The organism is Streptomyces sp. NPDC048002 (genome assembly GCF_040653275.1).
Lineage (GTDB): Bacteria > Actinomycetota > Actinomycetes > Streptomycetales > Streptomycetaceae > Streptomyces.
Window position 1 is genome coordinate 1 of record NZ_JBEZNL010000018.1, and the last position, 56,308, is coordinate 56,308.

Sequence of the window (56,308 nt, forward strand, 5' to 3'; positions counted from 1 at the left end):
TGGGGGGGGGGGGGGGGGGGGGGGGGGCCGGGGGGCCCCCCCCCCGCCCCCCCCGCGCTGCCGGGGTGTCCCGGCTTATGAGGTGGTGCAGGCGCTGGGGCAGGAGCTGCCGCAGTTGTCGCCCGTGCCGCACATGAGGGCCGTCTCGGTTGCCGGCGTGCCCTCGATGAAGGTGATGTCGAGCCCGAACGGGTCGTCGGACTTCACGAGGTCGGCCTGCGCGGGGGCGGTCGGCCTTTCGGTCTGGATGGCGGTCATGGATGCCTCCTAGGGAGTGGTGGATGGTGCGGGATGCCGGGGCCCGCTCAGGCTCCGGGGTCTGTTGCCGGACGGCGGCCGGCGGCGGAGCTCGGGCAGTCGCGTCCGGTCGGTGGGTGGGGTGGCCGTCAGGGCATCGGCTCGTTCACGCAGCCCCCGCGAGGATCGGGGTCGGCGCTTCGTCGGCGGAGCCCTCGAACGGGTAGCGGCGGCGCACCGCCTCCAGAGCGGCGGCGATGGACGGCAGATGGACGGTGGCCCGGCGTGTGTCGACGGACTCCGGCGCGCGCAGTCGGCACAGCTCGATGCCGTCGGGGCGCAGCAGAAGCTGGGTGCCGTACTCCTGGTCGCGCCCGCTGGTGATGAGGGCGCGGTCGTGCAGGTGCGCCCAGTGCTGGACCAATGCGTCGCTGGCCTGGACCGCGCGACCCAGCAAAATGGTCGCCGCGCGTTGGAAGGCGGGGGTGTCGTCGCTGTGCAGGGCGATGCTCCACGCGGCACGGGCGGCGTCGGGTCCGACGAGGCGGTGGCCGGGCCAGTCGTGCTCGGCGAGGATGCGGCCGAGGAACTTGGTGTTGGCGTGCTCGGCGTGACGACCTTGGCCCATGTGGACTGCGTCGAGCTGGTTGCGGACTCGTTTAGCCCGGTGCACGGCCGACTGGGCCGCCCGGGCGATCAGTTCGCGGGCGAGGTCGGGGCGTTGGGGTTCGGCGGTCGTCGTCACGCGATGCCCCGATCGTCTGGGGCCTTCTCCGGCGCGTGGACGCGGCAGGCGATGAGGGTGCTCACCCCGGACCGGTGGTCGGCGGCGAGTTCGAGGCGGACGACTCGGTCACCCTCGCGTCCTGTGCCGGAACCGCGGATGTTCCAGCCCATGTCGGTGAACCGCCGCAGCAGGCCGGCGATGGGGTCGACGTCCAGGGGGTGGCGAGCCAGGGCCTCGGCGCGTACGGCGGGCAGGTCCTGCCGGGCGGCGAAGCCGGAGGCCCACAGGGTGATCAGCCGCGTGATGTCGTCGGGGTGGTCGGGCAGGGTGTGTACGTAGCCGAGGAAGAGGCAGGTGCCTTTGCCCCAGCCGAGACCGGGGTCGCGCTGGGGTATCAGGCAGGCCAGCAGCTTCCCGTCCTCGAAGAGCCCGGCCGGCCTCGTCTCCGGGTCTCGGAAGAGGGCCGGGACGTCGGCTTGAGCGGGCACGGGGAGGCCGCGCAGGGTGAGCCAGCGAAGGCGGTCTTGGACGAGAGCGGCGGCTTCCTCGCGCTCGGCGTCCGTGCGTAACGTGTGCATCTCGTACACGGCGACTGGGGGCGCCGTGGTGCATCGTGCCGCAGTTGGCCGGTTCTGGTCGGCCGTTGAGGTCGGGTGCGGGTTCACTGGCTCGCTCCGGTGCGCGTCGGCTCAGCCGGCAGCAGGTTCCAGCCGTGCGCCAGGATCACCAGGTGGGTGGTGTCCTTGGCGCCCGTGTCGGCGAGCAGTTGGTCGAGCGCGGCGCGCAGGTCGGCGGGGGCGAGCTTGGCGGCGAGGGCGGTACCGCGGGGGTCGCTGTGCTCGGCGACGGCTCGCAGCAGCAGCAGGTCTTCGGGACGGAGCTGGGGCGCCGGCCGGTCCGCCGTGGGAACGGTCACCTGTTGGGTGGCGAACAGGCGGTGCACGATCACCGGGGGCTGGCAGCGCGGAGGGCAATGAAGGCTTTCGCGGATGTCACGCATGTACTGGCGGACAGTTTCGGCCGACAGCCCGGTCTGCGTGCCGATCTCCTTCGGCGGGAGGCCGCGTGCCAGGTGCTGGGCGACGCGCAGCAGGGTCGGCGTCAGCGGAGTGATGGGTGCGCTGGTCGTTAAGGACGGGGCCACGATTGCTCTTTCTCGGCTGGGATGGACGGTCACTGGGCAGGTGCCGCCGGTCCTGCGGGGGACGGGGCCGGCGGCACGGACCCGTGCGCGGCGGTGCGGATTCACGGGGTGGCGCGGACGGGGGTCTAGGCGGCGGTCGGGCCGGGGCGGGCCCAAGCGGCCTCGGCGGCCAGGCGTTCGGACCACTGGAGGTCGTCCTCGTCGAAAGCGGCGTCCGCCAGGCGTATTCGCTGTATTTCGCCGGTGCCGGCCGGTGGGTAGGTGTGCTGGATGTCGCGCCAGAGGCGCTGGAGGACGTACTCGCTGTCGAGGGCGTGGGCGCCGTGCAGCTCCATGGCGTCCTGAGCCGACTGCGCTGCCCACTGGTGGCCGAGGTACTTGGAGTTGATCAGGTCGGCGTCGCAGGGCAGGCCCTGGTCGAGAAGGTGCACCGCCTGGTAGGCGAGTATCCGGCCGGCACGCAGCCGGGCCTCCATGGCGCCGACGCGGTCCCGCAGAACGGGCAGGTCGGACAGGGTGCCCCGGTAGCGGGGGCGGGTCTTGAGCCGCGTGGTGGTGGTGTCCACGATGGCCTCGTGAATGCCGAGGCTGACAGCGGCCAGGTTGGGGCGGCCGTACAAGATGCTGCTGCTCTGGGCCACGGCCAGGCCCTGGCCGACTTCGCCGACCACGTTGTCCTCGGGAACGCGCACGTGGTCGAGGCTGAGGCGGCCGGCGGAGAAGCCGTGCAGGCCGAGAGCGGTTTGGTGGCGAGGCACGGACAGGCCGGGGCGGTCGGCTTCGACCATGAACGCGGTCAGCGCCTGGGAGGTGCTCACTCCGGGCCTGGAGGTTCGGGCGACGACGAGGTGGGCGCCGGCGAGGTGACTGTTGCCGATGTGGATCTTGCTGCCGTTGATCACCCACTCGTGGTTGGTGCGTTCGGCGGTGGTTGCGATGCCGCCGATGTGTCCGCCGGCGAGTGGTTCGGTCACGGCGATCGACAGCAGCAGGGAACCGTCCGCGACCCGGGGCAGCCAGCGGCCCTTCTGTTCGTAGGTGGCGAAGTGCAGCAGGGCGCCGACGGGGATCAGGGTCGCTTGCAGGATGGCTGCGGCAGCCGCCGAGACTCGCGCGATGCGGTGGATCAGGATCGCCCTGGCCACGTGCCCGCCGTCGAGTCCGCCGAAGGCGGCCGGGACAGTGATGGCGAACCAGCCCCGTGCGGCCATCAGGTCGGCGGCCTTGCGCTCCACCTTGCCCGGGGCAGCCTCCATACGTGAAGCGCGCGGCGCGATCTGTTCGGTCGCGAAGGCGTCCGCCTCCTGCCACAGCAGGTCGTGGCGGGCGGTGAGGTAGGGACGCAGCGAAGGCGGCGGTGGGGTGGGTGTGGCGGACATGATCTTCCCTCTCCCTGGGTGAAGGTCGCAACGCGGAGCGGGTGGGGGGCGAAACGGTCTAGCGGACGGGGGCGCGGGCGATGTGGTCCATCACCTGCGCGCCGACGTTGATGACGATGTCCCGCAGACGGCGGGCCTCGGCCAGGGACCGCTTGTCCGGGTCGATGACGCACACCGTGCCCAGCACGGTGCCACTGTCGTGGATGAGCGGCGCGCCGAAGTAGGAGCGGATGCCGACGGCGTCGACCACCGCGTTGCCGCTGAAGCGGGGGCTGGCGTGGACGTCGTGCAGCGGGAGGGCCTTCCTGCGGGCCATGACCTCCGGGCACCAGCCGTGGTCGCGGCTCATGGTGCGGCCGACGATGACGAACCCGCTATCCACGGGCGGCTGGTGCAGCCCGACGAAGGTCTGCTCCTCCAAGAACAGGTTGACGAACCCGTACAGGAACCCGGCCCGCTCAGCCATGTCGCGGGCGAGGTCGTCGAAGTCCTCGTTTGCCGTGGTGGACACGCCCAAGTGCTGTAGCAGCTCGTAGCGTTGCGCCAGCTCCGGTGCCTGCCGGGCCAGCGGGTCGGCGGGCGGGGCGACCGGTCCGCCGCCGGCGTCGCGCATGTCGCGCCGGGGCAGAGACCGTGCGGCCGGTTTGGCCTGCGGTGTGCGGTAGGTGTCGCTGTGGTGGTGTGACATCAGGCGTCCTGGAGGCTGGAGGCGGGTGCGTGGCCGCTGCGGCTGATGGAGGTGTGGTGCACGGCGTGGCTGACGAGGGTGAGCAGGACGCCGGCAACGTGATTGGAGTTGCGGGCGTCGCAAGTCACCACCGGTACGGAGGCGGGGAGTTCGAGGGCGGCACGGACCTGCTCCGGGTGGTAGCGGTGTGCTCCGTCGAACTGGTTGATGGCGACGACGAAGGGCAGGCCGATGTCCTCGAAGAAGCTGACGGGGGTGAAGCTGGACTCCAGACGGCGGGTGTCGACCAGGACGACCGCGCCGACGGCTCCGCGCGAGAGGTCGTACCAGAGGTCGACGAAGCGGTCCTGGCCCGGCGTGCCGAACAGGAACAGCTCCAAGGGCACGGGCGCGTCGGGCAGGCTCAGGCGGCCGAAGTCGAAGGCGACCGTGGTGGTCTGCTTGGCCTCGATGCCCGCCAGGCTGTCGACGTCCGCGCTCGCCTCGGTCAGGTACTCCTCGGTGCTCAGGGGAGTGATCTCGCTGACGGCGGCCACGGCGGTGGTCTTGCCCGTGCCGAAGCCCCCGGCGATTACGATCTTCAGCACGGCCGGCGCGGCGCCGACGGCCGGGCGTGGCGGGGGATGCAGGGACATGGTCGGGTCATCCGGCTTGGGGGTAGGCGAGGGCATCGGGCCACTTCCTCTTCAGGCCCGCGGAAAGGGCCGCCAGCAGTTGGGTGGAGGGACCGGCACCCGAGTCGTCCGGACCGGATGCGGTATCAGGGGCGGTGACAGGAACGACCAGGGCGTCGGCGTCCAGCAAGTCGGAGACGAGGACCTTGACGGCGGTGACCGGCCGGCCGAGGCGACCCGCCAGCTCGGTCACCGAGCGGCGGTGTGCCCGGCACAGGGCGAGGATCCGCGCGGATTCCTCGGCCTGCGCCGGCCCGGGCCGTCCCGGCCCGGCTTCCAGCACCGTGTCCAGAGCGAGCAGATGCCTGGGCTTGGTGCGCCCGCGCGTCAGGGTGTAGGTCCGCACGAACGTCGACTCCTCGTCCGCCGAGCCGTGCCGGGTCACCGCAGTTCGCCGCTCGTGCCAACGCGGACGGGGATCAGCATGTAGGGGGCGAACTTGGACACGAGACGGCCCATCTCGAAGCCGATACCTCCGGCGTCGGCTTCCGTGGTGGCGATGACGGCGAGGACCGTGTCCACCTCACCGTGTTCGCCGGGGCGGTTGTCGAAGGCCGCACTGCGCCCGGCGCTCTGGACGAAGAACAGGCAGTCCTCGCGTTCGATGATGACCTGACGAGCCGACCGCTTCTTGTGGCTGGGGCCGGTGATGTTCGCGGAGAGGGAGGCGACGCCGCTGATGGCGGCCGACAGCTCGTCCGCCCAGTCCTTGTCCACGTCGCTGTCCAGCAGGCGCAGTCCGTCACGCGACAGTAGGACGGCGTGCGTGACGCCAGGGACGTCCGCGGCGAACTGACGCAGCAGCCAGGCCATGTCATCCCGCTGGCCACCCGCGGTGGTTTCGGAGGCGGGCGCGCCGGGCGCGGTGTGCGTCTCGGGGTGCGTGCTCATGGGGATCGCTCCAGAAGGGGAAAGGGTCAAGTGCCAGGGGCGGACCGGGGAGGGAAGGGGTACTTCAGGACCTGGGGTGGTGCTTGTCCGGACCGGGGGGATGAGTGGTCCCGCCTGCCTGGATGCCGGTACGGAATGCGGCTGCGAGCCCGGGCGTTGGCGCGCTCACCGGCGCTTGCTCCCGCTCACGCGGTGGACGGAACGCGCCGGTCTGACGTGGACGAGTGGGGAGGGCGGGCGCGTCCGCTGAACGGTTGGCCGTTGCGGTTCCCGTGGCGTCGGCCGGGCTCTCATGCGTGGCTTGCCGGGCCGATGGGGTGGGCGGCGCGACGGCCTGCCGCTGTGACAGCCTGGGGGTGTGAGCCTCGCCGGTGTGGATGCCGGCGTCCCCAATGCGGGGGAGCGCGACGAGGAGCCGCGCCGGAATGACGACCAGCGCGGTGGTGCCGCCGGTCACGTTCTCCTGCAGAACGACGGACAGGCCATGCGACTGGGCGATCTTCGCTGCGACCAGGAGCCCGAGTTGCCCGGCTCGTACCTGGCCACTGACGTCGACCTCGTCGGGTGCCGCGAGCAGGTGGTTCATCTGCGTCCGCGCCTGCGGATGCATGGGGACGGCCCGATCCTCGACCTCGACCGCCAGCCCGTTCGCGACCCGCTGAGCCCGCACCATGACCTTTGTCGCCGGATCGGAGCACTCGCAGGCGTTCTCGATCAGTTCCGCCAGCAGGTGGGCGAGGTCCGGGCCGACATGGCCGGGAAGGCCCAGCTCGGCGCCCACGGACCCGGCCGCGACGGACACCCGCGGATACTGCACGACCTCGGAGACCGCCCCGCGCAGCGCGGTCGTCACCGGCACAGGCCGGTTCGCGCTGCGCAGTGACTGTCTGCCCAGCACTGCCGTGCTCTCGACCTGGCGCCGCATCCGGGTCACGAGGTGATCGATCTCGAAGATCTTGGCCAGCAGCTCCGGGTCGTCGGTGAGCATCTCCAGCTTGCTCAGCGCTAAGAGAGCCTTGCCGACCAGGGCGTGCTCGCGCATGGCCAGGCGCCGCAGCACCTCCAGGAGGACGACGGACTGGGACTCGTCGTGTACGCGGATCAGCGAGGCGATGGCCTGTCCCTGGAGGACGCTCAGGACGTTGTTGATGTCGGACCCCGGGCTGGCAGGGGGCGGCGCCTGCGGGTTGTGCAGGGGCGGGCGTCCACCGCGGCACAGCTCGTCCGCCGACCACTGCACCGACTTCTCGATGGCCGCTGCTGCCTCCGCAACCGTTGAAAGCGCCGCTGCCTTGGTTTCCTCGACGGCTGTGGAAACGGCTCCGGCGGCGGTGCGTGCTTCGCGAGTCGCGACCGAGGCGACCCCGGCCAGTCCGCAGAGCAAGCCGACCAGGATCCAGCCGGGGCCCACCGAGAGAAGGGACCAGAGGGTGAAGGCAGCAGTGAGCAGCGCGGCAACGAGCGCCAGGGGCAGTGCTACGGCGCGGCGGGCGCAGTGCAGCGTGATCGCGTCGACCGGGGGCGGCTGTCTACGGTGGCCGGGCCCGGTCGGCCGGGCCGGGAAGGCGCTGTCAGACATGGGAATCCTCATCCAGGGGTGGGGGCTAGACATGCTGCGGCGTCAGGTCCGCTGCACTGTGGCGCGTGCTTGGGGAGGGCGAGCGGGGCGCCGAGACCGCCAGGACGCGGCGGCGAGACGGCTGCGTCGCCAGCTGCCGGAGAAGCCGGGCACTCTGGATCATGCCCATGCGGTTGAACGCCTGCAGGAGGTTCCCGAGCTGGCGCTGCTGGAGGGGGTCGTACTCCTCCGCCAGAAGCCCGAAGCCATTGCGCAGCGACAGGAGGCGCTCGAACAGATTGCGGGCCTCATCAACGCGACCGGTCAGGGCCAGGCCATCGACGAGCCAGAAGGAGCAGAGGAGGAAGGTGCCCTCATCACCAGTCAGCCCGTCCACCCCGGTGCGGTAGCCGCAGGTGGGGTATTGGCGCACGAGCCCATCCGACATCGCGAGTTCACGGCGTACGGCGTCCACGGCGCCGACGACGCGGGGATCGTCGGGCGGCAGTAAGCCGGTGCCGGGGATCAGCAGCGTGGCGACGTCAAGTTCCCGCGAGCCGTAGGACTGAGTGAAGGTGATCAGGGGTTCCACGTCCATGTCGAGCACGCCCGCCTCGACCAGGCGGATGGTGCGGTCGACAGCCACCCAGGCCATCACCCTGGAGTGGACGAGGTGCCAGCGCGCCCCCCGGATCACCCAGACCCCCTCGTCGGGCTCCTGCCGGCGCCGGGAGAGGTGCTCGACGAGCTGCCAGTGCAGGACCGCGGTGTCGGCGCAGATGGCGGCCCGCGGACAAGCATCGCCCGAGGAGAGGAACCAGTACCGGTGACTACGTACGAGGTCGAAGCAGTCGCAACGGTCGTCGGCGGCCACACCCGCGTTCAGAACGACTGTCAGGGCGGAGTTGAGTCGGTGATCCGACTCAACGAGGCGTATTCCCTCGAAACCCTCCAGGGCATCGAGGAGTTCTCCCACCTGACCGTGACATGGCACTTCCACCTGGCACGCCCCGAAGACGTCGAGCTGCCCGAGCGCAGCCCACGGGGTAACGCCTCCTGGCCGGCGACCGGCACGCTTGTCCACCGCAACCACCGGCGCCCCAACCAACTGGCAGTCAGCTACCCGCAGCTGCTCAGCGTGGACGGCCGGAACCTCGTCGTCACCGACCTCGACGCCGTCGACGGAACTCCCATCCTCGACGTCGCGCCGTACTTTGAGTAAGTGAGCCCGCGCGGTCCGATCCGTCAGCCAGTCTGGCGGGGCGAGATGCGCGCGACCTACTGGCAGGACGTGACAAGGCGTCCCCAGCCCTAAGACGACGTCAGCACGCCAGGCGGGATCGCTGATCACGCCTACTTTCTGGTGCTGGACGGAACCAGCTGAGACACGGCCAGCATGTGCGCAGAGGGGCGCCTTGGCGCATACCTCATCTGGTTGTTTGCCCCGGCCGTTCATCGCCGCGTCTCCACGGGTAACCCGAACGCAGCCCATGTGGTGCGTCCGCCGTCGCTCACGCCCCAGTCCTGGGCCAGATGGTTGACCAAGTGCAGGCCACGTCCGCGAGTGTCCTCGTCGTGCACGGGCCGCATCCGGGCCGGTGCGGGGTTATGGTCGCTGACCTCAACCAGCAGGCGGCCCGCGCTGCACTGCACCCGTAGCCTGATGTCGCCGCTGCCGTGCTGGACAGCGTTGGTGACCAGTTCGGAGACGGTGACGACGACGTCGGTGGTCAGCGACTCGGACAGGTGCCACAGGCGCAGGTGCGAAGCTGTCATTCTGCGGGCGCCGATGACGCGGTGACGCTCGGGTGCGAAGGCGACTTCGAATCCTCGCTGGGGTGCGTGAGTTCGCCGGTGCTCGCCGTCTTGCTCGGTAGGTGGGGCACTGGTGCTCTTCGTCGAGTTCATCGCTGGCCTCCAGGTCATACGCAGAGTCTGTGATCACCTCGGTACTCTGCGCGACCACTGCAACGAGCCTGGCCAACACCGCGAGCCGAAACCACCCACGAAGTTCCATCGGCTTGCCTCTGCCTTTACCGAGGAAGCTTCTATGTCTCCTCGGACTTCCCTCGGCCTTGCTGAACGGCCCTTGCCACGGGCAGCGTGAAGACGAAACCGGTCTAACGTCAGCCGAGTTGACGCGCTGGCGCACAAGGAGGGCACATGTCGGAGACGCAACCCACCTTGTTCCGTGTCGAGATCGATCGGCGCGCGTGGAAGGACCACGTTGTCTTCCTGCGGCACTTCAGGAAGTCTGCCGCAGAGGTTGCCAAGATCGACGCGATGCCGCACCTGGCAACGCTGGAGCCGGCCGCCGCCACCTTCGAGGCTTGGTACTACACCGGCCGGAAGCCGCAGAAGGACTTCCAACGGGTCCTGACCCACATGTTCGGTCACAGCATCGACCAGCTCTGGGGACCGGCTACAGAAGTGACTCCCGGCGCGGCGCCCGGCACGCCACACACCGACGTCCCTGCCTACCTCGGCACGGACCTGCGCGAGATGAGAAAGGTAGGCGCGATGGCTGCGCGACGCGCGATGCAGTTCACTCTGGGGGCCGAGAATAACCAGGTGGGAGAGGAAACGCTCGGATTCCTCCGCGATGAGGTGACCCGCATCGCCCAGGAGTACCCGCGGCTCCCCCTCTCCGAGCTGTGGGAGGATCTGGCGCAGGCGCAGGACGACACCTTCCGGCTCATTGAGGGCGGTCGCGCCCGGCCCACGCAGGCTCGTGAGTTGCTGCGGATGGCCGCCATCCTCTCCTTCATGATGGCCAAGGGAAGCCACGACATGGGGGACCCGGCGACCGCTCGGATGCAGGCCCGTACCGCTGGCTTCTGCGCCCGGGAGGCCGAGGAACCGGCGCTCGTCGCTCTGGTCGACGGTCTCAAGAGCCTCATCGCCTACTGGGCGGGGCAGCCCGAGGACGCCCTCCACTTCGCCCGCCAGGGCGCCGCCGGGCACCAGGGCGGTAGCGTGTCCGTCTGGCTGCCCGGCCTCGAAGCCCGCGCCGCCGCGGTGCTCGGCGACGCCGAGGCGGTCCAAGAGGCCACCGTTCGCGCCGAACACCTCCGCGAAGCGATCAGCCCCGACGCACTGGACGAGCTGGGCGGTCTATTGACCTACTCTCTGCCCAAGCAGCGCTACTACCACGTGGAGGCGGCCGTCCTCCTGGGCCAAGGCGACGACCGTCTGGGAAGGCTCGCAGAGGAGGCGGTGAAGGGCCTGAGCGACAAGGACGACCCGAGCTGGGCCTTCGGTGACCTCGCCGGATCCCAATGCAACCTGGCTTTGGTCCGGCTCAACGGCGGCGACCTCGAAGGCGCAGCGGACGCTGTACGCCCCGTGCTGGACCTGCCCCTCAGCTACCGCAACGCCGGCATCGTCACCTCCGTCCACCGCGTGCGCAGCGCCTTGGCCACCGGCACCCTGCGGGAGGCGGCGACCGGCCGGGAGCTGCACGAGGAGATCGGGCTGTACAAGCCCATCCGCCCCGCCCTGCCCCGGTAGGCGGCACGCCGGTACAGTCCTGGCATGCACCCCGTCGCCCGTTCCAGCGCCCGCCTCGCCCTGCGTGAGACCGACATCGCCGACGTGGACGGCGTGCACGCGGTCTACGGCAACGCGGAAGCCACGCGGCACCTCTCGTTCGAGCCGCGCACCCGCGACGAGGTGTGCCAGATCGTGGCGCGGTCAGTCGCCTCGGCCGCAGCGGAGCCCCGTACGGAGTACACGCTGGCCGTCGTTGAGCGGGACACGCAGCACTTGGTGGGGGTCGGTCGCCTGGCAACCGACCCCCACCAGCAGCGTGCGGTCACGATGGGCTTCGCGCTGCGCCCAGACGCGTGGGGCGTCGGGTACGGCCTGGAGACCGTCCACCTGCTCCTAGCCGTGGCCTTCCTCGACCTGGGCCTCCACCGTGTCTGGGGCGCCCGCTCGCCACTGAACGCTGGCTCCGCCCGCACCATGGCCGCCGCCGGGATGGTCGAGGAGGGCGTCATCCGGGGCCACATCCAGCGCGCCGGGCAGTGGCGGGACTCTGTCGTCCACGGCATTCTCGCCGAGGAGTGGAAGCTGCCGGCCTGAGCTGCTTCCGGAGGTAGGCCGTCGAGGTCGGCCCTACAGCGGTAGGGCGCCTCTCCGGAGTATCCGTCGTGGTACGCCACCGTTCGGCGCGGTCCCAGCCGGGGTGGTGCAGGAGGTAGTCGGTGCCTGCATCTCCCTCAAGGTTGCGGTAGACGATGTGCAGGCGGCCAGCGGTGACCGGGATCGAGAATGTGGGCCAGTCCGCGCGTCCTGTCATCCGGCGGTGGAAGTCCTCCGCAGCGTCGTAATCGGCACCGAACAGGAGCTCCTCGGCCTCCTCGCTCTGCACGCAGGAGTGGAGGTGCCCAAGCCAGAACAGGGGCTCGTCGAGAAGCTCGGGGAGGTGGGCCAGACGGCCGCCGTCGTAGCCCGGGATCTGGTCCGGGTGCATGCCTGCGCTGTTTGTCACAACGCTCATCATGCCGCTGACCTCTGTCATCGCCGCAGGAGGCTGCCGCCGACGTGACTGCCAGAGCGCAATCGCGGCTGCGCCTGGCCCTACGGGACAAACCTTACTGAGATTTTCGTTAGTTGGGTCTGTTCCGGTACCACACGAGAGCCGGGCACCATGCGAGAGATCCACATGCTCACGGAGTACGAAGCGCCATAGGCGGACCCGCAGGGGTGTTGGTATCCCCTGGGTAGGCCGAGAAGCGCGATCCCGACGACGGCAACCTGACCAGGTTTTGGTCAGGACAATTCGTCCGCGGCAAAGAACAGTCGCTAGATGCATCGATGAACGGACCACGCAGAGCACGTAATAGAGCAGGCGCTTACAACGGCTAACAAAATGGGCGCTGGGGCCTGCGCTTACAGGTGTCCCTGATCGCCGTCGGCGTTGAACCTTGTCAGGGAGTGCTCCAGCAACTCCAGGAACTGTCGTAGGTCATCGGCCACCTTGTCGAGCTCGGGTTCGTCCAGCGACGCTGTCCGCGTCCGGTAAACGGCCCCATCGTGCCCCGCGACGTAGATCAGGCCGCCGCCGTTTGAGCCGATGACCAGGCCATGGGCCTTTTGGTCCGTACCGACGTCGACAACGCCGTACTCCTGGAGCCGCATCAGGACGTCACCGGCCGGATCGAGGAAGTAGCCGCTGCCGACGTCCGCCCAGGTGACATCGCCGATGCTCTCGTAGAAGGTGACCAGGTCAGCTGGTGTAGGGGTGACTTGGGCGAGCGTGCGAGCCGCGGCTTGATCGTCGTTGTCGGCCAGCCGGACCTGGTTGGTCCCAGGTGGGAAGCCGTGCCGATGCTCGAACTCGCCTGTCATGGCCGTGAGAGTCCCGGAGACTCTGTCTGTCCACGAGGCCAGCCAGGCAGGCGAAAGCGATCGGTCTGAGCTGTACTGAGATTTGTGGAGTCCCTGATGCCAGGGTTACTGTCCTGGCGAAGGAGATCCACCAGCACCATGGCAGCACCCCGTAAATATCCGGACGAACTGCGCGAGCGTGCGATTCGCGAGGTCCGCAGCACCGGTCGCCCGATCGCGCACGTGGCGAAGGATCTGGGCATCCACAAGGAGGCCCTGCGCGGCTGGGTCCGCCAGGCCGAGGCCGACCGCGGGGAGCGGGACGACCGGCTCACCACCGCCGAGCTGGACGAGCTCAAGCAACTCCGTAAAGAAGTAGCGGAGTTGAGGCGGGCGAACGAGATCCTGAAAGCCGCGTCGGTGTTTTTTGCCCAGGAGATCGACCGTCCCCGGACGAGGCCGAGCAGGTGATCGACCACCTGCGTGACAGAGGTCTCGGGGTCGATCCCGTCTGCCGGGTGCTTCAGCTGTCGCCGTCGACGTACTTCGCCCGAAAGAAGCGGCCGAAGTCAGCCCGCCGGCTCCGGGACGAGCAGCTCATGCCGCTGATCGAGCAGGTCCACGCGGAGTCGGGCGGCACCTATGGCGCCCGCCGGATCACCCGCGCGCTTCGGCGCAAGGGCCATGGTGTGGCCCGCTGCACCGTCGAGCGGCTGATGGCCGAGCTGGGCGTGGAGGGCGTCATCCGTGGCCGGCGGCGTCGGACCACGATTCCGGAGCCGTCGGCGCCGCGTCCGCCGGACCTGGTCGACCGCGACTTCACCGCCTCCCGGCCCGATCAGCTGTGGGTCGCGGACATGACGTATGTCCGCACCTGGTCGGGATGGGCGTATGTGGCGTTCGTCCTGGACGTGTACTCGCGGATGATCGTCGGCTGGCAGGTTGCGAACCACATGCGGACTGAACTCCCGCTGGAAGCCTTGGAGATGGCGCTCTGGCGGCGTCGGATCAAGAAGGACTCCGGACTGATACACCACAGCGACCGAGGATCGCAATACGTATCAATCCGGTATACCGACCGGCTCGCCGACATCGGCGCCTCCGCCTCGGTCGGCTCCGTCGCGGACTCGTATGACAACGCGATGGCGGAGGCGCTGAACGGGACCTTCAAGGCCGAGCTGATCGAGATGCAGGGTCCCTGGAAGGACGTCGACCAGGTCGAACGGGCGATCTTCCAGTGGATCACCTGGTACAACGAAGAACGTCTTCACTCCGCGCTCGACTACGTACCGCCCGCCGAGTTCGAGGAAGCCTTCTGGCGCAGCCAGGAGCAAACCCCGCAGTCCGCCTGAACCGATCAAGATCGGACTCTACGAAACTCGGGGCAGCTCAGTCACTCATGAGGCCGGATCATGGCATGAGCCACGGACATCCATGGGGTGCCCAGCGTTTCCGGTGTCAGCGCAATGCCCTGAGTTGCCGATGGGTGATGAGGCAGCAGGCGAGTCTGAGGAAGGCTTCGTGGATGTCGGCTCGCCGTTCCCAGCGGATGCGCAGGCGTCGGAAGCGGTGCAGCCAGGCAAAACTCCTCTCCACGACCCAGCGGTAGGTGCCCAGTCCGGTGCCGTGCAGGGTGCCGCGGCGGGCGATCGCGGGCACGATGCCGCGGGCGTGGACCTGGTCGCGGTAGATGTCGTGGTCGTAGCCGCGGTCGGCGAACAGCGAGTCCGGCTTGCGGCGAGGATGACCAACCCGGCCGCGGACCGGCGGGATCGCGTCGAGCAGGGGGATGAGCTGGGTGACGTCGTTGCGGTTGCCGCCGGTCAGCAGGACCGCGAGCGGGGTGCCGTGTCCGTCGGTGATCAAGTGATGCTTGGAGCCAGCCCGCCCCCGGTCGACCGGCGACGGGCCCGTGTGCTGCCCCCTTTTAGCGCCCTGACGTGCGAGGAGTCGACCACGCAGCGGGACCAGTCCAGACGTGCGGCTGCGTTCAGTTCGGCCAGCAGGATCTCGTGCAACCGCTGCCAGACGCCGGCCTCGTTCCAGTCCCGCAGCCTGCGCCAGCACGTCATGCCCGATCCGAAGCCGAGGACCCTGGGCAGGTACTCCCACTGGATCCCGGTGTGCAGTACGTACAAGATCCCGCACAGCACCGCCCGGTCCGGCAACGGCTTGCGACCTGGATACCGGAACCTGCGCTCACGCTGCGGCAGCAGCGGCTCCAGACGGTCCCACAGTTCATCCGACACGATCCACGGCGACTTCCCCACACCGGACCGAACGCTCAACTCCCGTCCCGGACAAGGCAGCCAGGACTGATCCACCTCATTGTGTTAGCCGCTGTTAGCAGGCGCCTGCTCTATTCGGCAGCTGCCCGTCATGGGTTCTGCGGTACGCGGCCTTCGGAGTGATTCGCCGACGGCAGACAGGTTGAGGCCGGAACGGACTGGAATAGATCGTCGACTTCAAGCAAACCTAGAACGGTTGCTTGGGAGCGGCAGCAACTGCCGCTCTCCGTTTGCCGCGTGACCTCTACGCCTCCGGCGGGAGCGGGAATATAGCACGGGATCGCCGGTTACCCTAACCGGCGATTCTCTGGACCATTGAAGATGTTCAGCCGCCCCTGGTTCCGCGCGGTAGGTCGGACGCTCTGCCCATCCCCATTTCCAACTCCCAAGGAGCTTTCCTACGACTGCAGTTTCTAACGAAGGAACGTTCCATCTGTCTGAGCGGCAGTGTTTTTCGATCCTGGACTGAGCCGTGGCGCAGCCGCGGAACGGACTCGCGATGCGGGCTTTCCTGGCTTCCATCGCTCTCGGGGCGCGGTGCTGCGGCCGAAGGAGGCGCTGACGCTGCGAGGCCGAGAGGTGGAACTCGACGATGACGGTCACGGCTTCCTGCTGATCCCCTCCCAGGGGCCAGAGCCCCGCCTGGAGGAAGCCGACGGCACGCCCACCGTGCGGCGTGTACCTGTAAGCCGAGATTTGGCGGCGATCCTGAAGGAGGAGATCGCCCGGCGCGGCCTCGGCTCCGACGGCCTGGTATTCGTTCTGGACGACGGGCGACCGCTGACCGCACCTGTCTACCGCAAGCTCTGGCGGCAGGCGCGGGCGGCGGTGCTGGAAGCCCACGAGATCGACTCGCCGCTCGGCAGGACCGTCTCCGCCCTGCGTGACGCGCGTATCGCGACATGGCTGCGGAACGGCGACCAGACCGCAGCGCACATCGTCGCGGTGGCAGAGTGCGTCGGCATGAGCGCCCCGCGCCTCGCCGAGCGCTTCGCGCACTCCCTTCGCCAGCCGACACCGGCCAAGATCCCCTGGCACCTCCTCGAAGAGGCCATTGACCTTCCTGAGCTGCCGAGCCAGCACATAGGCGCTGTAATCGCCCCTAACTGGAAGCCCACTTACGGCTCGTCCGTCAGGCCCTTCCTGCTTCACCCCGGCCGACGGTTTGGCGGTGAACCGCCATTCCGCCCACCTGTCCCGCTCCCATCCGCACCTCACAGAAGATCGCCGATGCCTGCGCGCCCTGTGCTCGACACCTCCGCTGCCCCTTCTTCCCCTGCCGCTGTACGCGCGGCGTTCCTGACCGTGAAGGACGCCGCCAAGTACCTCGGTCTCTCGCCCCACACCCTTTATGTCTGGCGCCACCGTCGACAGGGACCGCCGAGTTTCCGCATGGGCTCCCGCGGCCGCGTCATGTACCGGCTGGAGGCCCTGGATGCCTGGATCCGCGAACAGGAGCAGGCCGACTCCCGTTCCAACACGACCCTCAGCCCCCTCAACGCCGCACCACAAAGCCGATCGGACTACGACACGAGCGTCTAGCGGGCACCTGAACTTGCTACCGCCCACCGCCTACTGGAAGGGGCCGCTTGGCCGGCTACATCGAAGACCGCTGGCTCAACAAGAAGAAGGACCCCGTCACCGGCAAGCGGGAACGAACGGCCCGCTACGGCAAGGGCTCCCGATACCGTGTCGCCGGCATCCCCGGCGTACGGGACAAGTCCTTCGACACACTCGAAGACGCCAAGGCATGGCTGCGCCAGGCGGGCACCGACAGCGAACGCGGCGAGTTCGTTGACCCGCGCGACGGCTCCATCCCGCTGGACGACTACGTGGTTCGCTACTGGCAGGCGGGAGTTCGGGGCAGCCCCGCCACTGTCAAGCGTATTGACGAGCGGGTGCGGCTCCATATCCGGCCGCATCTCGGCTCGGTTCCCCTGCGTGACATCACGGCATCGGTGCTGCGCGGCTACATCGCCACGCTGGAGACTGAATGCTCCCCGAGGTACGCGCGGCAGATCCTCTCCACCCTCTCGAACATCCTCGAGACCGCCATCGATGACCGGCGTCTGGTGCGCAACCCGATGCGGGCCAAGTCGGTGCGCTGGCCGAAGGCGCCCGAGAACCAGAGGGAAGCCTGGGCGCTGGAGACTGCGCTTCGGGTTCGGGACGCGATCAGCCCGCGCTACCGCATCGCTGTCGTGGTCGCGCTGGGTTGCGGTCTGCGACAGGGGGAAGTGTTCGGGCTGTCACCAGAAGACGTCGACTTCGCCCGCGGGGTGCTCCGCATACGTCGGCAGGTGCAGCTCCTGAATGGCCGCTTGTACTTCGCACTGCCGAAGGGCGGCAAGACTCGCGTCGTCGACATGCCTCCCTCCGTTGCCTCGGCGCTGGCCGAGTACTTCCTGGAGTACCTCGCTGTCGAGGTAGAGCTGCCCTGGGGAGGCCCGGAAACCGATCGGGAGAGGAAGAAGTTCCCGCTCATCCTGACCACGACGTACGGCAACGCACTCCGGGCGAACATGTTCAACGTCGACGTGTGGAAGCCCGCTCTGGCAGCGGCCGGCGTCATTTCCGTGCGCAAGACGGGCGAGCGCTGGGCGGTGTCCCGCAAGGACGGCTTCCACGTTCTGCGGCACACCTACGCCTCGGTCATCCTCGAAGCGGGTGAGTCCGTGGTCACCCTCGCCCGGTGGCTCGGCCATGCGAGCCCGACCATCACCCTGGACTTCTACGCCCACTTCATGCCTGAGGCCGGCGGGAAGGGGCGCAGCGCGATCGACACGCTGTTCAACCGCAATGCTCAGGCCGTCGCCGACGCGTAGGGGAAACGGTTCATCGAAGCCTGTACGAAGAGGGGCACAGCACTTGCTGTGCCCCTCTTCGTGTTCTGCAGCCCAGGTCTTCGCTCACTCACCGTGATGATTGGCGCTGCCCGTGGATGTCGGCACGGGGAAGCTTCGGCAGGGCCCTTGCTTGGGGCGGGGGAGAGATGGCCGATGTGGACCGTGTTTCATTCTCCCCAGATTCTCCCCAGCGGCCCGAGAGGGGCGGTGCCCCGCTTGTCCGATGCCCCAGGGTCGCTGGGTGTGTGCTCGCGCGGCCGATTGCTCAGAGCCAATCCCGTCGCTTGAAGATGATGTACAAACCGGTACATACAGAGGCCATTAGGCCGATCGCGAACGGGTAACCGAACACCCAGTGCAACTCCGGCATGTGCGTGAAGTTCATCCCGTAGATCGTCCCGACCAGGGTCGGAGCGAACAGGATCGCCGCCCACGACGAGATGCGCTTGATCTCCTCGTTCTGCGCGAAGCCCGCCTCCGCCAGCGCCCGCATCTCCGCGTTCTGCTGCTGGGTGACCAGGGTCGCGTTCACGGTGAGGATGTCCGTCAGCGCCTGTCGGAAGCCGTCCACCCGTTCGCTGGTGTGGGTGACGTGGTCGGCGACGTCCCGCAGATAGCGCTGGAGTTCCTCGTCCGTGCCGTACTTGGCGAAGCCCGCCATCAGACCGTGCAGCATGCCCACCAGCGGGCGGGTGGCCCGTTGGAACTCGACCATCTCCCGGGAGAGTTCGTAGATGCGCCGGGAGACCGCCGGGTCCCCCCGGAACACCTCCGTCTCGATCTCGTCGACGTCGTTCTGGACGCCCGCGACGACCGGCGCGTACCCGTCGACCACCGCGTCGAGGATCGCGTACAGCACCGCCTCCGGGCCCAGTTTCAGCAGGTCGGGCGTCTCCTCCATCCGGCGCCGCACCGCCGACAGATCGGGTGCCGCGCCGTGCCGGACCGTGATCACGAAGTCCGGGCCGACGAAGACGTGCAGCTCGCCGAAGTCGACCTCCTCCTGCGCGTCCAGATAGCGGGCCGCCCGCAGCACCACGAACAGCGTCTCGCCGTACCGCTCCAGCTTCGGCCGCTGATGGGCCTCCAGCGCGTCCTCCACCGACAGCGGATGCAGGTCGAACTCGGCCGCCAGGGACTTCAGTTCCGCCTCCGTCGGGCGGGCCAGCCCGATCCAGGCCATGCCGGCCGGCTGCTCGCGCAGCTCCCGGAAGGTCTCGGCGAGGGTGGCGGGGGAGGAGACCCGTACCCCGTCCCGGTACAGGGCCGACTGGACGATGCTCGGCGGCTCCGCCTCGGGGACGGGCGGCTCGGCCGGCCGCGGCGCGGGCTCCGCCGGGGCGGACGGGGGCGCGAGGGCGCGGCGCCAGACGGGCTTCCGGTTGCTCTTCGACATCGTGGCTGCCTCTCGGCCGACGCCCGGGGTGATCTCGCAGCAGGTTATACGGGGTGCGCGAGGATCGGGCGGCGCGGCGGAACCGGGTTCGCGGACCGTCGTTGTCCGCAAGCGGTACTAGCGTGCCGGACATGACGAAGACGACGACCGCCCAGGGCCCCGTTCTCGGCACCCGCGCCCTCAACCGCGCCACCCTCGACCGTCAGCTGCTGCTGCGCCGCACCCCGATGGCCGCGCGGGCCGCCGTGGAGCACCTGGTCGGGCTCCAGGCCCAGGAGGTCAAGCCGCCGTACTACGCGCTCGCCGCCCGGCTCGACGGCTTCACCACCGGGGAACTCGCCGGGCTGCTGGAGAGCCGTGCGGCCGTCCGTATCGTCACCCTGCGCTCCACCATCCATCTGCACACCGCCGAGGACAGCCTCACCCTGCGGCCCCTGGTGCAGCCCGCCCGGGACCGGGAGATCAACCTGTTCCGCAAGGGGCTGAACGGCGTCGACCTGGACCGGCTCGCCGTCCTCGCCCGCGAGCTGGTCGAGGAGGAGCCGCGCACCATGAAGCAGCTGCGGGAGGCGCTCGGCACGCGGTGGCCGGACGCCGACCCGCAGTCCCTGGCCATCGCGGCGCGCTGCCGGCTGCCGCTCGTCCAGGCCACCCCGCGCGGGGTGTGGGGCAGGAGCGCCCAGGTCACCCTGACCACCGCCGAACACTGGCTGGGCCGCCCGCAGGAACCCGCCGCCACCGCGGAGACCGCCGTCCTGCGCTATCTGGCCGCCTTCGGACCGGCCTCCGTGAAGGACATGCAGACCTGGTGCGGCCTGACCCGGATGCGCCCCGCCTTCGAACGGCTCCGCCCCGAGCTGCTCACCTTCCGCGACGCACAGGGCGTCGAGCTCTTCGACCTGCCCGACGCGCCGCGCCCCGACCCCGCGACCCCGGCGCCGCCGCGCTTCCTGCCGGAGTTCGACAACCTCCTGCTCTCCCACGCGGACCGCACCCGGGTGATCCCGCCCGCCGACCGGGGCCGCACCTGGCAGGCGAACACCTTCTACTGCCCGCTCCTCGTCGACGGCTTCCTCGCGGGCGTCTGGCGGATCCTCGACGGCGCCCTCGTCATCGAGCCGTTCCGCGAGCTGACCGCCGCCGAACGCGCCGAGGTCCTCGCGGAGGGGGAGTACCTGCTCGGGACCGTGCACCCCGACGAGGGCCACGACCTGCGCTTGGGCAAGGTCCTGCCGTAGCCCGTCGGACACGGGCCGGGACCTGGATCGGGACATGGATCGGGGGCGTTGCGGGCCGCTCGTGGAGGCCCGCAACGCCCCCTGGCAGTGCACCTGAGGGATACTCAGGAGTTCTTCCGGGTCACGAGTTGACCTGAGCGGTCACCAGGCTGGAGAAGGTCGTCAGCCGGGTGTAGACGCCCGGGTAGCCGGCCAGCGCACAGCCCTCGCCCCAGGAAGTGATCCCTGCCAGGACGCCCCCGACAAGCAGGGGACCGCCGCTGTCGCCCTGGCAGGTGTCCACGCCGCCGGAGGTGTATCCGGCGCAGACCATGTCGGACTGGACGAAGTCCGAACCGTAGGAACCGCCGCAGCTGGAGTCGGAGACCATCGGCACGGTCGCCGTCCGCAGCTGGTTGGAGGAGCTGCCGCCCGAGGAAGTGGTGCCCCAGCCGATGATGCGCGCGGTGGTGCCGGCCGCGTACACGCCCGTCTGGGTGGACGAGACGTACGGCGCGGTCGTGTACGGCATCGACGTCGACAGGGTCAGCACCGCCACGTCGTCGCCGTTGGTGGCGTCCGTGTAGCTCGGGTGGATCCAGATCCTGCTGACCCGGCTGACGGTGCCGTTGGTGCCGTTGCGGTAGGTGCGGCCGCCGACGACTCTGACGCTGCTGGTGGTCTCACCGACCATGCAGTGGGCCGCGGTGACGACCTTGGTGGCCGAGACGAGCGTGCCGCCGCAGAACTGGTTCTGCGAGGAGTCCGTGATCTGCATCATGAACGGGTACGACGTCGTGGTGGTCGTCGAGCCGCCCACGATGGGCTGGGGGGCCGCGGCGGCGGTGGGGGCGACGCCGATCAGCGCGGTCGCCGCGGCCGCGGCGGTGGCCGCGAGCACGGTGGCGGTCTTCTTGGCACGGTTGAGCCCGAACATGAGTCTCCTCATTGGGTTGCCGGTGGGGGGTCGCGCGGGTGTGGGGGTGAGGCACGGGGGTCTCGGGACAGACCCCCGTGTGCCCGGCGAGCGGCACGCCCCTTACGCTAGAACCCGCGGCAGCCCTACCCAAGAAGGGAACCCCCTAAGGGAGTTGGGCAGGGAAAACCCTCGGTCGGCGGTCGTCAAACCCCCGGTGAAGGTGAATTCCTGAGAGTCCTTCAGTTTCCGGGGCGGCCCGCCGCGAGTCTGACGATGTCGACCCTCGAACGGATCCCCAGCTTGCGGTAGACGCGGGTGAGGGTCGCCTCGACCGTCTTCACGCTGATGAACAGCCGGGCGGCTATCTCCCGGTTGGTGGCGCCCTCCATGACCAGCGCGGCCACCTGACGCTCCATCGAGGCGAGCGAGTCCAGCGCGTCCAGCGCGGCGGCCCGAGCGGGCGCCGGCTCGGCCGGGGGCGCGGCGGCGGCCGACTCCACCTGGCGCAGCCACGGCAGCGCCCGGCAGCGCCGGAACAGCCGCGCCGCCTCGTCGTACGAGGTCGGCACCGGCCGCAGGGTGCGCAGCGCGGCCAGCGCGTAGGCCGCACGCGCCTCCTCCAGGCCGTAGCCGAGCTTGGCGAGCCGGTCCTGCACGGACGTCAGCTGCGCGGCCGCCCGGTCCCGTTCGCCCCGCGCGGCGCGCACCAGCGCCTCCGCGCGGTCCAGGACCGCCAGCACACTCTCCCGGCCCAGCCGCAGCGCGCGCGCCCGCGCCGTGTCGATGACGCCCTGCGCCTCCTCCGTCGCCCCGATCAGGACCAGCGCCTCGGCCAGGTCGCCGTGCCAGCGCCCGCGCGCCGGGTCGGTGATGCCGAGCCCCGCCTCCAGCTCCCGCACCCGGCGCAGCGAGGCCACCGCGGCGGGCGCGTCCCCCGCCACCAGCTGGGCGTGGCCGAGGGCGGCCAGGGCGCGCGAGACGTACATCTGGTCGCCGTCCCGCTCGGCGTGGTCGAGGGCCTCGCGGGCCAGCGTCAGCGCCCGGTCCACCTCGCCGCCGGCGGCCTCGGTGAGGGAGGTCAGCACGGCGGAGGCGACCTCGCCGATCCCGGTGTCCCGGGCCAGCCGAAGGCTCTCCCGGGCCAGGTCCAGGGCGCGGGCGCAGTGCCCGGTGCGCAGTTCGGTCTCGGCGAGGCCGCGCAGGAAGTGCACCTCGCTCTCCACCGAGCCGCGCCGGCGCACCTCGCGCAGCAGCGCGGTCACCGTGGCCCGCGCCTCGGACAGCTGGTCGCTCATCACCAGCCAGCGGAACCGGGCGTACCCGGCGCCGTTGTGATGGCAGGCCACCCGCGGGTCCTGGGGTTCCGTCAGCGCCCGCCGGATCGTCGCGGGCGCGTCCGGGTGGCCCATCAGGGTCTCGGTCTGCGCCTGGAAGGAGAGCGCCATCAGCTCCGTGTACCGGTCGCCGCCGCGGGCGGCCAGTTCCGCGCAGTAGGCCGCCTCCTCCCGGGCCGGGTCGAAGTCGCCGTCCACCAGCAGGGCCCGCCAGGCCAGCTGGTAGTGGATCAGGGCCAGCAGCCGGGGATCGTCGCCCGCGTCGGCCAGCGCCTGCGGGAAGACCGCGTCGACCTCCGCCATCGCGTGGCCCGCGGTCTCGACCACCACGATCCAGGCCCGCACCCGCTCGGCCGGCACCGTCGAGCCGGAGAGCACCTCGCGCGCGATGTCCCGGGCGAGGTCCAGCTCACCGGCGGTGATGGCGTCCTCGGCGGCCTGGAGCAGCAACGTCTGCGGACTGCCCTCGGCCGGGGTGTGCCGGGCCGCCAGCCGGCCGAGCGAGGCGGCGACCGCGGGCGCCCCCCGGTCCCGGGCCAGGGCGGCCGCCTCCGCCAGCGCGGAAGCCACCTCCGGGTCGGTTCCGATGGTGGCGAGCGCCAGGTGCCGGGCCCGCTCGATGGGGTCGGAGGCGGCCGTCGACAGCGCGGCGTGCGCGGCCCGCCGCTCCTGGGCGGGGGCCTCGGCGTACAGGGCGGCCGAGATCAGGGGATGCGCGAAGCGCACCGCGGGCCCCTCGGACTCCGTCGCCAGCAGACCCAGCTCGGCCGCCCGCGCGGTGTCCGCCTCGGCGTCGGACCGGCCGGCGGCACGCAGCAGGGCCAGGGTGGGCCGGGCGCCGGCGCTGGCCACGAGCAGGGTGTGGCGGGCGTCGGCGGAGAGCATCTGGAGCCGGTTGAGGACCAGGGCGCGCAGCGAGGTGGGCACCGGCAGCGGCTCGCCCGGCCGGGGCGGGGTGGGGTTCTCGGCGAGCGTCCGGCCCAGTTCCAGCGCGAACAGCGGGTTGCCGCCGCTGGTGCGGTGGACGTCACGGACGGTGGAGCGGGCCAGGCCGGTGTAGCCGCGGTGGTCGAGCAGGGCGGCCACCTGGGTGCGGGAGAGCGGGCCGAGCCGCAGGGCGAGGGTGTCCGGCGGGGACGCGCGTAGATGCCGGTCGTACTCCTCGTCCTCGGTGCGGGCCGCGCAGAGCATCCGCACCGGGGTGTCGCCGAGCCGGCGGGCGGCGAAGCCGAGCAGTTCGGCGCTGGCCGGGTCCAGCCACTGGAGGTCGTCGGCGACCACCAGCACCGGGCCCTCGGCGGCGAGCGCGCGCAGGGCGGAGAGCACCGCCAGACGCAGGGCGAGCCCGTCGCGCTGGAGCGTGGACTCGCCGCGTCCGGTGAGCGCCGACTCCAGGGCGGTGCGCTGGGCGGCCGGCAGCCGGTCGCAGACCTCGTCCAGCACCAGGCCGAGAAGATCGGCGAGGGCCAGGAAGGGGAGGTGGGATTCGGACTCGGTGGCCGAGCAGCGCAACACGGTCCGTGACGCTTCACCGTATTCGGTGGCCAAGGCCCGCAGGACGGTCGACTTTCCTATTCCGGCGGGCCCGTGCAGGAGGACACTGCCGCCCCGGGCGAGCTGCCCGCGCGCGGCCGCGACCGGCTCGTCCCGGCCGATGACCAGGTCGGAGCGGGATCTGGCAGGCTCCCTGAAGTCCCGTGGCACGGTCACCGTTCCCCTCCGTGTGGCGTGTCCTGGCCAATATTAGGCAAGGGTCTTTGAATTTCGGAGGGCCTGCCGAGTGAGCCGAATAACAACCTTGCAGCATAGGGAAATTCATCGGGTGGATGGATGAATGGGGGAGTGACGGTCCGGGCCCCCGGAGCACCCCCCGGGCGGCTCCCCGCGCGCCGCCGCTACGGGAGCAGCGCGGCTGCGGCAGTACCGCCGCTACAGGAGCAGCGCGGCTGCGGCAGGACCACCGCTACGGCAGCAGCGCGGCCCGGCGCGCCGCCGCCACCGCCTGCCCGCGGGTGTGCGCGCCGAGCTTGCGCATGGCCGAGCGCAGATACCCCTTCACCGTCTCCGGCCGCAGGCCCAGCCGTTCGGCGGCGACCGCGTTGGTGGCACCCTCGGCCACGCACGCCAGCACGTCCAGCTCCCGGGGCGCGAGGGCCACGCCCCCCGCCCGCTCCGCGCGGGCACCCGCCCGCCCCTCCGGCGTGAGCAGCCCGCACGCCTCCAGCAGTTCCCCGCGCAGCCCCGGGTCGCCGATCCGCGGCGCCAGCGCGCGCAGCGCCGCGTGCGCCTCCCGCACCCGCTCCCACGCCGCGCCCGCCTCCGCGGGCTCCGGCTCCGGTCGTGCCGCGTCCAGCAGTTCCCGCGCCGCCTCCCGCACGACCAGCGCCTGCTCCACGTCCCGGGCGGCGGCGACGGCCGCGGACAGCGTGCGGTCGCCCAGCGGCTGGGCGGTGCGCAGCGCGCCGTAGAGGACACCGCGCACCCGGCGCCGTACGACGACCGGGACCGCGAGGACCGAGCGCAGGCCCTCCGCGGCCACGGCGGTGTCGTACTCGTGGCTGATCTGCCGCGAGACGGAGTAGTCCGTCACCGCGCAGGGGCGCGCCAGGGCCACGGCCCGGCCGCCGAGGCCGGTGCCGGAGGTCACCGCGAGGCGGCTCAGCGACAGCGTGGCCGTGCCGTTCAGCTCGCTGATCAGCATCTGCGGCCGGGCGGACTCCACCAGCCCGCCGAAGGCGACCGGCAGACCCGTGCCCCGGCGCAGCCGGACCAGCGCGCCGCGGATCTCTGTCATCGCGCCGACGTCCGTCGTCAACCGTCCGCCCTCCTTCCGCGGCGTACACCCCCGTTCGGGGGTAGTGAGACCTCCGTCACGGATTAGACGATGGCAGGGAGCCGCCGGGCAATGGTCCGGAACGAAGGAGGACACATGTCGGCCACCGAGGACTTCCGCAGGGCACGGGACTTCCTGCTGGAGCACCGCGAGGACTACGCCACCGCCTACGACGGCTTCACCTGGCCCCGGCCCGAACGGTTCAACTGGGCCCTGGACTGGTTCGACGTCATCGCGCGCGGCAACGACCGCACCGCGCTGCACATCGTCGAGGAGGACGGCACCGAGGCACGGCTGTCCTTCGCCGAGATGTCCGACCGCTCCGACCGGGTGGCGAACTGGCTGCGCGAGCGGGGCGTCGGTGCCGAGGACCGGGTGCTGGTCATGCTCGGCAACCAGACCGAGCTGTGGGAGACCGCGCTGGCCGCGATGAAGCTGCGCGCGGTGGTCATCCCTGCCACCCCCCTGCTCGGCCCCGCCGACCTGCGCGACCGGGTGGAGCGCGGACGCGTCCGGCACGTCGTCGCGCGGGCCGAGGACACCGGCAAGTTCGACGACGTGCCCGGCACCTACACCCGGGTCGCGGTCGGCGGCGCGCGCGAGGGCTGGCTGTCCTACGCGGACACCGCCGCCGCCCCGGCCGGCTTCACGCCCGACGGGCCGACCCGCGCCGACGACCCGCTGATGCTCTACTTCACCTCCGGGACCACCGCACGGCCCAAACTGGTCGAGCACACCCACGTCTCGTACCCCGTCGGCCACCTGGCCACCCTGTACTGGATCGGCCTGCGGCCGGGCGACGTCCACCTCAACATCTCCTCCCCGGGCTGGGCCAAGCACGCCTGGTCGAACCTGTTCGCGCCGTGGAACGCCGAGGCGACCGTCTTCCTGTACAACTACACGCGCTTCGACGCGGCCCGGCTGATGACGGAGATGGACCGGGCCGGCGTCACCACGTTCTGCGCCCCGCCGACCGTGTGGCGGATGCTCATCCAGGCCGACCTGACCGCGCTGCGCACCCCGCCGCGCGAGGCCGTGGCGGCCGGTGAGCCGCTCAACCCCGAGGTCATCGAACAGGTCCGGCGGGCCTGGGGCGTGACCGTCCGGGACGGCTTCGGCCAGACCGAGACCGCCGTACAGGTCTCCAACAGCCCCGGCCAGCCCCTGAAGACCGGTTCCATGGGACGCCCCAGCCCCGGCTACCGCGTCGAACTGCTGGACCCGGTCACCGGCGCCCCCGGCGCGGCCGAGGGCGAGATCGCGCTCGACCTGTCGGCCCGCCCCGTCGGCCTGATGACCGGCTACCACGGCGACGCCGACCGCACGGCCGAGGCGATGGCGGGCGGCTACTACCGCACCGGCGACATCGGCTCCCGGGACGCCGACGGCTACCTCACCTACGTCGGCCGCGCCGACGACGTCTTCAAGGCGTCCGACTACAAGATCAGCCCCTTCGAGCTGGAGAGCGCGCTGCTGGAGCACGAGGCGGTCGCCGAGGCCGCCGTCGTACCCGCTCCCGACGAACTGCGCCTGGCCGTCCCCAAGGCGTACGTCGTCCTCGCCGAGGGCTGGGAACCGGGACCCGACACCGCCAAGGTGCTCTTCGAGCACTCCCGGGAGGTCCTCGCCCCCTACAAGCGCCTGCGGCGGCTGGAGTTCGCGCCGCTGCCCAAGACCGTCTCCGGCAAGATCCGCCGGATCGAACTGCGCGAGGCCACGGCGGCCGGCTCGGACGCCGAGTACCGCGAGGAGGACTTCCGGTGACCGCGCTGTCGTACACCCACGGAACCGGCACGACCCCGCTGCTCGGCGACACCATCGGCGACAACCTCGCCCGTACGGCGGCCACTTGGCCCGAGCGGGAGGCGTTGGTCGACGTCCCCTCGGGGCGGCGCTGGACCTACGCCCGCCTCCTCGCCGACGTGGACCAACTGGCCTGCGCGCTGCTGGAGAGCGGCGTCCGCAAGGGCGACCGGGTCGGCGTCTGGGCGGTCAACTGCCCCGAGTGGGTGCTGGTCCAGTACGCCACCGCCCGGATCGGCGCGATCATGGTGAACATCAACCCGGCCTACCGGGTGCACGAGGTCGCGTACGTGCTCCAACAGGCGGGAATCTCGCTGCTGTTCAGCTCGCTCGGGCACAAGGGCAGCGACTACCGGGCCATGGTGGACGAGGTCCGCCCCGACTGTCCCGACCTGCGCGAGGCCGTCCACTTCGACGACCCGAGCTGGGACGCGCTGCTCGGCCGGGCCGTCCCGCGCGAGCTGCCCGCCGACCTGTCCTGCGACGACCCGGTGAACATCCAGTACACCTCGGGCACCACCGGCTTCCCCAAGGGCGCCACCCTCTCCCACCACAACATCCTCAACAACGGCTATTTCGTGGGGGAGTCGATCGCCTACACCGAGCAGGACCGGATCTGTCTGCCGGTCCCGTTCTACCACTGCTTCGGCATGGTCATGGGAAACCTGGCGGCCACCACGCACGGCGCCTGCATCGTCATCCCCGCCCCGTCCTTCGAGCCGAGGGCCACCCTGGAGGCGGTCCGGCGGGAACGCTGCACCTCGCTGTACGGCGTCCCGACGATGTTCATCGCCGAGCTGAACCTGCCCGACTTCGCCGAGTACGACCTGACCTCGCTGCGCACCGGCATCATGGCCGGCTCGCCCTGCCCGGTGGAGGTGATGAAGCGGGTCGTCGCCGAGATGCACATGGAGCAGGTGTCCATCGCCTACGGCATGACCGAGACCTCCCCGGTCTCCCTCCAGACCCGCACGGACGACGACCTGGAGCACCGCACCGGCACCGTCGGCCGCGTCCTGCCGCACGTCGAGGTGAAGGTCGTCGACCCCGCCACCGGGGTCACCGTGGAGCGCGGCACCGCCGGAGAGCTGTGCACCCGCGGCTACGGCGTGATGCTCGGTTACTGGAACGAGCCGGAGCGGACCGCCGAGTCCGTCGACCCCGCCCGCTGGATGCACACCGGCGACCTGGCGGTGATGCGCGAGGACGGGTACGTCGAGATCGTCGGCCGGATCAAGGACATGATCATCCGGGGTGGCGAGAACATCTACCCGCGAGAGATCGAGGAGTTCCTCCACGCCCACCCGGGGATCGCCGACGTCCAGGTGGTCGGCGTCCCGCACGAGCGGTACGGCGAGGAGGTGCTCGCCTGCGTCATCCCGAGCGACGCGGGCGACCCGCTCACCCTGGAGGAACTGCGCGCCTACTGCGACGGCCGCCTCGCCCACTACAAGGTCCCCAGCCGCCTGAGGATCCTCGACTCCTTCCCGATGACGGTCTCCGGGAAGGTGCGCAAGGTGGAGCTGCGCGAGCGCTACGGGGACTGACCGCCGCGGGGGCGTCCGGGCCGGGGCGCCCCCGCGCGGCGGTGCGTCGGTCGCGGGGCCGGGCGCCCCGAGTGCCGGGCGGGCGCCGGTAAATCCATTCGGTGGATTCGCGCACGCAGGGTTGTCAGGGACATGTGGTCCTCCTACAGTCGCGACGAAACCGGTGGAGTGGGAGCGCTCCCATCATTGGGGAGGCGGGAGCGCTCCTGGAACCCCGGCACCCGCCTGTCGCATCCGGTCCCCGCAGAGAGGCCCCCCACATGCGCTTGTCCCCGCACCGCCTCCGCACTCCCCGCGCGCTCCTCGGCGCCCTGCTCACCGTGCTGGCCACCGCCGCGGCGCTCCTCACGGCCGGTCCGCCGGCCCGCGCCGACACGCTGATCTGCGACCAGTACGGAACGACCGTGATCCAGGGACGCTACGTCGTCCAGAACAACCGCTGGGGCACCGCCGCCACCCAGTGCGTCACCGCCACCGACACCGGCTTCCGGGTCACCCAGGCCGACGGCTCGGTGCCCACCAACGGCGCCCCCAAGTCGTACCCGTCGGTGTTCAACGGCTGCCACTACACCACCTGTTCACCCGGCACCAACCTCCCCGCCCAGGTCAGCGGCGTCTCCAGCGCCCCCAGCAGCATCTCCTACGGCTACGTCGGCGACGCCGTCTACAACGCCTCGTACGACATCTGGCTGGACCCGACGCCGCGTACCGACGGCGTCAACCGGACCGAGATCATGATCTGGTTCAACCGGGTCGGGCCTGTCCAGCCGATCGGCTCGCAGACCGGCACCGCGACCGTCGGCGGCCGGAGTTGGGAGGTGTGGACCGGCAGCAACGGCGCCAACGACGTGATCTCCTTCGTCGCCCCGTCGGCGATCGCCGAGTGGAGCTTCGACGTCATGGACTTCGTCGACCAGGCGGTGGCCCGCGGACTGGCCCAGCCCAGCTGGTATCTGACGAGTGTTCAGGCAGGCTTCGAGCCGTGGCAGAACGGCGCCGGGCTGGCGGTCAACTCCTTCTCCTCCACCGTGAACACCGGCGGCACCGACCCCGGTGACCCGGGCGACCCCGACCCCGCGGCGAGCTGCCGGGTGGCGTACGACACCAATGTGTGGCAGGGCGGGTACACCGCCAACGTCACCCTCCACAACACCGGTTCGGCCCCCGTCGACGGCTGGCGGCTCGGTTTCGCCCTGCCGTCCGGGCAGCGGATCACCGGCGCCTGGAACGCGACCCTGTCCGGCGACTCCGGCGCCGTCGTGGCGAGCCCCGTCGCGCACAACGCGCGGATCGCGCCCGGCACTTCGCAGAGCTTCGGCTTCCAGGGCACCTACTCGGGCACCTTCGCCGAACCGGCCGCCTTCACCCTGAACGGCACCGCCTGCACCGTCGCCTGACCCGCGCGTACCGGGACGGGTCCCGCACGGCCCGTACCCCCGAACTCCTCCGCCCGCCCGGCGCACAGCCGGCCCCGGGCGGGCGGAGGGCTCCACAGCGACGGCTCGACGACCGACAGGAGACAGACACATGGCAAGACGTCGAAACCGCCTCCTCTCCTGGGCGGCGGTGCTGGCCACCCTGCTCAGCGGACTGGGCCTGGCCCTGCTCGGCCAGGGCAGCGCCCAGGCGCACGGGGTGGCGATGATGCCCGGCTCACGCACCTACCTCTGCTACATCGACGCCAAGACCAGCACCGGCGCCCTGGACCCGACGAACCCGGCCTGCGAGGCCGCGCTCGCCGAGAGCGGGGCGAACGCCCTGTACAACTGGTTCGCGGTGCTCGACTCCGCCGCGGCCGGCCGCGGCGCCGGCTATGTGCCGGACGGCACGCTGTGCAGCGCCGGAGACCGGTCCCCGTACAACTTCACCGGCTACAACGCGGCCCGCGCCGACTGGCCGCGCACCCATCTGACCTCGGGCGCGTCGATCCGGGTCAAGTACAGCAACTGGGCCGCGCACCCGGGCGACTTCCGGGTCTACGTGTCCAAGCCCGGTTACTCGCCGACGACCGAGCTGGGCTGGGACGACCTGGACCTGGTCCAGACGGTCACCAACCCGCCGCAGTCCGGTTCGGTGGGCACCGAGACCGGTCACTACTACTGGGACCTGAACCTGCCCTCGGGCCGTACCGGTGACGCGGTGCTGTTCATCCAGTGGGTGCGCTCGGACTCCCCGGAGAACTTCTTCTCCTGCTCCGACATCGTCTTCGACGGTGGCAACGGCGAGGTGACGGGCATCGGCGGCTCGACCGGCGAGCCGACGCCCACGCCGACTCCCACACCCACCCCGACCGACCCGCACACCGGTTCCTGCATGGCCGTCTACTCGGTGACCAGCGCCTGGAACGGCGGCTTCCAGGGCTCGGTCGAGGTGATGAACCACGGAACCACGCCCCGTAACGGCTGGGCGGTGAGCTGGCAGCCGGGCGCCGGAACCAGGATGAACACCGTCTGGAACGGCACGCTCAGTACCGCGGCCGACGGGACCCTCACGGTCACCAACGCCGCCTACAACGCGACCATCCCGCCGGACGGCAGCGTCACGTTCGGCTTCACGGCCAACTCGACCGGCAACAACTACCCGGTCGGCACCATCGGCTGTGTGGACCCGTAGGCGGACCCGCGACCCCGGTCCGTGACACCGCGCGCGCCGCGCCGGTCCCCGTGCGAGAGGGGGCCGGCGCGGTCGTGCGCGCGGGTCATGCGGAGGAGTCGAGGTCGTCGGCGTGGCTGTTGACCGGCTGCGGGGTGCCCGTGAGGTCCAGTACGAACAGCGGGACGCCGAGCGAGTCGGCCCGGGTGCGGGCCTCGGTGGCGTACCCGGCGAGCGAGAAGTAGGCGCAGGCGGACGACTCGGTCATGGCCGTCAGCCACAGGCACTCCACGTCCCGGGCGGCGGCCGGGCGCACGGTCGGGTCGACCTGCGCCAGCAGGCCGCGCGCGGCGAGACCGACGCCGGCCGGCGGCCGCTGGTCGGCGCGCCGGATGTCCCGGTAGCCGAGCCAGCGCAGATACAGCGCGGCGGCGGTGACCGCGTCGCGCGCGGTGCGGATGGTGACCGGCTGGAACGCGGGACGGTGCCGGGGCTCGGCCGGTTCCACGGTGTCGGCGTCGGCGTCGGTGCTGGCGTCGGCGTCGGTGGCGGTGTCGGCGCAGGGTCCGGCCGGGGTGTCCGCCACCGGGATCCGCACCGTGGCGCCGCAGGGGCAGCCCAGCTCCGGGTACGGCCACTGGCCGCGGTGCCCGCAGGAGGCGCACTCCACGGTCACCCACTCCTCGGCCCACACACGGCGGGCGACGACCGACGCGGCGCCGCGCGGGTCCAGCGGCGGAGCCACGGGGGCGCCGCACACGCACGGATACGACGGAGCGACATACCGGTGCTCACGTTGACAGGCCGGGCAGCGCACCGCCGAGCTCTGGGGCATGCCACCCATGGTGCGGCAGGGAGCCCCGGCTTGTCCGTCTCTTGACGGGCTTGGTCCCTCCACCTACATTGCTTCCAGATAGTAGAAACTGATTTCCGCAATGTGGAATTTAATGCGGAAGACGACAACGGAAGACGCTCACCGCGGGGCGCGACGGGAGTGCGAATCCGACGGCCGAAGCAGGAGTACTCGATGGCACGAATGACCGCTGCCCGCGCGGCAGTTGAGATCCTCAAGCGCGAGGGCGTCAGCAACGCGTTCGGTGTGCCGGGCGCGGCGATCAACCCGTTCTACGCGGCGCTCAAGGCCTCCGGCGAGATCCGGCACACCCTCGCCCGGCATGTCGAGGGCGCCTCGCACATGGCGGAGGGCTACACCCGGACCCACCCGGGCAACATCGGCGTCTGCATCGGCACTTCGGGACCGGCCGGCACCGACATGATCACCGGCCTGTACTCGGCCATCGGCGACTCCATTCCGATCCTCTGCATCACGGGCCAGGCCCCGACCGCCGTGATCCACAAGGAGGACTTCCAGGCCGTCGACATCGCCTCCATCGCCAAACCGGTGACCAAGATGGCGGTGACCGTCCTGGAGGCCGCGCAGGTCCCCGGCGTCTTCCAGCAGGCGTTCCACCTGATGCGCTCCGGTCGTCCCGGGCCGGTCCTCGTCGACCTGCCGATCGACGTCCAGCTCACCGAGATCGAGTTCGACCCGGAGACCTACGAGCCGCTGCCCGTCTACAAGCCGGCCGCCTCCCGCGCCCAGGTCGAGAAGGCCATCGGGATGCTGAACGCCGCCGAGCGGCCGCTGATCGTCGCGGGCGGCGGCGTCATCAACGCCGACGCCGCCGACCTGCTGGTCGAGTTCGCCGAGCTGACCGGCACCCCGGTGGTCCCCACCCTGATGGGCTGGGGCCTGCTGCCCGACGACCACGAGCTGAACGCCGGCATGGTGGGCCTGCAGACCTCGCACCGCTACGGCAACGCGACCTTCCTGGAGTCCGACTTCGTCCTCGGCATCGGCAACCGCTGGGCCAACCGCCACACCGGCAGGCTCGACGTCTACACGGCGGGCCGGACCTTCGTCCACGTGGACGTCGAACCGACCCAGATCGGCAAGATCTTCGCCCCCGACTACGGCATCGCCTCCGACGCCAAGGCGGCGCTGGAGCTGTTCGTCCAGGTCGCGAAGGAGCTGAAGGCGGCGGGCTCGCTGCCCGACCGTTCCGCGTGGGCGGCGTCCGCGCAGGAGAGGAAGGCCACCCTCCAGCGCCGCACGCACTTCGACGACATCCCGATCAAGCCGCAGCGCGTCTACGAGGAGATGAACAAGGCCTTCGGCCCGGAGACCCGGTACGTCTCCACCATCGGCCTCTCCCAGATCGCCGGCGCCCAGATGCTGCACGTGTTCCGGCCCCGGCACTGGATCAACTGCGGCCAGGCGGGCCCGCTCGGCTGGACCGTCCCGGCCGCCCTCGGCGTCGCCACGGCCGACCCCGAGTCGCCGGTCGTCGCCCTCTCCGGGGACTACGACTTCCAGTTCATGATCGAGGAACTGGCGGTCGGCGCGCAGCACCGCATCCCCTACGTCCATGTGCTGGTGAACAACGCCTACCTGGGCCTGATCCGCCAGGCGCAGCGGGCCTTCGACATCGACTTCCAGGTCAAGCTGGAGTTCGAGAACATCAACTCGCCCGAGCTGGGCGTCTACGGTGTCGACCACGTCAAGGTCGCCGAGGGCCTCGGCTGCAAGGCGATCCGGGTGACCGACCCCGCCGAGCTGGGGGCCGCCTTCGAGCAGGCCAAGAAGCTCGCCGCCGAGTACCGGGTGCCGGTCGTCGTCGAGGCGATCCTGGAGCGCGTCACCAACATCTCCATGTCGACCACCAACGACATCGGCAACGTCGTGGAGTTCGAGGAGCTGGCGACCGAGCCCGGCCACGCGCCCACCTCGATCAGGACGCTGAAGGTCTGACCCGGAGGACGGATCAGGGGCGGCCCATCCTCGGATGGGCCGCCCCTCTTCGTCGTCTCCGGTCCGAGGCCCGCCGCACACCCCCGCGTCGGCGGGCCTCGGACCGCCCCCGTCGTACCGGACCGCCCGGACACCCCTGACCGGAGTGCGGCCCGCCGGGGCCCGCCGCCCCCGTGCCGACGGGCCCCGTGTGACGAGGATGTGCCCACGCCCGGGGGGAGTTGAAGCCCCCGGGCGCGGGTTCAGAGCTTGATTTGAGGGTTGCGTAGCCGGTGTACGGACGCCGGCGTAGGTGGCTCAGGGCCCGTGGGTGCCGTGGGTGCCGTGGGTCCCGTGGGTCCCGTGGTGCTCGTGGTGTTCCGAGAGGCCGGGCCAGTCCTCGGGGCCGCCGCCCTGCCATTCGATCAGGTCGGTCCCCTCGACATCGGTGACGTAGAGGTCGGCCAGCCGGAGGAACTCGGCGACGTCGTCGAGGTGCGTGGCGATGCCCAGGGTCTCCTCGCCCGCGGTGACCCGCCGGGACCCGTCCAGGGCGGGGGAGTGGACCACGATGTGCGGGTGCTGCGTCGGTTGTGCCATGTCCCCAGGCTCCTGCGCGGGCGGCCGCGACGCGACCCGGACACGCGAACAGCGCCGGATACGGGACCGTCCGTATCCGGCGCTGCTCAGCCGGTGAGGCTGGGGGAACGTGTTGCCGGGACCGCGGCGGTCGCGACGGAGTCCGAACACCCCTTCCCTCAGGTCGAGAAGAGCCCCGGATCCTTCACCACCGCACTGGCTCGCACACCGCCGCGGTCCGCACCCCGTCCCGCGCCCCCGGTGCCGGCCGACCACCCCTCATCCGGGTCGTCCGGCGCCTCGGGCGCGGTCAGGGAGTTTTCCTAGTCCTCGCGCAGGGCGCGGACCGCCTCCTCCACGCGCCGGCCGTACTCCGGGTCGGCGGCGTGGAAGTGGGCGAGGTTCTTCTCGATCACGTCGTCCCGGGAGACCTGGGACAGGCCGCCGGCGATGTTCGCGACCAGCCGCGACCGCTCGTCCTCGGACATCAGCCGGTACAGCTCGCCGGCCTGGAAGAAGTCGTCGTCCTTGGTGTGGAGCGGGGCCGCGTGGGTGCCGGTGTGGCCGCTCACCGCGAGCGGCGCCGACAGCGGGCGGCCGGTCTCCACCGGGCCGTCGTAGGAGTTCGGCTCGTAGTTCTTCGCGTACCGGCCCTGGGAGCTGGCCGCCATCAGGCCGTCCCGGCCGTAGTTCCGCGCCGTCGTCGCCCTGGGGGCGTTCACCGCGAGCTGGGTGTGGTTGACACCCAGCCGGTAGCGGTGCGCGTCCGCGTAGGCGAAGAGCCGCCCCTGGAGCATCTTGTCGGGGGAGGGGCCGATGCCCGGAACGAAGTTGTTCGGGGAGAACGCGGCCTGCTCGACCTCGGCGAAGACGTTGTCGGGGTTGCGGTCCAGGACCAGGCGGCCCACGCGCCGGAGCGGGTGGTCCCGGTGCGGCCAGACCTTGGTCAGGTCGAAGGGGTTGAAGCGGTACTCCGCCGCCTCGGCCGCCGACATGATCTGCACGTACAGCGTCCAGGACGGGTTGACGCCCCGCTCGATCGCCTGGAGCAGGTCCGTCTGGTGCGAGTTCGGGTCCTGGCCGGCGATCTCGGCGGCCTGCTCGGAGGAGAGGCAGCGCACGCCCTGGTTGGTCTTGAAGTGGTACTTGACGAAGAAGCCCTCGCCGTCGGCGTTCGTCCACTGGTAGGTGTGCGAGCCGTAGCCGTTCATGTGGCGGTACGAGGCCGGGATGCCGCGGTCGCCCATCAGCCAGGTCACCTGGTGCGTGGCCTCGGGGGCGTGCGCCCAGAAGTCCCAGACGTTGTCCGGCTCCTGGCGGCCGGTGAACGGGTCGCGCTTCTGCGAGTGGATGAAGTCGGGGAACTTGATCGGGTCCTTGATGAAGAACACCGGGGTGTTGTTCCCGACGAGGTCGTAATTGCCCTCCTCCGTGTAGAACTTCACGGCGAAGCCGCGCGGGTCGCGGACCGCGTCCGCGCCGCCGAGGCTGTCGGCCACGGTGGAGAAGCGCAGGAACACCTCGGTGCGCCTGCCGACGGTGCTCAGGAAGTCGGCGTGGGTGAAGCCGGTGACGTCGTCGGTCACCTCGAAGTAGCCGTACGCGCCGGAACCGCGGGCGTGCACCACGCGCTCCGGGATGCGCTCACGGTTGAAGCGGGCGAGCTTCTCCAGGAGGTGCTGGTCCTGGAGGAGGAGCGGACCGCCGACGCCGGCGGAGGCGGAGTTCTGGTTGTCTGCGACCGGGGCGCCGGACTCCGTAGTGAGAGTTCGCGCCGAGAGCACGCGCTTCGACATCGTGGACCTTCCGTGCGGGTGTCAGCGGAAACCTGTTTCCGCTTTGCGGAGCCTAGGAGCGGGTGAACGCAGCGTCAACAGTTTGTTGAATGTGCTGGGTGCCCTGGGGAGTGGATTCCGGGCGGCGCCGCCGCTTGGGCGCGACAGGACAGGTGTCAGCGACGCCGCCGCCCGGAGCTGTGGGGACCGTCAGACCCGGTCGCCGGAGAGGCGCTCGACCGCGCGCAGCAGCGCGGAGTGGTCCAGGCCGCCGTCGCCCTGCGCGCGCAGGGAGGCGACGAGCTGGGCGACCACGGCGCCGACGGGCAGGGCCGCGCCGACGTTGCGGGCGGCGTCGGTCACGATGCCCATGTCCTTGTGGTGTAGGTCGATCCGGAAGCCCGGCTTGAAGTCGCGGTCCAGGAAGTTGTCCTTCTTCCGCGTCAGCACCGTCGAGCCCGCGAGGCCGCCGTTGAGGACGTCCAGCGCCGCCTCCAGGTCCACGCCGGACTTCTCCAGGAAGACCACGGCCTCGGCGCACGCCTGGATGTTGACGGCGACGATCAGCTGGTTGGCGGCCTTCACGGTCTGGCCCGAGCCGTGCGGACCACAGAGCACGATGGTCCTGCCGAGCGCCTCGAAGACGGGCTTCGCCTCGTCGAAGTCGGCCTGCTCGCCGCCCACCATGATGGAGAGCACGGCCTCGATCGCGCCGGCCTCGCCGCCGGAGACGGGGGCGTCCAGCACGCGGACGCCCCGGTCCCGGGCCGCCTTCGCGAGGTCCACGGAGGTCTGCGGGGTGATCGAGGACATGTCGATCAGGAGCGCGCCGGAGCGGGCGTGGGCGAGGATGCCGTCCGGGCCGTAGGCGATGGCCTCGACCTGCGGGGAGGCGGGCACCATCGTGACGATCACGTCGGCGTCCTTGACCGCCTCGGCGATCGAGCCGGCCGCGGTGCCCCCGGCGGCGGCCAGGCGGTCCAGCTTGTCCTGCTCCAGCGTGAAGCCGGTGACGTCGTAACCCGCCTTGATCAGGTTCTCGGACATGGGGGAGCCCATGATGCCGAGGCCTATCCAGGCGATCCGGGGAAGCGTGTTGCTCATGACGGTGGTGCCTTTCGGTCGGGAGGTCAGCGGGGAAGCCAGTCGAAGCTCTCGGCGCTCGGGCGGTCGCCCGGCTTGTACTCAAGGCCGACCCGGCCGTCGTAACCCGCCTTGTCCAGCTGGTCGAGGAGGTCTTCGAGGGGGAGGGTGCCGGTGCCCGGCGCGCCCCGGCCCGGACTGTCGGCGATCTGCACGTGCCCGGTCTTCGCGGCGTACGCCTCGATCACGGCCGGCAGGTCCTCGCCGTTCATGGCCAGGTGGTACAGGTCCATCAGGAACTTCGCGTTGCCCAGGCCGGTGGCCTCGTTGACCTTGTCGACGATGCCGAGCGCGGCGGGCGCCGACACCAGCGGGTAGTGCGGCGACTCGGGCGCGTTGAGCGCCTCGATCAGCAGCACCGCGCCGATCCGGTGGGCTGCGTGGGCGGCGAGGACCAGGTTCTCCAGCGCCAGCGCGTCCTGCTCGGCCGGGTCCACGCCCGCCACGCGGTTGCCGTACAGCGCGTTGAGCGCCCGGCAGTCCAGGGAGCGTGCGAAGTCGGCGGCCACCTCGATATTGGCGCGGAACCGCTCCGACTCCTCGCCCGGCACCGACAGGGCGCCGCGGTCCGGGCCCGGGAGCTGTCCGGCGTAGAAGTTCAGGCCGTTGAGTGCGACGCCCGCGTCGACGATCGCCTTCTTCAGGGCGTCGAGTTCGGACCGCTCGGGGGTCGGGGTGTCGATCCAGGGCCACCACAGCTCGACCGCGGTGAAGCCCGCCGCGGCGGCGGCCGCGGGGCGCTCCAGGAGCGGGAGTTCCGTGAAGAGGATCGACAGGTTGACGTTGAAGCGCTGCTCTGCGAATCCCATGTCGCCGGCGCTCCCTTCCGTGTCGAGATTCCGTATTGCGGAAGTTAGTTTCTGCGTATTGGAAGATTGCCGTCGGGTGTCCGGGCTTGTCAAGAGGGCTCGGCGGAAAGCGGTGGCGCGCGTTAGGTTGAGCGCGTGCGACTGAGAGTGGAATTCACGACCGAACCCTTCGATCTCGACGAGGCCCCCGCGCACGCGGTCGTCGCCCGTCAGGTCATCGAGGCGGCCGAGCTGGACGCGGTGGACGTCGGCCCGTTCGGCAACACCGCGGAGGGCGGCGCGGACGCCGTGCTCACCGCCGTGGACGCGCTGCTGCGCCGGACGCTGGAGTCCGGGGCCACCCGGGTCTCGCTGCAGGTCAATGTGATTGGGGAGGACGGGCGGTGAGCGAGGAGCCCTTCATCGCGGCGGTGAAGCCGCTGGTCGACGCCATGGGCGGCGAGATGGTCCCGCCCGACGAGGCCGGCCCGGAGGACGTGGTCCTCGCCTGGGAGGGCTCCGACGTCGTCGCCGTGCGCCTGCCGCAGCTCGCGGACTCCCTCGACCACATCCTGGCCGCCATGGAGCGCAAGCGCGGCAAGCCGCTGGCCGAACTGGACCGCAAGTCCAAGCAGGAGGTCGTACGGATATTGGAGGCGCGCGGCGCCTTCTCCGTGCGGCACGGGGTGGAGACCGTGGCCGGCGCCCTGGGTGTCAGCCGCTTCACCGTCTACAACTACCTGAACCGCGAGAAGGGGGTCTGACGGGCCCCCGGGGGCCCGCCGGGTTTCGTTACCCGGAATTTTCAACAAAGTGTTGACGTGGTGTTGCGGAGGGCGTTAGCTATCGGCAGCCCGTTCAGCACAAGGCCACGGAGGCTCCCGTGACGTCCACATCCACGCCGGGCCTGATCCGGTTCAACGCCCTGGAGCAGCCCGCGGCCCGCGCCGCGCTCCACGAGGCGTGCGCCTCCCGGACCTGGGGCGACCGGCTGCTCGCCGCCCGCCCGTACGCCACCACCGAGGACCTCTACGCCGCGAGCGACGCCGCCACGGCCGACCTGACCGCGGCGGACCTCGCCGAGGCGATGGCCGGCCACCCGCCGATCGGCCGCCCCAAGCCCGGCGACCCGACCTCGGCCCGCGAACAGCGCGGCATGGCCGGCGCCTCGGAGGAACTCAGGGCCGAGATGCTCGAACTGAACCTGGCCTACCAGGACCGGTTCGGCCATGTCTTCCTCATCTGCGCCACCGGCCGGACCGGCGAGCAGATGCGCGACGCGGTCAAGGAGCGGATCGGCAACTCGCCGGAGCAGGAACGCGAGACCGTCCGCACCGAGCTGGGCAAGATCAACCGGATCCGACTGGCCCGACTCGTCGAAGAGGACGCCTGACACCATGAGCACCAGCACCACCGCCTCCGTGTCCACGCACATCCTGGACACCTCCGTCGGCCGGCCCGCCGAGGACGTCGCCGTCCACCTCTCCGTCCGCGCCGGACGGGACGGGGACTGGCAGCCGCTCGGCGCCTCCGCCACCGACGCCGACGGCCGGTGCAAGGACCTCCCCGCCCTGCCGGAGGGGACCACCCACGTACGGCTCGACTTCGCCGTCGAGGCGTACTTCCTGAAGTCCGAGAAGAAGCAAGCCGATGCGCAGCAGGACGCCCCCGCGAACCGGGACAGCGGAACCGCGGTGTTCTTCCCCGAGGTGGCGATCACGTTCGCCGTCGTACCGGGCGAGCACTACCACGTACCGCTGCTGCTCAACCCGTTCGGCTACTCCGTTTACCGAGGGAGCTAGCTAGATGACCGACCATTCCCGCCCTGCTCGCCCCGTCGTCCTGGGACAGAACCAGTACGGCAAGGCCGAGAACCGGGTCGTGAAGATCACGCGGGACGGCGCCACCCACCACATCAAGGACCTGAACGTCTCGGTCGCCCTCTCCGGGCGGATGGACGAGGTCCACTACTCCGGCTCCAACGCCCATGTCCTGCCGACCGACACCACCAAGAACACGGTGTACGCGTTCGCCAAGGAGTACGGCATCGAGTCGGCCGAGCAGTTCGGCATCCACCTCGCCCGGCACTTCGTCACCTCGCAGGAGCCGATCGACACGGCCCGCATCCGCATCGAGGAGTACGCCTGGGAGCGGATCGAGGCGTCCGACGCCAACTCCCGCTTCATCGGCGCCGACGAGGTCAAGCACTCGTTCGTACGCCAGGGCCAGGAGGTCCGGGTCACCCAGATCACCTACGACGGCACCTCCTGGGAGGTCATCTCCGGTCTGAAGGACCTGGTGGTGATGAACTCGACCAACTCCGAATTCTGGGGCTACGTCAAGGACAAGTACACGACCCTGAAGGAGGCCTACGACCGCATCCTGGCGACGCAGGTCTCCGGCCGCTGGCGGTTCAACTGGACCGACGACGAACAGAAGATGCCCCACTGGGAGAAGTCCTACGAGCAGGCCAGGAAGCACATGCTCCAGGCCTTCGCCGAGACCTACTCGCTCTCCCTCCAGCAGACGCTGTACCAGATGGGCGCGCGCATCATCAACAACCGCAGCGAGATCGACGAGGTCCGTTTCTCCCTCCCGAACAAGCACCACTTCCTGGTGGACCTGGAGCCGTTCGGGCTGAAGAACGACAACGAGGTGTACTTCGCCGCCGACCGCCCCTACGGCCTGATCGAGGCCACCGTCCTGCGCGACGGCTGCGAGGCGCGGATCCCGGTGGACCTCACCAACCTCTAGCAACTCCATCTCGGCACCCGCGGCCGGGTCCTGTGCACCCGGCCGCGGCACTCAAATCCCCCGGGGTCCTGCCGTGCCCTCTCCACAACAGCGCAAAGGACGAACCATGGCAGCAGACCGGCGCATCGTCATCGACAACTGTGCGATCGCGACCGTGGACGCCCACGACACCGAGTACGCCTCCGGCCACGTGGTGCTCAACGGCAACCGCGTCGAGGCGATCGGCGCGGGACGGGCCCCCGAGGACCTGACGGACGTCGTACGGCGCATCGACGCCACCGGGCACCTGGTCACCCCCGGACTGGTCAACACCCACCACCACTTCTACCAGTGGATCACCCGGGGCCTGGCCACCGACCACAACCTCTTCAACTGGCTGGTCGCGCTGTACCCGACCTGGGCGCGCATCGACGAGCCGATGACCTACGCGGCCGCGCAGGGCTCCCTCGCCATGATGGCCCGCGGCGGTGTCACCACCGCCATGGACCACCACTACGTCTTCCCGCGCGGCTCCGGCGACCTGTCCGGCTCCATCATCCGCGCCGCCCGCGAGACCGGCGTCCGCTTCACCCTCGCCCGCGGCTCCATGGACCGCAGCGAGAAGGACGGCGGACTGCCCCCGGACTTCGCCGTCGAGACCCTGGACGGCGCGCTCGCCGCGACCGAGGCCACCGTCAAGGAGCACCACGACGCCTCCTTCGACGCGATGACCCAGGTCGCCGTCGCACCCTGCTCGCCCTTCTCCGTCTCCACCGAACTCCTGCGCCAGGGCGCCGAACTGGCCCGCCGGCTCGGCGTGCGGCTGCACACCCACGGCTCGGAGACGGTCGAGGAGGAGAAGTTCTGCCACGAGCTGTTCGGCATGGGCCCCACCGACTACTTCGAGTCCACCGGCTGGCTCGGCGAGGACGTGTGGATGGCGCACTGCGTCCACATGAACGACTCCGACATCGCCGCCTTCGCCCGTACGAAGACCGGCGTCGCGCACTGCCCGTCCTCCAACGCCCGCCTGGCCGCGGGCATCGCCCGGGTCCCGGACATGCTCGCCGCGGGCGTCCCGGTCGGCCTCGGTGTCGACGGCACGGCCTCCAACGAGTCCGGCGAACTCCACACCGAACTGCGCAACGCCCTGCTCGTCAACCGCCTCGGCGCCCACCGCGAGGCCGCCCTGAACGCCCGTCAGGCGCTGCGCCTGGGCACCTACGGCGGTGCCCAAGTACTCGGCCGCGCCGCCGAGATCGGCTCGCTGGAGCCGGGCAAGCTCGCCGACCTGGTGCTGTGGAAGCTCGACACGCTGGCCCACGCCTCGATCGCCGACCCGGTCACCGCACTCGTCTTCGGCGCCGCGGCCCCGGTCACCGCGTCCTTCGTCAACGGCGAGCAGATCGTGGAGGACAGCCGACTGCTCACCGTCGACGAGGACGCCATCGCCCGCTCCACCCGGGAGCAGGCCCAGCGGCTGGCGCGGATCGCCGCCCAGGGCTGAGCAGTTGAAGATCTCCGGCTGAGGGGGACGGCCCTCGGCCGGTGGCCGTGGACCCGAGCGGGGCCCACGGCGGCCGGTTCCGGGGCGCGCGTGGACGCGCGCGCCCCGGATCGGTCACCGTCCCCCACCCCTGCTGGAAACGGTCCCGCACGACCGCGAGCACCACCTCCTAGAAACCCACGTCAGAGCCGACGTGTTACCCGCCCGGAGGAGAGCCGCCGTGTCCGCTCACCCAGTCGACGAGAAACTCCCCGCCCTGAAGATGGCGACCACCGGCCTTCAGCACGTGGCCGCCATGTACGCCGGAGTCGTCGCCCCGCCCCTGATCGTCGGCGCCGCCATCGGCCTGTCCGGCACCGAACTGACCTTCCTCACCGGCGCCTGTCTGTTCACCGCCGGACTCGCCACCTTCCTCCAGACGCTCGGCATCTGGAAGATCGGCGCCCGACTGCCCTTCGTCAACGGCGTCACCTTCGCCGGCGTCGCCCCCATGACCGCCATCGTCGCCTCCACCGACGACAAGTCCGACGCCCTGCCCGTCATCTTCGGGGCGGTGATCGTCGCCGGTCTGCTCGGCTTCCTCGCGGCCCCGTTCTTCAGCAAGATGGTCCGCTTCTTCCCGCCGGTGGTCACCGGCACCGTGATCACCCTGATCGGCGTCTCGCTGCTGCCCGTGGCCTTCGGCTGGGCCCAGGGCCCCAACCCCGGCGCGGACGACTACGGTTCGGGCACCTACCTCGGCCTCGCCGCCGTCACCCTGCTGCTGGTCCTGCTGCTGCGCCGCTTCACCCGCGGCTTCGTCAAGCAGATCGCGGTGCTGCTGGGCCTCGTCGGCGGCACCCTGATCGCGATCCCGTTCGGCGTCACGGACTTCGCGCCGGTCGCCGAGGCCGATGTGATCGGCTTCCCGACCCCGTTCCACTTCGGCGCACCGCAGTTCCAGGTCGCGGCGATCATCTCGATGATCGTGGTGATGATCGTCTCGATGACCGAGTCGACCGCCGACATGCTGGCGCTGGGCGAGATCGTCGACCGCCCGGCCGACGAGCGGACCATCGCGGCCGGCCTGCGCGCCGACACCCTCGGCTCCGCACTCAGCCCCCTCTTCAACGGCTTCATGTGCAGCGCCTTCGCCCAGAACATCGGCCTGGTGGCGATGACGAAGATCCGCAGCCGCTACGTCGTGGCGACCGGCGGCGGCTTCCTGGTCCTGATGGGCCTGTGTCCGATGGCCGCCTCACTGATCGCGGTCGTCCCGCGCCCGGTGCTCGGCGGCGCGGGCGTGGTCCTGTTCGGTTCGGTCGCGGCCAGCGGCATCCAGACCCTGGTCCGGGCGGGCCTGGAGAAGGACAACAACGTCCTGATCGTGGCCGTGTCCCTCGCGGTCGGCATCGTCCCGATCACCGCGCCGGAGTTCTACCACGCCTTCCCGGAGACCGCGCGGATCATCCTCGACTCCGGCATATCCACCGGCTGCGTGGCCGCCGTCCTGCTCAACCTCGCCTTCAACCACCTGGGCCGCGGCGGCGACGCCGAGGACGTCACCCACCCCATGGAGGCGGGCGAGGAACTCAGTCACTCGACCCGGCCGGCCCCGGCCACGCCATGAGGTTGGCGAACAGCTCCGCCTGCTCGATCGCGTCGTCGAGGGCATGGTGCGTGTGCCGGCGCCCGGAGAGCAGCTCGCGCGGCATCCTGCCCTTCGCGACGGCCCGCAGCGGCAGCCCCGCCTTGGTGGCGTAGAGGGTCTTCATGTCCAGGCACCCGGAATGCCCGAACGGGCTCGACCCCGTGAACCGGATCAGGTACCAGTACAGAAAGGTCCAGTCGTACGACGCCGGGTAGCCGCACATCACGGGCTGCGCGTCCTCCCCGGCCGCGGTACGCACCCACCGGCCGAACTCCGCGAGGGCGACCGCCGGATCCCTTCCCTCCACGCCGAGGCGCTCCCGGTCCAGTCCGCTGACCGCGAGCGCCTCCGGCACGAAATCGGCGCTGATCGGCCGGAGTTCACGGTAGAAGGTGCGGCGCTCGGGATCCTCGGCGACGAACCCGTCCCCGTCCTGCCGCCCGGCGACCGCGGCCCCCAGACTGAGCATGGAGTACGGCCCCGGGATGGGCCCGTCGGCCTCGATGTCGACGGAGATGTAGAGGCTGGGCTTGATGCGTCTCGCTGCCATGGGAGCCGAGCCTCGCAGGGGCGGGGCCGAACCCGCACCCGGTTTTCGACCCACGCCGACCGGGGCCCGCCCGTCAGCCACGGGGCCGGAGCACCCCACCTGCGGGGCCGGAGCCCGTCACCTGCGGGGCGGAGCCCGTCAGCTGCGGGGCCGCAGCACCGTCGCCGTCAGGATCAGGGCGGCCGCCGCACAGCAGCAGCATCGCGGGCAGTGCGGGCGCCGGAGGGAAGGCCCGTACCGTCCACGCGACCGTACCGCCCCGGGGGTACATCGCCGAGTCCCGGGCCGCCTACGACGAGGAGCACCGGCCGGACCCGGTGTGAACCCCCGGACCTAGTCCCGGCGCGGGGAGGCCAGCAGGTAGCGCGCCTTCCCCCGTGGGCCGGTGTGTTCGCCCGTCTGCCAGCCGGCCCCCTCCAGGGTCTCCGCGCAGGCCCTGAGCGCGCCTGGCTCGTCCGCGTGGACCGCGACCGCCTCCGGCTGCGGGGTCGCCCGCACTCGGTACCCGGGGGCGTCCGGCGCCGCTCCCGCCGGAGGGTGACCGGCCGCCTCCAGGGCCAGCGCTGCGGCCTGCACCAGATGGGCGCGCTCCCAGCCGCACGGCCGGCCGGTGGAACCGTCCGTGTTGGTCATCCGGCGCAGCTCCAGCAGCCCCTCCCAGGCGCTGCGCACCTCGCGGCCCCGCGCCGGCCCGCCCCCGGGTTCCCCCTCGCCGCCGACGCGCGCGGCGAACACCCCGCTCGGGGCGGCGGCGGGCTCCGGCACGTCCGCCGGTTCCGCCGCCTCCCGTATGCGATGCCCGGCCGGGGTCAGGAAGTGGTCGTGCGGCGGCCGTGGGTGCCGGAAGGCGAGCCCCCGCTTCACCAGCGCCGCCAGTTGGGCCTCCGTACCGCCGCGCAGCCGGCCGGTGGCCGGGTCGGCGGCGTCGATGACCCGCCGCTGGGCGGCGGTCGGCGGTCGTGTCACGGCGCGCTCCCTTCCCACGGTGCCGCCCGCTCCTCGCGGCACCCCACCGATCGTCGCGGGGTCCCACCGTTCCTCACGGGTCCGGGGTCCCCACCGCTTCGCACGCTACGCCGGGGGTCTGACATTCCACCCGGCGATCACCGGGCGCCCGTGCTCGGTGCTCAGCCGGCCCAGGGTCCCCGTGGCCAGCTGGAACAGCGCCCCCTTCGCGGGCGGCAGGCCGAGCCGCCGCGCGGTCAGCACCCGCAGGAAGTGACCGTGGGCCACCAGCACCACGACCCCCTCGGTGTTGGCGAGCGCCGCGTCCACCTTGGCGAGCATCCGGTCCGCGCGCATCCCGACCTCCTCCGGGCTCTCCCCGGGGTGTTCCGGCGGGCCGGGCGCGACCCCGTCGTCGAACAGGAACCAGCCGGGCCGCTCCCGCTGGATCTCGACCGTCGTGATGCCCTCGTACCCGCCGTAGTCCCACTCCCGCAGATCGGGATCGACGCGCATCTCGGTGAGGCCGATCAGTTCGGCCGTCTCCCTGGCCCGTTGCAGCGGGCTGACGAACGCGGCGCCGATCCGGTGCGAGCGGATCAGCGGCACCAGCCGCCGTGCCTCCGCGCGCCCGTGCTCGGTGAGCGGAACGTCCGTGGAACCTGTGTGCCGCCCCGACCTGGACCATTCGGTCTCGCCGTGCCGCACAAGGAGAAGATCACCCATGGCTCACAGGCTACGGGCCCAGGCCGCGAGCCGGGTGAACTGGGCCTCCTCCAGCCCCCGGCGCGGGTCTATCGGCATCAGCAGCCCCGGACCGTCGTGGTGCTCGGCGACATGGGCCACGTCCCGGTCGGTGATCATGTCGTCGACCCAGACGAACGGCCGTCCCGCCGCCCACGCCACGATCTGGCGCGTCTTCCAGAACAGGCCCTCGGGGTCCGGCTCGAACATGTCCGTGAACTCGATCACCGGCAGGTCCCCGGGCAGCCCGATGGCCGGCGCGATCATCTCGTTCGCCTCGTGCATCCAGACGGTCGCCCACGCCAGGTCGTAGGGGAGCGCGAGCAGTTGGGCCCCGTGCCCCGGATGCAGCCGGACCCGCAGACCCCGGCGAAGTCTTCGCGAACCCGGGCGCTGGCTTGCCGACCAGCCCGCCGGGTGCACGCGGCAGGTCACATAGCCCCGATGCCGGGCGAAGCGGGCCCGGAACGGGTTGAGGGGGCCGTCCACGTCGAGGAGTAGCAGCGGTCGCTCGCTCATGGGCGACGACCTACCCGCCGGCTACTGGCGGTACCCGCCGAGGAACCGTCCGATCCTGCCGATCGCCGCCTCCAGGTCCTCGGCGTGCGGCAGGGTGAGGATGCGGAAGTGGTCGGGGGTGGGCCAGTTGAAGCCGGTGCCCTGGACGACCTGGATCTTCTCGCGCAGCAGCAGGTCAAGGACGAACTTCTCGTCGTCGTGGATCCGGTGCACCTTGGGGTCGAGGCGGGGGAAGGCGTACAGCGAGCCCTTGGGCTTCACGCAGGACACCCCGGGGATCTCGTTGAGCTTCTCCCAGGCCACGTTGCGCTGTTCGTGCAGCCGTCCGCCGGGCGCGGTCAGTTCGTGGATGGACTGGCGTCCGCCGAGCGCGGCCTGAATGGCGTACTGCGCGGGCGCGTTGGCGCACAGCCGCATGGAGGCCAGCATGGTCAGGCCCTCCAGGTAGTTCCTGGCGTGCTGTTTGGGCCCCGTGACGACCAGCCAGCCCGAGCGGAAGCCCGCCACCCGGTAGGTCTTGGACAGGCCGCAGAAGGTCAGGACGACCAGGTCGGGGGCGAGGGCGGCGGCCGAGTGGTGCACGGCGTCGTCGTAGAGGATCTGGTCGTAGATCTCGTCGGCGAAGACCATCAGGCCGTGCCTGCGGGCGAGGTCGAGGATGCCCTCGATGATCTCCTTGGGGTAGACCGCGCCCGTGGGGTTGTTGGGGTTGATGATCACCACGGCCTTGGTGCGGTCGGTGATCTTCGACGCCATGTCGTCCAGGTCCGGGTACCAGTCGGCCTGTTCGTCGCAGAGGTAGTGGACCGCCTTGCCGCCGGCGAGGGTGGTGACGGCCGTCCACAGCGGGAAGTCGGGGGCCGGGATGAGGATCTCGTCGCCGTCCTCGACCAGCGCCTGCACGGCCATGGAGATCAGCTCGGAGATGCCGTTGCCGAGGAACACGTCGTCCACGTCGACGTCCAGGCCCAGGTTCTGGTAGCGCCCGGCGACGGCCCGGCGGGCGGAGAGCACGCCCCGGGAGTCGGTGTAGCCGTGCGCCTGGGGCAGCATCCGGATCATGTCCTGGAGGATCTCCTCCGGCGCCTCGAAGCCGAACAGCGCGGGGTTGCCGGTGTTCAGGCGCAGCACACTGTGCCCCGCCTTCTCCAGCGCGTCGGCGTGCTCGATCACCGGGCCGCGGATCTCGTAGCAGACCTCGCTGAGCTTGTTCGACTGCCGGAACTCCATGCGCCCCTCCAGTGTCTGGTGTCACTTGGTTTTACCAAGTCCGCACTTGGAAAGTCCAATGACATGTCTAGACTGCGTCCCATGTCACCACGCCGAAGCTACGACCAGTACTGTTCCGCCGCTCGCGCGCTCGACGCGGTGGGTGACCGTTGGACCCTGCTGATCGTCCGTGAACTGCTGGCCGGCCCGCGCCGCTACACCGACCTGCACGCGGATCTCCCGGGCGTGAGCACGGACGTACTGGCCTCACGGCTGAAGGACATGGAACGGGACGGCCTCGCCACCCGCCGCAGGCTGCCCCCGCCGGGCGCCGCCTACGTCTACGAACTCACCCCGCGCGGTGGCGAGTTGCTGCCCGTGTTGCAGGCCCTCGGCGCGTGGGGCCAGGAGGAGTTGGGCGAGCGCCGGCCGACCGACGCGGTGCGCGCCCACTGGTTCGCGCTGCCCCTGCTGAGGGCGCTGGGGGAGGTCGGGGGCGTCGGCGGAGTCGTCGAAGTCCGCTTGGAGGTTGGGACGTTCCATCTGTACCTCGGAGGCGGCGGGGCTGACGGTCCCGCGAACGGGCCCGGGTACTACGGGGACGGGCCCGCGGCCGGGCGGCCCGACGCGCTGCTCACCGTGTCCGGGCCCGCCTGCGAGGACCTCGCCCGGGGGCGGCTCACCCTCGCGGAAGCGGTGAGCGGGGGGCAGGTGACGGTGGGCGGCGAGAGCCCGCTGGCGAAGGAGCTTGCCGCTCTGGGGCAGTGAGGTGATCAACGCGCTCCAGATCAATCCGCGCGCCCCCTGGGCGGCGGTCGCGCAGGCGCTGGAGACGGACGCCGTGACGGCCGCCCGGCGCTGGCAGCGGATCTCCGAGCGGGGCCTCGCCTGGGTCACCGGGTATCCGGGGCCGAGGGACGAGAGCGCGCACGCCGTCGTCGAGGTCGAGTGCGAGGCTCGCACCACCGACGCGGTGGCCGCGGCCGTGGCCCGCGACCCCGAGGCGATCACCGTCGAGGAGACCGCGGGCGCCCGGGACCTGCTGGTGACGGTCGCCGCCTCCAGCCTCGCCGGGCTCGTCGGCTATGTCACCTCACGGGTGCGGCTGCTGCCCGGAGTGCGGTCCACGCGGACCAACCTGATCACCGAGGGGTTCACGGAGGGCGCGCAGTGGCGGCTCGGCGCCCTCGACGCGGCCGCCCGGCGCGCGGTGGCCCCACGTGCCCCGGCGGAGACGCCGGCGGCCTGGGCGCCGGGGCTGCGGGACGACCTGGACCGCCGGATCGTCGTCGAACTCAGCCGCGACGGGCGGGTGAGCGCCACCGAACCCGCCGCGCGGTTCGGCAACGGGACCAGCACCGCGGCCCGCAGGCTGCGCCGGATCATCGAGACCCGGTCGGTGCTGCTGCGGTGCGAGGTGGCCCGCAGCGCGGTGGGACGGCCGGTCACCGCGACCCTGTGGGCGTCGGTCCGCCCCGAGGACCTCACGCGCGCGGGCAAGGCCCTCGCCCGGCTGCCGCAGGTGCGGCTCGCGGCGGCGGTGGCCGGGTCCAGCAACCTCATCTGCATCGCCTGGCTGTCCTCGCTGAGCGAACTCCCCGGCTTCGAGACGGACATGGCGCTGCGGGTGCCCGCGCTCACCGTCACCGACCGCACGGTGACCATCCGCCCCGTCAAGCACAGCGCCCGCATGCTGGACCACGAGGGCCGGGCCCTGGAAGCCGTCCCGGCGGACCTGTGGGCCCGGCGGGAGACGGCGGGAGACGCCCGGTGAGCGTGGGTGGGGCCGGTGCCCGCAAGCGGCGGACACCGGCCCCACGGGACGGTCAGGCGCCCGGGGGCACGTGCCGCGGACGGCCGTTGCCGCGCGTCAGCGCGTAGCCGCCGACGCCCGCGAGCGCGGCCAGCACGCCGCCCACCGCGGTCCACACCCAGCGGTCGGACCACCAGCCCGAGGACCAGCCGTCCTCGGGGTCGAGGCTGGAGAGGACGGCCGAATCCTCGTCCTCCGAATCCGACTTGGCCTGCGTCGCAACGCCCGGCACCAGCGGCTCGCCGAGCGAGCCGTCCACCGCGGCCGCCCCGCCGATGTCCTTGGAGTCCACCCGCACCGAGGTCTCCACCGGCAGACCCAGGTCACCCGTGGCGAGGTTCACCGCGGTCAGCCGGACGTAGTAGGTGCCCGGCAGCGGGTCGTCGGCCCACGGCTCCGACCAGGCCCGCACGGTGCGCAGCACACAGGCCAGCTCCACCGAGGCGGCGTCCGCGGAGGCGGTGCGGGTCTGCGCGCCGTACTGGCACGCCTGACGGCGCCGCAGTCCGTCGTAGACGTCGACCTGCCAGGTCTCGGCCGCGTGCGTCTCGGGCAGCTTCACCGTCGCCGTGACGGTGGGGCGCTGTCCGGCGTCCGCCGGGAACGACCAGTACAGGTAGTCACCCGCCGAGGCCTTGGCGGTGGCCTCCTGGCCCTGCTCGAACTCCGTCGCCGTACGGAAGGACGTGCCCGCCCGCGTGGGTGCCTCGTCCTTCGGGTCGTCCTCCGCGACGGCGGGTGCCGCCGCGACGCCCAGCATCAGCAGGGCGGCGGTCAACGTACGTGTGATGCGCATCAGTTGGTCCTCCAGACCGCGAACCGCCAGCGCGACAGCCAGCCCCAGACGAGCCCGGCCAGGAAGCCGGTCAGGATCAGCACGCCGAGCAGCCACCAGCCGCGCCCGAGGCCGAAGGAGGCCACGTCGTCGGAGTCCGACGGACCGTCCACGACGTCCACCGTCAGCTCCAGCGGCAGACCCGGCGTGGTCTGCACGCCCGCGTCCGCCGAGAAGGAGTGCGTGACCTGGAGGCACACCGTCTCGGCGGCCTCGTCCTCGTCGCGCTCCGCCTTCGGGTAGCGCAGCCCGGTGGATATGACGTCGGTACGGCCGTCGCCCGCGGCCTCGCCCCGCACGATCTCCCGGCCGTGCACGGTCACCGCCCGCAGCAGCACCCCGTAGGAGGGGGCCACCGCCCGGTCGGCGGCCACGCTCACCGAGGCGCGCAGCTCCTGGCCCGGCTCGACGTCCACCCGGTACCAGCGCTGCTGACCGAACTCCTCGCGGTCGGTGTACAGGCCGGACTCCAGCGCGGGCGCCCCCGTGCAGCGGTCGGCGCCCTCGGTCGCCACCGGCGTCACCACCGGATCGGCCGCCCGGTCCACCAGGTCGTTCACCTTGTCGGTGAGTTCGTCGGTGTGCTCGACCGAGGTGTAGGTGCCGCCGGTCGCCTCCGCGATGCAGCTCAACTGCTGCCGCATCTTGGTGTTCGGGACCAGACCGAGGGTGTCGATGGTCAGCCCGATGCCCTTGGCCGCGATCTCCCGGGCCACCTCGCACGGATCGAGCGGGGCGCAGGTGTCCTCGCCGTCACTGATCAGCACGATGCGCTTGGAGCCGGTGCCGCCGTCGAGGTCGTCGGCCGCCTTCAGCAGCGCCGGACCGATCGGGGTCCAGCCGGTGGGCGTGAGGGTCGCCACCGCCGTCTTCGCCTCGGTGCGGTCCAGCGGCCCGACCGGGTAGAGCTGCGCGGTGTCCTTGCAGCCCGTCTTCTGGTTGTCGCCCGGGTAGTTGGCGCCGAGCGTGCGGATGCCCAGCTCGACCTCCTCCGGGGTGGCGTCGAGCACCTCGTTGAACGCCTGCTTCGCCGCCGCCATCCGGGACTGGCCGTCGATGTCCCGCGCCCGCATCGAGCCGCTCACGTCGAGGAGGAGATTGACCTTCGGCGCGTCCGCGTCCGTGGGTTCGCCGGCGGCCGCCCCGGCCGGGAACGCCAGCCCCGCCGTCAGCGCGGCGAGCAGAGCACAGGAGCCCGCCGCCAGCCGTGTTCTTGTGATCATCGGCGGATCCTATTGACCCCGGGGGCTCCACTCCAAAACGGCCCCTCATTTCAGGGGGTTGGGCAGCCGCGCCCACTGGTCCCCGGGGGTCCGCGGCGACAGCCGCATCAGCGTCAGCGCCTTCGCCGGCAGCGGATCCTCGCACAGCGCGGCCAGATCGGAGGTGCGCGGCACCTCCCGTACGGCCGACTCCAGCGCCTCGCCCAGGGCCGCCGCCGAACCCGTGGTCCCGGCCAGGGCGCCCGCCACCAGGGAGCCGAACAGCTTGCGGCGCAGGGCGTTCTCGTCGTCGGTGACGATCCGTCCGGTCAGCTCCGGCATCGCGATGCCGTGCCGGGCCAGCCGGGCCGGACTGATCCGGATGTCGGCCAGGTCGCGGTAGACCAGCCGCAGCGGCTCGCCCCGCTCGTCCAGCACCACCAGCAGGTTCTGGCCGTGCGCCTCCAGCGCCACGCCCAGCTCCAGCAGCCGCAGCCCGACCGTGAGGGCGAGCCGCGCGAAGGCGGCCGACCAGCCGGGCCGGCCGGGCAGTTCGGTGGTGGCGAGCGCGGCCACCGGCACCACCCGCTCGCCCGGACCCGCGTACTCCCGCGGCGACTCGCGCAGCACGGCCGCCAGATCGGGCGAGTCCGCGGTCGCCGCGCCCAGCGTGCGGGTGAAGTGCAACAGCCCGTCGGTGCGCGCGGCCAGGGACTCCGCGAACGCGGACAGGGTCGCCGACAGGGCGATGGAGTACACCGAGATGTCCCGCACCGACGAGGTCAGCCGGGCGCTCAGGGCCGTCTTCACATGGGGCCCGCCCGGCAGCGCCAGCGTCCGCAGGGACATCAGCGGACGGGCCCCACCGAGACCCCGCTCGGGCCGCCCCTTGAGCACATGCGCCGCCTGCCACGGATGCACCGGCAGCAACAGCCGCTCACCGTCCCGCAGTTCGGCCGGCCACTCGCCGGTCAGCAGGCACTCCTCGGCCGGTACCGGCCACAGCCCCAGCTCCACCACCGGCCGGTGCTCCGGCCCGTAGGCCAGCTGCTCGGCGACCGAGAACCCGGGCCGTGAACGGCAGTTGGGGTGGAACGGGTGTCCGTCCACCACCCGCTGCTCCCACTCCCAGTCCTCCTCGGGCCACTCGTTCGAGGGATCCGGCCGCCCGGCCCGGGACAGCGCCAGCGAGGCGACGCTGTGCCCGAGTTCGGCCACGAAGGGGGTGCCGTGCGCCACGCCCAGAGCGGTCATCAGCCGCGCCGGATCGTCGTACGCGGTGCCCTCCAGCCGTACGGAGTCCGCGTAGTCGGCGGTGCGGTACGGGTCCGCCCGCGGTCCGTGCAGCCGCCGGCCGTCGGAAAGGCGCAGGTTCAGCCCCTCCGGGACGCTCTCCCGGCCGGTGACCCACGGCAGCGGCTCGTGGGCGAGCGCCCGCCACAGCCGGGACAGCACCGCGCTCCGGGCACCGGGCAGTTCGTCCGCGTAGCGGGACGCCAGGCCGGGGCGTACTTCGGCCAGTTCCGCCGCTACCTCGGCCTCGGCGGTGGTGGGACGGTGCACGTATGGCTCCTCGGGGACGAGCGGGAGGTCAGGACGGACGGCAAAGTACAGACATACTGATCTTCACCGCCCGAACGGACCGTAGAGAACGAGTGAAGCGCGTGGACCTCATGCCCCCGCCCGCCGACGCCGACGCAGCAGCCGACGCCGACCGGCGCGCCGACGTCGCGGACCGCGCCGACGCCCTCGCGGCGGCGCCCCTGCTCAACTGCCTGCTGCGGGAGGTGGCGGAGCCGCACCCGGACCTGCCCCACACGCACCGGCTGCCGAGCGGACGGCTGCTGCGGGTGCGGGGCGAGCGGCGCCCGGCCGACCCGGAGATCCACGCGGACGGCCGCCGGCACCGCGTCGGCCACCCCGAACTGGTGAAACTCGTCGCCGACGAGCTGCGGCTGCACACCGGCCTCGACAACCACGAACTGCCCGCCGAGATGGCCGACAGCCGGGACGCGGTCGCCGCGCTGCTCACCGCCCGGGAGCACACCGCACCCCCCGCCGACCCGTATCTGCTCTCCGAACAGTCCCTGGTCACCGGCCATCCGCACCATCCGGCCCCCAAGGCGCGCGGCGGCGGCCCGGCGGCCGCCTGGCTGCCCTACGCGCCCGAGGCGTACGCCCGCTTCCCGCTGGTGCTGCTGGGGCTGCGGGAGGACACGGTCGTCGAGGACGGCGACCCGTCCGCGCTGGACACCCTGGGAGAGGCGCCGCCCGGCTACCGGCTGCTGCCCGCCCACCCCTGGCAGCTCGACCTCGTCGACCTGGCCGAGCCCTTCGCCGACGGCCGGCTGATCCGGCTGGGCACCACCGGCTTCACCACCTGGCCGACCGCCGCGATCCGCACGGTGTACGCGCCCGGGGACGACCTGTTCCTGAAGTTCAGCCTCGACGTACGCATCACCAACGACATCCGCAGGCTCTGGAAGCACGACCTGCTCAGGCTCCGCGCCACCGACGAGGCCGTCGTCCGGGCCTTCGCCACCGGACCCGGCGCCTGGCTCAGCGACCGCGGCTACCGCACGGCCGACTTCGCCTTCGAGGAACTGGCCGTCCTCGTGAGGGACGGTCTGCGCGGCCACCTGGGTCCCGACGAGACGCCGCTGCTGGCGGCGGGCCTCGTGGAGGGCTTCCCCGGCAGCCCCCTGGCCGCCGCCGAGGCACCGGCGGCCTGGTGGGACGCCTATCTGGACGCGGTCGTACCGTCCGTCCTGACGGCCTTCGCCGACCACGGCGTGGTCCTGGAGGCGCACCTCCAGAACACCCTGGTCGCCGTCGGACCCGACGGCACCCCGGTGCGGGCCCTGTTCCGGGACGCCGAGGGCGTGAAGCTGACGGCCGACGCGGACCGGGCGGCGGGCTGGGAGCGGCTGGTGTACTGCCTGGTCGTGAACCACCTGTGGGAGGTCGGCGCCGCGCTCGCCGAGCACCGGCCGGGATTCGACCCCTGGCCCGCGGTGCGCCGCGCCCTCGCCGCCCACCCGCTGCCCGAGATCCCCGCCCTGCTGAGCGCGCCCACCCTCCCCGGCAAGACCAACCTGCTGCTGCGCTGGACCGCCGCTGACGGGGCCGCCACCCGCTACCAGCCCCTCCCCAACCCCCTGGCCCGCCCCTGACCGGGCCCGCCCGCACCCGGCCCCGCCCCGCCCGCACCCGGCCCCGCCCCGCCCCTGACCTGGCTTAGGCTGGCCGGTGTGCTGCGCGATGTGACTGCTGTTCGCTACCTGACCCCGCTGCGCTCCGGCGGGTCGGTCCCCGGCGTGTTCGAGGCCGACGACCTCGGCACCTACGTCGTCAAGTTCACCGGCTCCGCGCAGGGCCGCAAGGCCCTGGTGGCCGAGGTGATCGTCGGGGAGCTGGCCCGTGCCCTGGGCCTGCGCTTCCCCGAGCTGGTCCTGGTCCACTTCGACCCGGCCGTCGCCGCGCACGAACCGCACCAGGAGGTCCGCGAGCTGCACGAGTCCAGCGCCGGACTCAACCTCGGCATGGACTACCTGCCCGGCGCGAGGGACTTCACCCCGGAGGTCGCCCGGCACTTCGAGGTCGATCCGCTGGAGGCGGGCCGCGTCGTCTGGCTGGACGCCCTCACCGTCAACGTCGACCGCACCGTGCACAGCTCCAACCTGATGGTGTGGCCCACCCTCGGCATCGCGCCCCCGCGCCTGTGGCTGATCGACCACGGCGCCGCCCTGGTCTTCCACCACCGCTGGGACGCCTCCGACCCCGCACGGGCCTACGACTTCCGCCACCACGCCCTCGGCCACAGCGCGCCCGACACCCGCGCCGCCGACGCCGAACTGGCGCCCCGGGTCACCGAGGAACTGCTGCGCCGGATCGTCGCCGAGGTCCCCGACGCCTGGCTCACCGACTTCGCGACGCCCGACGACGCGCGGGAGGCGTACGTGGAGTACCTGCACGCCCGCGCGCGGTCCTCCGCGTCCTGGCTGCCCACCGACTTCCCCTCCCGGGAGGAACTCGCCGCCGAGGAGGAACTCCGCGCGGCGAGGACACAGCGAGGCCGGCCGGACTGGCTGAAGCGGGTCCCCGACCTGCACGGCAAGCCGGCCGCTGAACAGGATTG

Annotated in this window: 51 protein-coding genes and 3 pseudogenes (1 of these 54 cut by a window edge); 23 read left to right on the forward strand and 31 right to left on the reverse strand. The window is 71.3% G+C overall.

The window, feature by feature from the left end; all coding sequences use genetic code 11:
• Positions 1-75: 75 nt before the first annotated feature.
• The 11 genes and pseudogenes from AB0E07_RS22060 to AB0E07_RS22110 form a co-directional block, all read right to left on the reverse strand.
• Positions 76-258: an FxLD family lanthipeptide gene (locus tag AB0E07_RS22060; RefSeq protein ID WP_362254601.1), complete on the reverse strand. Its 183-nt coding sequence runs from the start codon at positions 256-258 to the stop codon at positions 76-78.
• Between the two features lie 145 nt (positions 259-403).
• Complete coding sequence (locus AB0E07_RS22065) at positions 404-982, reverse strand: DUF6624 domain-containing protein (RefSeq protein WP_362254604.1); 579 nt, start codon at positions 980-982, stop codon at positions 404-406.
• On the reverse strand, positions 979-1,542 hold the full coding sequence (locus AB0E07_RS22070) for a hypothetical protein (protein WP_362254608.1): 564 nt from the start codon (positions 1,540-1,542) through the stop codon (positions 979-981). Before AB0E07_RS22070 ends, AB0E07_RS22065 begins: the two co-directional genes overlap by 4 nt.
• 83 nt (positions 1,543-1,625) lie before the next feature.
• Positions 1,626-2,108 (reverse strand): LuxR C-terminal-related transcriptional regulator, encoded by a 483-nt coding sequence (locus tag AB0E07_RS22075; protein WP_362254612.1) that lies wholly within the window; start codon positions 2,106-2,108, stop codon positions 1,626-1,628.
• Between the two features lie 125 nt (positions 2,109-2,233).
• On the reverse strand, positions 2,234-3,487 hold the full coding sequence (locus AB0E07_RS22080) for an acyl-CoA dehydrogenase family protein (RefSeq protein WP_362254615.1): 1,254 nt from the start codon (positions 3,485-3,487) through the stop codon (positions 2,234-2,236).
• A 58-nt stretch (positions 3,488-3,545) separates the two neighbouring features.
• The gene (locus AB0E07_RS22085; protein WP_362254618.1) at positions 3,546-4,175 is read right to left on the reverse strand and encodes a GAF domain-containing protein; all 630 of its coding nucleotides are present in this window, start codon (positions 4,173-4,175) and stop codon (positions 3,546-3,548) included.
• Positions 4,175-4,810 carry an ATP/GTP-binding protein gene (locus AB0E07_RS22090; RefSeq protein WP_362254621.1) on the reverse strand — a complete coding sequence of 212 codons (636 nt, stop codon included), beginning with the start codon at positions 4,808-4,810 and terminating at the stop codon, positions 4,175-4,177. The genes AB0E07_RS22085 and AB0E07_RS22090 overlap by 1 nt, the downstream gene beginning before the upstream one ends.
• 7 nt (positions 4,811-4,817) lie before the next feature.
• Positions 4,818-5,234 carry a DUF742 domain-containing protein gene (locus tag AB0E07_RS22095; protein WP_362254624.1) on the reverse strand — a complete coding sequence of 139 codons (417 nt, stop codon included), beginning with the start codon at positions 5,232-5,234 and terminating at the stop codon, positions 4,818-4,820.
• Positions 5,231-5,740 (reverse strand): roadblock/LC7 domain-containing protein, encoded by a 510-nt coding sequence (locus AB0E07_RS22100; RefSeq protein ID WP_362254627.1) that lies wholly within the window; start codon positions 5,738-5,740, stop codon positions 5,231-5,233. The genes AB0E07_RS22095 and AB0E07_RS22100 overlap by 4 nt, the downstream gene beginning before the upstream one ends.
• A gap of 64 nt (positions 5,741-5,804) precedes the next feature.
• A complete protein-coding gene (locus tag AB0E07_RS22105; protein ID WP_362254630.1) occupies positions 5,805-7,319 on the reverse strand; it encodes an ATP-binding protein in 1,515 nt (504 codons plus the stop codon).
• A gap of 25 nt (positions 7,320-7,344) precedes the next feature.
• A pseudogene (locus AB0E07_RS22110) lies at positions 7,345-8,076 on the reverse strand (glycoside hydrolase family 15 protein); the annotation flags it as partial.
• 48 nt (positions 8,077-8,124) lie between these two features.
• Here AB0E07_RS22110 and AB0E07_RS22115 point away from each other — a divergent pair.
• Positions 8,125-8,613 (forward strand): annotated as a pseudogene (locus AB0E07_RS22115) (SAM-dependent methyltransferase).
• A 137-nt stretch (positions 8,614-8,750) separates the two neighbouring features.
• Here AB0E07_RS22115 and AB0E07_RS22120 read toward each other — a convergent pair.
• Complete coding sequence (locus AB0E07_RS22120) at positions 8,751-9,224, reverse strand: ATP-binding protein (RefSeq protein WP_362254633.1); 474 nt, start codon at positions 9,222-9,224, stop codon at positions 8,751-8,753.
• Positions 9,225-9,461: 237 nt separating this feature from the next.
• Between AB0E07_RS22120 and AB0E07_RS22125 the strand changes: the two genes are divergently transcribed.
• The gene (locus tag AB0E07_RS22125; RefSeq protein WP_362254636.1) at positions 9,462-10,808 is read left to right on the forward strand and encodes a hypothetical protein; all 1,347 of its coding nucleotides are present in this window, start codon (positions 9,462-9,464) and stop codon (positions 10,806-10,808) included.
• 24 nt (positions 10,809-10,832) lie between these two features.
• Positions 10,833-11,384 (forward strand): GNAT family protein, encoded by a 552-nt coding sequence (locus tag AB0E07_RS22130; protein WP_362254639.1) that lies wholly within the window; start codon positions 10,833-10,835, stop codon positions 11,382-11,384.
• An 810-nt stretch (positions 11,385-12,194) separates the two neighbouring features.
• On the opposite strand, the gene AB0E07_RS22135 is transcribed toward AB0E07_RS22130, so the two are convergent.
• Complete coding sequence (locus AB0E07_RS22135; protein ID WP_362254641.1) at positions 12,195-12,653, reverse strand: SMI1/KNR4 family protein; 459 nt, start codon at positions 12,651-12,653, stop codon at positions 12,195-12,197.
• 138 nt (positions 12,654-12,791) lie between these two features.
• Here AB0E07_RS22135 and AB0E07_RS22140 point away from each other — a divergent pair.
• A protein-coding gene (locus tag AB0E07_RS22140) for an IS3 family transposase (RefSeq protein WP_362254644.1) occupies positions 12,792-13,984 on the forward strand; the annotation gives its coding sequence in 2 pieces (ribosomal slippage) (positions 12,792-13,056 and positions 13,056-13,984; 1,194 coding nt in all).
• 106 nt (positions 13,985-14,090) lie between these two features.
• On the opposite strand, the pseudogene AB0E07_RS22145 reads toward AB0E07_RS22140, so the two are convergent.
• Positions 14,091-14,956 (reverse strand): annotated as a pseudogene (locus tag AB0E07_RS22145) (IS5 family transposase).
• Between the two features lie 543 nt (positions 14,957-15,499).
• Here AB0E07_RS22145 and AB0E07_RS22150 point away from each other — a divergent pair.
• Positions 15,500-16,462: a helix-turn-helix domain-containing protein gene (locus tag AB0E07_RS22150; protein ID WP_362254647.1), complete on the forward strand. Its 963-nt coding sequence runs from the start codon at positions 15,500-15,502 to the stop codon at positions 16,460-16,462.
• A 47-nt stretch (positions 16,463-16,509) separates the two neighbouring features.
• Positions 16,510-17,745: a site-specific integrase gene (locus AB0E07_RS22155; RefSeq protein WP_362254650.1), complete on the forward strand. Its 1,236-nt coding sequence runs from the start codon at positions 16,510-16,512 to the stop codon at positions 17,743-17,745.
• Positions 17,746-18,031: 286 nt separating this feature from the next.
• Here the strand turns inward: AB0E07_RS22155 and AB0E07_RS22160 are convergent, their stop codons facing one another.
• On the reverse strand, positions 18,032-19,162 hold the full coding sequence (locus tag AB0E07_RS22160) for a magnesium and cobalt transport protein CorA (protein ID WP_362254652.1): 1,131 nt from the start codon (positions 19,160-19,162) through the stop codon (positions 18,032-18,034).
• 131 nt (positions 19,163-19,293) lie between these two features.
• Here AB0E07_RS22160 and AB0E07_RS22165 point away from each other — a divergent pair, with 131 nt between their 5' ends.
• Positions 19,294-20,400, forward strand: a complete 1,107-nt coding sequence (locus AB0E07_RS22165; RefSeq protein ID WP_362254655.1) for a winged helix DNA-binding domain-containing protein — start codon at positions 19,294-19,296, stop codon at positions 20,398-20,400.
• A gap of 121 nt (positions 20,401-20,521) precedes the next feature.
• On the opposite strand, the gene AB0E07_RS22170 is transcribed toward AB0E07_RS22165, so the two are convergent.
• The 3 genes from AB0E07_RS22170 to AB0E07_RS22180 all read right to left on the reverse strand — a co-directional run bounded on the left by AB0E07_RS22170 (position 20,522) and on the right by AB0E07_RS22180 (position 25,426).
• Positions 20,522-21,316: a serine protease gene (locus tag AB0E07_RS22170; protein ID WP_362254658.1), complete on the reverse strand. Its 795-nt coding sequence runs from the start codon at positions 21,314-21,316 to the stop codon at positions 20,522-20,524.
• Positions 21,317-21,537: 221 nt separating this feature from the next.
• Entirely contained in the window at positions 21,538-24,342 is a 2,805-nt protein-coding gene (locus AB0E07_RS22175) for an AAA family ATPase (protein ID WP_362254661.1), read from the reverse strand.
• Between the two features lie 253 nt (positions 24,343-24,595).
• The gene (locus AB0E07_RS22180; protein ID WP_362254962.1) at positions 24,596-25,426 is read right to left on the reverse strand and encodes a helix-turn-helix transcriptional regulator; all 831 of its coding nucleotides are present in this window, start codon (positions 25,424-25,426) and stop codon (positions 24,596-24,598) included.
• A gap of 135 nt (positions 25,427-25,561) precedes the next feature.
• Here AB0E07_RS22180 and AB0E07_RS22185 point away from each other — a divergent pair, with 135 nt between their 5' ends.
• From AB0E07_RS22185 to AB0E07_RS22200, 4 genes are all read left to right on the forward strand, one after another.
• Positions 25,562-27,229 carry an AMP-binding protein gene (locus tag AB0E07_RS22185; RefSeq protein WP_362254664.1) on the forward strand — a complete coding sequence of 556 codons (1,668 nt, stop codon included), beginning with the start codon at positions 25,562-25,564 and terminating at the stop codon, positions 27,227-27,229.
• A complete protein-coding gene (locus tag AB0E07_RS22190) occupies positions 27,226-28,815 on the forward strand; it encodes an AMP-binding protein (RefSeq protein WP_362254667.1) in 1,590 nt (529 codons plus the stop codon). The genes AB0E07_RS22185 and AB0E07_RS22190 overlap by 4 nt, the downstream gene beginning before the upstream one ends.
• Positions 28,816-29,075: 260 nt before the next feature.
• Positions 29,076-30,212, forward strand: coding sequence for a cellulose binding domain-containing protein (locus AB0E07_RS22195; RefSeq protein ID WP_362254670.1), 1,137 nt, complete (start codon positions 29,076-29,078; stop codon positions 30,210-30,212).
• A gap of 130 nt (positions 30,213-30,342) precedes the next feature.
• Entirely contained in the window at positions 30,343-31,428 is a 1,086-nt protein-coding gene (locus AB0E07_RS22200) for a lytic polysaccharide monooxygenase (protein ID WP_362254673.1), read from the forward strand.
• Between the two features lie 85 nt (positions 31,429-31,513).
• Here the strand turns inward: AB0E07_RS22200 and AB0E07_RS22205 are convergent, their stop codons facing one another.
• Positions 31,514-32,251 (reverse strand): hypothetical protein, encoded by a 738-nt coding sequence (locus tag AB0E07_RS22205; protein ID WP_362254676.1) that lies wholly within the window; start codon positions 32,249-32,251, stop codon positions 31,514-31,516.
• 183 nt (positions 32,252-32,434) lie between these two features.
• On the opposite strand from AB0E07_RS22205, the gene gcl reads away from it, so the two are divergent.
• Complete coding sequence (gcl, locus tag AB0E07_RS22210; RefSeq protein ID WP_362254679.1) at positions 32,435-34,219, forward strand: glyoxylate carboligase; 1,785 nt, start codon at positions 32,435-32,437, stop codon at positions 34,217-34,219.
• A 297-nt stretch (positions 34,220-34,516) separates the two neighbouring features.
• Here the strand turns inward: gcl and AB0E07_RS22215 are convergent, their stop codons facing one another.
• From AB0E07_RS22215 to AB0E07_RS22230, 4 genes are all read right to left on the reverse strand, one after another.
• Positions 34,517-34,798, reverse strand: coding sequence for a hypothetical protein (locus AB0E07_RS22215; RefSeq protein WP_362254682.1), 282 nt, complete (start codon positions 34,796-34,798; stop codon positions 34,517-34,519).
• A gap of 302 nt (positions 34,799-35,100) precedes the next feature.
• Entirely contained in the window at positions 35,101-36,573 is a 1,473-nt protein-coding gene (locus tag AB0E07_RS22220) for a catalase (RefSeq protein ID WP_362254686.1), read from the reverse strand.
• Positions 36,574-36,762: 189 nt separating this feature from the next.
• A complete protein-coding gene (locus AB0E07_RS22225; protein ID WP_362254689.1) occupies positions 36,763-37,656 on the reverse strand; it encodes a 2-hydroxy-3-oxopropionate reductase in 894 nt (297 codons plus the stop codon).
• Positions 37,657-37,682: 26 nt separating this feature from the next.
• Positions 37,683-38,504 carry a TIM barrel protein gene (locus AB0E07_RS22230; protein ID WP_362254692.1) on the reverse strand — a complete coding sequence of 274 codons (822 nt, stop codon included), beginning with the start codon at positions 38,502-38,504 and terminating at the stop codon, positions 37,683-37,685.
• 135 nt (positions 38,505-38,639) lie between these two features.
• On the opposite strand from AB0E07_RS22230, the gene AB0E07_RS22235 reads away from it, so the two are divergent.
• The 7 genes from AB0E07_RS22235 to AB0E07_RS22265 all read left to right on the forward strand — a co-directional run bounded on the left by AB0E07_RS22235 (position 38,640) and on the right by AB0E07_RS22265 (position 44,332).
• Complete coding sequence (locus AB0E07_RS22235; protein ID WP_362254695.1) at positions 38,640-38,891, forward strand: hypothetical protein; 252 nt, start codon at positions 38,640-38,642, stop codon at positions 38,889-38,891.
• A gap of 44 nt (positions 38,892-38,935) precedes the next feature.
• Entirely contained in the window at positions 38,936-39,247 is a 312-nt protein-coding gene (locus tag AB0E07_RS22240; protein WP_362254965.1) for a helix-turn-helix domain-containing protein, read from the forward strand.
• Between the two features lie 119 nt (positions 39,248-39,366).
• Positions 39,367-39,876 (forward strand): 2-oxo-4-hydroxy-4-carboxy-5-ureidoimidazoline decarboxylase, encoded by a 510-nt coding sequence (gene uraD / locus AB0E07_RS22245; RefSeq protein ID WP_362254698.1) that lies wholly within the window; start codon positions 39,367-39,369, stop codon positions 39,874-39,876.
• 4 nt (positions 39,877-39,880) lie between these two features.
• Positions 39,881-40,285, forward strand: a complete 405-nt coding sequence (gene uraH, locus AB0E07_RS22250) for a hydroxyisourate hydrolase (protein WP_362254701.1) — start codon at positions 39,881-39,883, stop codon at positions 40,283-40,285.
• 4 nt (positions 40,286-40,289) lie between these two features.
• A complete protein-coding gene (gene pucL / locus AB0E07_RS22255; protein WP_362254704.1) occupies positions 40,290-41,237 on the forward strand; it encodes a factor-independent urate hydroxylase in 948 nt (315 codons plus the stop codon).
• A 106-nt stretch (positions 41,238-41,343) separates the two neighbouring features.
• A complete protein-coding gene (locus AB0E07_RS22260) occupies positions 41,344-42,723 on the forward strand; it encodes an 8-oxoguanine deaminase (protein ID WP_362254707.1) in 1,380 nt (459 codons plus the stop codon).
• A gap of 220 nt (positions 42,724-42,943) precedes the next feature.
• Positions 42,944-44,332, forward strand: coding sequence for a nucleobase:cation symporter-2 family protein (locus tag AB0E07_RS22265; protein ID WP_362254710.1), 1,389 nt, complete (start codon positions 42,944-42,946; stop codon positions 44,330-44,332).
• Here AB0E07_RS22265 and AB0E07_RS22270 read toward each other — a convergent pair.
• From AB0E07_RS22270 to AB0E07_RS22290, 5 genes are all read right to left on the reverse strand, one after another.
• Positions 44,295-44,903 (reverse strand): 3'-5' exoribonuclease, encoded by a 609-nt coding sequence (locus AB0E07_RS22270; protein ID WP_362254713.1) that lies wholly within the window; start codon positions 44,901-44,903, stop codon positions 44,295-44,297. The genes AB0E07_RS22265 and AB0E07_RS22270 overlap by 38 nt on opposite strands.
• A gap of 333 nt (positions 44,904-45,236) precedes the next feature.
• Positions 45,237-45,869 carry a hypothetical protein gene (locus AB0E07_RS22275; protein ID WP_362254716.1) on the reverse strand — a complete coding sequence of 211 codons (633 nt, stop codon included), beginning with the start codon at positions 45,867-45,869 and terminating at the stop codon, positions 45,237-45,239.
• 105 nt (positions 45,870-45,974) lie between these two features.
• Positions 45,975-46,574, reverse strand: a complete 600-nt coding sequence (locus tag AB0E07_RS22280) for a histidine phosphatase family protein (protein WP_362254718.1) — start codon at positions 46,572-46,574, stop codon at positions 45,975-45,977.
• A 3-nt stretch (positions 46,575-46,577) separates the two neighbouring features.
• Positions 46,578-47,111: an HAD domain-containing protein gene (locus AB0E07_RS22285; RefSeq protein WP_362254721.1), complete on the reverse strand. Its 534-nt coding sequence runs from the start codon at positions 47,109-47,111 to the stop codon at positions 46,578-46,580.
• Positions 47,112-47,132: 21 nt separating this feature from the next.
• Positions 47,133-48,341: a pyridoxal phosphate-dependent aminotransferase gene (locus AB0E07_RS22290; protein WP_362254724.1), complete on the reverse strand. Its 1,209-nt coding sequence runs from the start codon at positions 48,339-48,341 to the stop codon at positions 47,133-47,135.
• 81 nt (positions 48,342-48,422) lie between these two features.
• On the opposite strand from AB0E07_RS22290, the gene AB0E07_RS22295 reads away from it, so the two are divergent.
• Together AB0E07_RS22295 and AB0E07_RS22300 are read left to right on the forward strand one after the other, a co-directional pair.
• Positions 48,423-49,088, forward strand: a complete 666-nt coding sequence (locus AB0E07_RS22295) for a helix-turn-helix domain-containing protein (protein ID WP_362254726.1) — start codon at positions 48,423-48,425, stop codon at positions 49,086-49,088.
• A complete protein-coding gene (locus tag AB0E07_RS22300; RefSeq protein ID WP_362254729.1) occupies positions 49,069-50,094 on the forward strand; it encodes an Lrp/AsnC family transcriptional regulator in 1,026 nt (341 codons plus the stop codon). Before AB0E07_RS22295 ends, AB0E07_RS22300 begins: the two co-directional genes overlap by 20 nt.
• A 52-nt stretch (positions 50,095-50,146) precedes the next feature.
• Here AB0E07_RS22300 and AB0E07_RS22305 read toward each other — a convergent pair whose 3' ends face one another.
• Genes AB0E07_RS22305 through AB0E07_RS22315 form a run of 3 tightly spaced genes read right to left on the reverse strand, consistent with a single transcriptional unit; the run spans position 50,147 to position 53,733 of the window.
• On the reverse strand, positions 50,147-50,929 hold the full coding sequence (locus AB0E07_RS22305; RefSeq protein ID WP_362254732.1) for a hypothetical protein: 783 nt from the start codon (positions 50,927-50,929) through the stop codon (positions 50,147-50,149).
• The gene (locus AB0E07_RS22310; RefSeq protein ID WP_362254735.1) at positions 50,929-52,191 is read right to left on the reverse strand and encodes a VWA domain-containing protein; all 1,263 of its coding nucleotides are present in this window, start codon (positions 52,189-52,191) and stop codon (positions 50,929-50,931) included. Before AB0E07_RS22310 ends, AB0E07_RS22305 begins: the two co-directional genes overlap by 1 nt.
• 45 nt (positions 52,192-52,236) lie before the next feature.
• Entirely contained in the window at positions 52,237-53,733 is a 1,497-nt protein-coding gene (locus AB0E07_RS22315; protein ID WP_362254738.1) for an IucA/IucC family protein, read from the reverse strand.
• A gap of 110 nt (positions 53,734-53,843) precedes the next feature.
• Here AB0E07_RS22315 and AB0E07_RS22320 point away from each other — a divergent pair, with 110 nt between their 5' ends.
• Both AB0E07_RS22320 and AB0E07_RS22325 read left to right on the forward strand, forming a co-directional pair.
• The gene (locus AB0E07_RS22320) at positions 53,844-55,343 is read left to right on the forward strand and encodes an IucA/IucC family protein (protein ID WP_362254968.1); all 1,500 of its coding nucleotides are present in this window, start codon (positions 53,844-53,846) and stop codon (positions 55,341-55,343) included.
• Positions 55,344-55,421: 78 nt separating this feature from the next.
• On the forward strand, positions 55,422-56,308 hold the 5' portion of the coding sequence (locus AB0E07_RS22325) for a HipA family kinase (protein ID WP_362254741.1). Its footprint extends 19 nt past the window's final position; the window shows 887 of its 906 coding nt (coding positions 1-887); the start codon lies at positions 55,422-55,424; its stop codon lies beyond the right edge, outside the window.

Bases quoted from the DNA above. Each gene is read 5' to 3' on its own strand.
- AB0E07_RS22180 (WP_362254962.1), bottom strand. From the start codon at position 25,426: ATGACAGAGATCCGCGGCGCGCTGGTCCGGCTGCGCCGGGGCACGGGT.
- AB0E07_RS22070 (WP_362254608.1), bottom strand. From the start codon at position 1,542: ATGCACACGTTACGCACGGACGCCGAGCGCGAGGAAGCCGCCGCTCTC.
- AB0E07_RS22305 (WP_362254732.1), bottom strand. From the start codon at position 50,929: ATGCGCATCACACGTACGTTGACCGCCGCCCTGCTGATGCTGGGCGTC.
- AB0E07_RS22160 (WP_362254652.1), bottom strand. From the start codon at position 19,162: ATGTCGAAGAGCAACCGGAAGCCCGTCTGGCGCCGCGCCCTCGCGCCC.
- AB0E07_RS22060 (WP_362254601.1), bottom strand. From the start codon at position 258: ATGACCGCCATCCAGACCGAAAGGCCGACCGCCCCCGCGCAGGCCGAC.
- AB0E07_RS22285 (WP_362254721.1), bottom strand. From the start codon at position 47,111: ATGAGCGAGCGACCGCTGCTACTCCTCGACGTGGACGGCCCCCTCAAC.
- AB0E07_RS22295 (WP_362254726.1), top strand. From the start codon at position 48,423: ATGTCACCACGCCGAAGCTACGACCAGTACTGTTCCGCCGCTCGCGCG.
- AB0E07_RS22320 (WP_362254968.1), top strand. From the start codon at position 53,844: ATGCCCCCGCCCGCCGACGCCGACGCAGCAGCCGACGCCGACCGGCGC.
- AB0E07_RS22080 (WP_362254615.1), bottom strand. From the start codon at position 3,487: ATGTCCGCCACACCCACCCCACCGCCGCCTTCGCTGCGTCCCTACCTC.
- AB0E07_RS22230 (WP_362254692.1), bottom strand. From the start codon at position 38,504: ATGGGATTCGCAGAGCAGCGCTTCAACGTCAACCTGTCGATCCTCTTC.
- pucL (WP_362254704.1), top strand. From the start codon at position 40,290: ATGACCGACCATTCCCGCCCTGCTCGCCCCGTCGTCCTGGGACAGAAC.
- AB0E07_RS22170 (WP_362254658.1), bottom strand. From the start codon at position 21,316: ATGTTCGGGCTCAACCGTGCCAAGAAGACCGCCACCGTGCTCGCGGCC.
- AB0E07_RS22215 (WP_362254682.1), bottom strand. From the start codon at position 34,798: ATGGCACAACCGACGCAGCACCCGCACATCGTGGTCCACTCCCCCGCC.
- AB0E07_RS22290 (WP_362254724.1), bottom strand. From the start codon at position 48,341: ATGGAGTTCCGGCAGTCGAACAAGCTCAGCGAGGTCTGCTACGAGATC.
- AB0E07_RS22220 (WP_362254686.1), bottom strand. From the start codon at position 36,573: ATGTCGAAGCGCGTGCTCTCGGCGCGAACTCTCACTACGGAGTCCGGC.
- AB0E07_RS22100 (WP_362254627.1), bottom strand. From the start codon at position 5,740: ATGAGCACGCACCCCGAGACGCACACCGCGCCCGGCGCGCCCGCCTCC.
- AB0E07_RS22200 (WP_362254673.1), top strand. From the start codon at position 30,343: ATGGCAAGACGTCGAAACCGCCTCCTCTCCTGGGCGGCGGTGCTGGCC.
- AB0E07_RS22120 (WP_362254633.1), bottom strand. From the start codon at position 9,224: ATGACCTGGAGGCCAGCGATGAACTCGACGAAGAGCACCAGTGCCCCA.
- AB0E07_RS22270 (WP_362254713.1), bottom strand. From the start codon at position 44,903: ATGGCAGCGAGACGCATCAAGCCCAGCCTCTACATCTCCGTCGACATC.
- AB0E07_RS22135 (WP_362254641.1), bottom strand. From the start codon at position 12,653: ATGACAGGCGAGTTCGAGCATCGGCACGGCTTCCCACCTGGGACCAAC.
- AB0E07_RS22130 (WP_362254639.1), top strand. From the start codon at position 10,833: ATGCACCCCGTCGCCCGTTCCAGCGCCCGCCTCGCCCTGCGTGAGACC.
- AB0E07_RS22165 (WP_362254655.1), top strand. From the start codon at position 19,294: ATGACGAAGACGACGACCGCCCAGGGCCCCGTTCTCGGCACCCGCGCC.
- AB0E07_RS22090 (WP_362254621.1), bottom strand. From the start codon at position 4,810: ATGTCCCTGCATCCCCCGCCACGCCCGGCCGTCGGCGCCGCGCCGGCC.
- AB0E07_RS22185 (WP_362254664.1), top strand. From the start codon at position 25,562: ATGTCGGCCACCGAGGACTTCCGCAGGGCACGGGACTTCCTGCTGGAG.
- gcl (WP_362254679.1), top strand. From the start codon at position 32,435: ATGGCACGAATGACCGCTGCCCGCGCGGCAGTTGAGATCCTCAAGCGC.
- AB0E07_RS22105 (WP_362254630.1), bottom strand. From the start codon at position 7,319: ATGTCTGACAGCGCCTTCCCGGCCCGGCCGACCGGGCCCGGCCACCGT.
- AB0E07_RS22280 (WP_362254718.1), bottom strand. From the start codon at position 46,574: ATGGGTGATCTTCTCCTTGTGCGGCACGGCGAGACCGAATGGTCCAGG.
- AB0E07_RS22205 (WP_362254676.1), bottom strand. From the start codon at position 32,251: ATGGGTGGCATGCCCCAGAGCTCGGCGGTGCGCTGCCCGGCCTGTCAA.
- AB0E07_RS22310 (WP_362254735.1), bottom strand. From the start codon at position 52,191: ATGATCACAAGAACACGGCTGGCGGCGGGCTCCTGTGCTCTGCTCGCC.
- AB0E07_RS22125 (WP_362254636.1), top strand. From the start codon at position 9,462: ATGTCGGAGACGCAACCCACCTTGTTCCGTGTCGAGATCGATCGGCGC.
- uraH (WP_362254701.1), top strand. From the start codon at position 39,881: ATGAGCACCAGCACCACCGCCTCCGTGTCCACGCACATCCTGGACACC.
- AB0E07_RS22260 (WP_362254707.1), top strand. From the start codon at position 41,344: ATGGCAGCAGACCGGCGCATCGTCATCGACAACTGTGCGATCGCGACC.
- AB0E07_RS22085 (WP_362254618.1), bottom strand. From the start codon at position 4,175: ATGTCACACCACCACAGCGACACCTACCGCACACCGCAGGCCAAACCG.
- AB0E07_RS22225 (WP_362254689.1), bottom strand. From the start codon at position 37,656: ATGAGCAACACGCTTCCCCGGATCGCCTGGATAGGCCTCGGCATCATG.
- AB0E07_RS22240 (WP_362254965.1), top strand. From the start codon at position 38,936: ATGGGCGGCGAGATGGTCCCGCCCGACGAGGCCGGCCCGGAGGACGTG.
- AB0E07_RS22195 (WP_362254670.1), top strand. From the start codon at position 29,076: ATGCGCTTGTCCCCGCACCGCCTCCGCACTCCCCGCGCGCTCCTCGGC.